Here is a 57,345-nt window from a genome sequence, read left to right as displayed (position 1 = left end):
GGGGGGTGTTGGCCCGCCCATTGGCCCCCGCCTAACACCACCTGACCGGCCCGGTGTACGACGCCCCCCACCCCCCCCCGGGGGGGGGGGGGGTTGGGGCCCCCCCCCCGCCACTGCTGTGTCCGGGCCCGGTGCAGGGTCGCCCGGCTGCGGTGGGCCTGTGGTGCGCGGGGGTCGATCCTGTGGGGCCAGTGAACGTTGCCGCCCACGAATCCCCACCCTCACCCACCCCGTTTCCCCACTTTCCCCCCTGCGCTCCTCGATGAACCGCGAGGTAGGGGCGCCGCCCCCTCGCGTTGCGCTTTCACCTGGGCTTTTGCTGCATCCTGGGCCGTTGTGTGGCCGAGCCCGATCGGCCGTGCCCGTGTCGGCGATCACGTCGGGAATTTCCCCCCACCTCCATCAATGAGCGTTGACCAGCAAGTACTGGGCAAATTGGCGGACAACACGCCGTTATCCACCTTGTAGGTGGGGGAAAGTGGGGTACTGTGGTGCGCAGCGGGGAGCGAAGGTGAACCGCCCGGGCATACGGCGTTCGATATGAACGCGGTGGGAGGTGTCGAGTGTTTCTCGGTACCTACACGCCGAAGCTCGACGACAAGGGGCGGCTCACGTTGCCCGCAAAGTTCCGGGATGCGCTGGCGGGAGGGTTGATGGTCACCAAGGGTCAGGATCACAGCCTCGCGGTGTATCCCCGGGAAGAGTTCACCGCTCTCGCGCGCAAGGCCGCGGCCGCGTCGAGAAGCGATCCGGAGGCGCGAGCCTTCGTTCGCGGACTGGCGGCAGGTACCGATGAGCAGCACGCAGATGCCCAGGGGCGCATCACCCTCTCGGCAGATCACCGTCGTTACGCGGGTCTCTCCAAGGACTGCGTAGTGATCGGTTCGGTCGATTTCCTCGAAATCTGGGATGCGCAAGCCTGGCAGACCTACGTCGAGGCGAACGAGGAGAACTACTCGCAGGCAACAGGAGTCGCGCTCGGCGAGATCGTCTGAGCGTGACCGCGTCCCCGCGAATGCCGCGAGGCCTCTGTCCGACGGAACCCTGACGCACTTCCCCAGCGCCAGGTTTTCATTTCGGGCAGGGACCTCGAGGCATTCGCCACGGCAACTGGCAGGCAAGAGAAGTTCGAGCAGTGAACCCCGGCATCGGGTACTTCACCCGCACCACAGAGCAGGAGCCGGAGGGATCATGGTGGATCACGAGGGGGAAGATTCCTCGCCCGCCGATGGTTTCGGTCACATTCCGGTACTGCTTCACCGCGCAGACGAACTGCTGGGCCCTGCCCTCACCGTGAACGACCCGCAGGGCGGGGGAGCCGTCATGATCGACGCGACCCTCGGTCTCGGCGGACATTCCGAGCACTTCCTGCGGACCTACCCCCAGCTGAGACTCATCGCCCTCGACCGTGATCCGCACGCGCTCGAGATCGCCGGTGGCCGGCTCGCTCCGTTCGCCGATCGCATCACGTTCGTACACACCCGCTACGACGGCATCGAGGATGCGCTCAGCCAGGCGGACCTCCCCGCGCACGAGTCGGTGCACGGGATCCTCTTCGACCTCGGTGTCTCCTCGATGCAGCTCGACGAATCGGATCGGGGGTTCGCGTACTCGATCGACGCGCCCCTCGACATGCGGATGGACCCGACCACCGGCATCACCGCGGCCGAGGTCCTCAACACGTACAGCCACGGAGATCTCGCTCGCATCCTCAGCACGTACGGCGAGGAGCGCTTCGCAGGCAAGATCGCGTCGGAGATCGTCCGGCAGCGTGCGAAGGAGCCGTTCACCACCAGCGCAGCGCTGGTCGAACTGCTGTACCGCGCCATTCCTGCGGCGACCCGCCGTACCGGGGGACATCCCGCCAAGCGGACGTTCCAGGCCCTTCGAGTGGAGGTCAACGGCGAGCTCGATTCACTGCGCGCCGCGGTCCCGGCTGCACTCGACGCGTTGACCGTCGGGGGACGCGTCGTGTTCATGTCGTACCAATCCCTGGAAGACCGGGTCGTCAAGCAGGAAATCACACCCAGGTCGAAGTCGAAGAGCCCCGAGGGGCTTCCTGTCGAACTGCCGGGGATGGGACCGGAGTTCCGAATCCTCACGCGGGGGGCGGAGCGGGCGTCCGAACAGGAAGTCGAAGAGAACCCACGATCAGCCCCGGTGCGTTTGCGCGCTGCAGAAAGAATTGCCAGGAGGTCGGCGGCATGACGGTTCAGGTGAGTTCCACCGAGATGCGGCCCGTGCGGGCGGCCAACCGGACGGGCGCGGCTGAGCGGGCGTACAAGAAGCGCACCCAGCGCGCAGCCGTGCACAACGGATCCGCGGTCGCCGTCTCCGGCAAGAACCGCACCGGCACGCTCACCGCCCGCATCCCGTTCGTGGCGACGATCCTCGTTCTGCTCGCCATGGGGCTGGCCATGACACTGCTGCTGACGACCCGGTCCGCCGAGGACTCGTACCAGCTGAGCGCCGCCCGCGCCCACAACCAGTCGCTCTCGGAGGAGAAGGCCGCGCTCCAGCGTGACGTCGAGACCGCCAACTCCGCCCCGAAACTGGCGGAGGAAGCGGCCAAGCTCGGCATGGTGCCCGCCAACGATCCCGCTCGCCTCGTCGTCCACCCCGACGGCAGCGTCGAGGTCGTCGGAAAGCCGGCCCCGGCGTCGGGTGCACCCGTGCCGCCGCTGGACGTCGCCACCGCGCCCACCCAGCGCGGCAACGCCGTCGCGACCGCCCCCAACCGCGGGACGACGACGCAGTCGCCGCGCGCCACGCCGCAGCAGCCCGGCAATGGCACGGAGATCCAAGCGCAGGGTGAACAATTGGTTCCCGTGATCCCCTCGACCACCGCTCCGACGACTGCTCCACCGTCCGGCGGTCGCCGGTGAGTCGAAGCGCACCGAGAAGTCGTCCCCGGCGCCCCAAGGGCGCCGGTTCGGCGTCCTTTCCGTTCAGGCAACGGTACGGACGCCTAATGATGTTCTTGGCGCTCGGCCTCGCCGCAGTGCAGCTTCTGTGGATTCAGGTCATCGACGCACCACAACTGTCCGCGGAGGCGGCGAACCAGCGCACCACCACCGAGGTGGATCCGGCGCTGCGCGGGTCGATCACCGACCGCAACGCCAACCCCATCGCGTTCACGATGGAAGCGAAGGCCCTGACGTTCCAGCCCGCGCGGGTGCGGAAGGAACTCGAGGAGGCGAAGACCAAGAGCGACACCGCCCCCGACGTCGACTCCCGTCTCGACGCGATCGCGAAGGAGATCCACGACCGGATCGGCGACGCCGCACCCGAGAAGGATCTGAAGGAGAAACTCCACGGCGACGACACGTTCGTCTATCTCGCGCGCAGCGTCGATCCCAACATCGCCGCGCAGATCAGCGACAAGTTCCCGGAGGTCGGACTCGAACGCCAGGACATCCGCGAGTACCCCGGCGGATCCCTTGCCGCGAATCTCGTCGGCGCCACCGGCTGGGACGGTCACGGACTGCTCGGCCTCGAGGACTCGCTCGACTCCACCCTCGCCGGCACCGACGGCTCCCAGACCTACGACCGCGGCTCCGACGGCGCGGTGATTCCCGGCAGCTGGCGTGACAAGCAACCGGCGGTGGACGGGTCGAGCGTGGAGCTCACCATCGACTCCGACCTGCAGTACTACGTCCAGCAGCAGGTGCAGATGGCCAAGGACAAGTCCGGTGCGAAGGACGCGTCTGCGGTCGTGCTCGACTCCCACACCGGTGAAGTGCTCGCGATGTCGAACGACAGCACGTTCAATCCGGCGATCGGGGTGGGCAACAACCCGCGGACCGTGGAGATGGGCAACCTGTCGGTGAGCACGCCGTTCGAACCGGGCTCCGTCAACAAGATCGTCACCGCGGCGGCCGCGATCGAGTACGGGCTCACCACACCGGACGAAGTTCTCGAGGTCCCCGGCAACATTCAGATGTCGGGTGTGTCGGTGAAGGATGCGTGGGACCACGGGGTCGCCCCGTACACGGCCACGGGGGTGTTCGGTAAGTCCTCGAACGTGGGCACCCTGATGCTCGCCCAGCGGGTGGGGGAGGACCGCTACGCGGACATGCTGTCCAGGTTCGGTCTCGGCCAGCGCACCGACGTCGGGCTTCCCGGTGAGAGCGCCGGCAGCGTCCCCAGCCGCGACCAGTGGTCGGGAGGCACGTTCGCGAACCTGCCGATCGGTCAGGGCCTGTCGATGACGCTGCTGCAGATGACCGGCATGTACCAGGCGATCGCCAACGACGGTGTCCGCATCCCGCCGCGCATCGTCAAAGCGACGGTCGACGCGTCCGGGAACCGGACGGAGACCGAGATGCCCGAGGAGGTGACCGTCGTCAGCCCCCAGACCGCGTCCACCGTTCGCGACATGTTCCGCTCCGTCACCCAGAACGACACGGGCAACCAGCGGGGCACCGGGGTGCAGGCCGCCGTCGACGGGTACCAGATCAGCGGCAAGACGGGCACCGCTCAGCAGGTCGATCCCGCCTGCAAGTGCTACTCGAACTCGAACTACTGGATCACGTTCGCAGGGATCGCCCCGGCCGACAACCCGCGGTACGTCGTCGGAATCATGCTCAACGCGCCGACACGCAGCGCGGACGGTTCCGGCGGGCAGTCCGCCGCACCGCTGTTCCACAACATCGCGTCCTGGATGCTGCAACGCGACAGCGTGCCGATGTCCCCGGACCCCGGACGCAGGCTGGTGCTGCAGGCCGATTGAGCGAAGGTCGGCCGAATCGGGTTCCGAGAGCTCTCGCGGTAATCTGACACGTCGGCCGTTCAGTGGACACGGACTTTTCCGTGGACGCAGGGAACTGCCGAGGTAGCACGCTGTATCGATCCGTGCACTACGCCGTTGTCAGTGAGAGTCGACATCCGAGAGGAGCCCGGTGCCTGTTCCGTCCCGCCCGCAGTCGGCGTCAGTGGAGGTGAAGGTCACAGACAGTCTTCGCCCCGCCCAGCCGGTCCGTACCACGGTGAGCGCTCTGGCAGCGCTCGCCGGAGCGAGGGTCGAGGCACCCGCCGGAACCGCCGAGCACGTGATCGTCACCGGGGTGGATCTCCGCGCCCAGGGGATCGTCGAGGGCGATCTGTTCGCGGCCCTTCCCGGGGCACGCGCGCACGGCGCGGAGTTCGCCGCCGACGCTCTCGCACGCGGAGCGACCGCGATCCTCACCGACGAGGCCGGATTCGCTCTGGTGTCCGCACTGGGCTCCGACATGCCGGTGCTCGTCCACGACGACCCACGGGGCGTCCTCGGTGAGCTGTCGGCCACCATCTACGGTCGACCCTCGGAGAAGATGCAGGTCATCGGTATCACCGGGACGTCGGGGAAGACCACGACGTCGTATCTCGTCGAAGCCGCGCTCACCGCCGCGGGGCGGACGACCGGTCTCGTGGGCACCATCGAGACCCGGATGAGTGGCCGCCGGGTGCCCAGCGCACTGACGACACCCGAGGCGCCGCAACTCCACGCCCTGTTCGCCGTGATGCTCGAGCAGGGGATCGACACGGTCGTCATGGAGGTGTCCAGCCACGCGCTGTCGCTCGGCCGCGTCGACGGAGTCCGCTTCGATGTGGGTGCGTTCACGAACCTGTCCCAGGACCACCTGGACTTCCACCGCGACTTCGAGGATTACTTCGCCGCCAAGGCGCGGCTCTTCGCCGCCGATTCGTCCGTGCATGCCCAGCACGCCGTCATCTGTGTCGACGACGTGTGGGGGCAGCGGATGGCCGACGTCGCCCGCGGCGCGCACGCGATCGTGACGACCGTCGCCACCACGCCGGGGAGCGAGGGCGCGGTGTGGATGGCAGGCCCGGCGACGGTGTCGCCCTCGGGCTCGCAGACCTTTCCGCTCACCACGGCCGAGGGCACGACACTCGACGTGGAGCTCCGTCTGCCGGGGCAGTACAACGTCGCCAACGCTTCTCTCGCCGTCGCGCTGTGCGCGGCGCTGGGTGTCGATCCGCGCGACGCCGTCGAGGGCATCGCCGGGGTCGACGTGCCGGGCCGGGTTCAGCGGATCGACCGGGGGCAGGACTTCCTCGCCGTCGTCGACTACGCGCACAAGCCCGCAGCGGTCGAGGCCGTGATCGCGACGCTGCGCGAGCAGGTGCGCGGTCGCGTTGCCGTCGTCGTGGGTGCGGGCGGCGATCGCGACGCAGGCAAGCGGCCGCTGATGGGCGCCGCGGCCGCGCGTGGAGCCGACCTGCTGATCATTACGGATGACAACCCCCGCACCGAGGATCCGGCGAAGATCAGAGCCGCGGTCCGCGAGGGCGCTCTCGGAGTGCCCGAATCCGAGCGGGGACAGGTGTGGGAAGTAGCCGACCGAGCGAAGGCGATCGCCGACGCCGTCGGCTGGGCGCAGGCAGGCGACGTGGTTCTGGTCGCAGGCAAGGGACACGAGATCGGTCAGGAGATACACGGGGTGAAGTACCCATTTGACGACCGCGACGTACTGGGCGACGCGATCGAGCGACAGGTCGGAGGAGCAGGATGATCCCGATGACACTCGCTCGCATCGCCGAGATCGTGGGCGGCGAACTGCACGACGTCGCCGACCCGTCGGCCGAGGTGACGGGAACGGTCGAGTTCGACTCGCGGAAGGTCACCGCCGGGGGGTTGTTCCTCGCCCTGCCCGGCGCGCGCGTGGACGGCCACGATCACGCGACGTCGGCAGTCGAGGCCGGTGCGGTCGCGGTCCTGGCGGCGCGCCCGGTCGGTGTCCCCGCGGTCGTCGTGACCCCGACGCCGAGCGATGTCCCGAGCAAGGCGATGGCACTCGAACACGACACCGACGGATCGGGCGCCGCCGTGCTCGCGGCCCTCGCGAAGCTCGCGCGCGCATCCGTCGACGACCTCACCGCGAAGGGGCTCACCGTGGTCGGTGTCACCGGATCGGCGGGAAAGACGTCGACGAAGGATCTGCTCGCCGCCGTCCTGCGCCCTCTCGGTCCCGTCGTCGCGCCGCCCGGATCGTTCAACAACGAACTCGGCCACCCGTGGACTGCACTACGCGCGGACGCGGACACAGGCTTCCTGGTTCTGGAGATGTCGGCCCGCGGCCGCGGTCACATCGCCGCCCTCGCGAACATCGCACCCCCGAAGATCGGGGTCGTCCTCAACGTGGGAACGGCGCACCTCGGCGAATTCGGTTCGCGTGACGCGATCGCCGTAGCCAAGGGTGAACTCGCGGAGTCGCTGCCCTCGGCGGACGAGGGTGGTGTCGCGATCCTCAACGCGGATGATCCGCTGGTGGTAGCCATGGCCCCGCGCACGTCGGCCCGGGTGGTTCTCGTGGGTCGGTCGGAGTCCGCGCACGTGCGGGCCACCGACATCGTGCTCGACGAGAAGGCAAGGGCGCGTTTCACTCTCACAGCGCCGACGGGCAGTGTCGCCGTCGAGCTCGCCGTGCACGGTGAACACCAGGTCGGCAACGCGCTCGCCGCAGCGGCGGTGGCGCTCGAATGCGGGGCGGACCTCGAGCAGATCGCGCAGGCTCTCTCCGGTGCTGCCGCGGTCTCGGCTCGCCGAATGGATGTCCGCGACCGGTCGGACGGTGTGACCGTCGTCAACGACTCGTACAACGCGAACCCCGACTCGATGCGGGCGGCCCTGAAGGCGCTGGTCTCCATGGCCAGGACGGGCCGGGGCGCGGCGCGCCGGAGTTGGGCGGTGCTCGGAGAAATGGCCGAGCTGGGTCCAGAATCAGTGGTCGAACACGACGCCATCGGCAGATTCGCGGTCCGGCTGGATGTGAGCAGGCTGATCATCGTCGGAACCGGCAGGCCCGCCCGCGCCATGCACCAGGGTGCGGTCATGGAAGGTTCGTGGGGTGAGGAGTCGATCCTCGTCCCCGACATCGCCGGTGCGGTCGCACTGCTCGAACGGGAACTGGCGCCGGGTGATCTGGTGCTGGTCAAGGCGTCGCAGTCCATCGGATTGTGGGAGGTCGCGGACACGGTGTTGGCAGGAAGCACGGGACAGAAGGGTTCGGAGGCTACGCGGTGAGACAGATCCTCTTCGCGGCGGGCATCGCGCTCGCCGTCTCGATTCTGCTGACCCCCGTTCTCATCAAGGCTTTCTCCCGTCAGGGGTTCGGCCAGGAGATCCGTGTCGAAGGTCCGGCGAGCCATCAGTCGAAGCGCGGCACCCCGACGATGGGTGGCGTCGCCATCCTCGCCGGACTGTGGGCCGGCTACTGGGGTTCGCACCTGATCGGCATCGGCTACAACGCGGACGGGCCGTCGGCATCGGGACTGCTGGTTCTCGGTCTCACGACGGCGCTCGGCGGGGTCGGGTTCCTCGACGACTTCATCAAGATCCGCAAGCAACGCAACCTCGGTCTGAACAAGACGGCGAAGCTGGTCGGACAGCTCATCGCGGCCGTGGTGTTCGGCATTCTCGCGCTGCAGTTCCGGGGCGCGAACGACCTCACCCCCGGCAGTGCGCACCTGTCATACGTGCGTGACATCGCGACGGTCACGATGGGCTCCGTCGTGTTCGTCGCGTTCTGCTATCTCCTGGTGAGCGCCTGGTCGAACGCGGTCAATCTCACCGACGGCCTCGACGGTCTCGCTGCCGGTTCCATGAGCCTGGTGCTCGGCGCGTACGTGATCATCACGTTCTGGCAGTACCGCAATGCGTGCGAGACGAGCCCCGGCAAGGGCTGCTACGACGTCCGCGATCCGCTCGATCTGGCCCTGATCTGCGCGGCCGGTGCCGGTGCGTGCATCGGATTCCTGTGGTGGAACGCGGCGCCCGCCAAGATCTTCATGGGCGACACCGGTTCGCTGGCACTCGGCGGCATGCTCGCCGGACTGTCGATCACGACGCGCACAGAACTGCTGATGGTCGTGATCGGCGCGCTGTTCGTCGCCGAGGCGGCATCGGTGGTGATCCAGGTCGCGGTGTTCCGGTCGAGCCGAAGACGAGTCTTCCGGATGGCTCCGTTCCACCACCACTTCGAACTCGCCGGGTGGGCGGAAACCACGGTGATCATCCGGTTCTGGTTGCTGGCCGCCATCGCCTCCGCGATCGGGCTCGCGCTGTTCTACAGCGAGTACCTGGCAGCGATCGGGGGCTGACGACGTGGCGGAGGAACACGGCAGGCTCGACTGGTTGCGGGGTCGCAGCGTCCTCGTCGCCGGTGCGGGTGTCTCCGGCCGGGCCACCATCGAACCTCTTCGTGACCTCGGTGCGCTCGTCACCGTCACGGACGCGAACGTCGACGCCCTCGCCGAGTGCGCGCGGCTCGGCGCCGCGACCGTCCCGATCGACGATCTGCTCGCCGAGCGTGACCGGGTCGCCGAGTTCGCGCTGGTCGTGACGAGCCCGGGGTTCCGCCCGGACGCGCCGCTGCTCTCGCTCGCCGCCGGGGACGGGGTACCGATCTGGGGCGACATCGAGTTCTCCTGGCACGTGGACCGGTCCGGGCTCTACGGCCCGCCCCGGCGGTGGCTGGTGGTCACCGGCACCAACGGCAAGACCACGACGACCTCCATGCTGCAGTCCATCCTCGAGGCGGCCGAGCTGCCGAGTCTGGCCTGCGGCAACATCGGGCTGCCGGTACTCGACGCCCTGCGGCAGACCGAACCCCGGGCGGAGGTGCTGGCGGTCGAACTCTCGTCGTTCCAGCTGCACTGGGCGCCGTCGGTCCGGCCGACCGCAGGCGCGATCCTCAACATTGCCGAGGATCATCTGGACTGGCACGGTGGGATGCAGCCGTACATCGATGCGAAGGCCCGCGCCCTGACCGGTGAGGTCGCGGTGCTGGGTCTCGACGACGAGGTCGCGTCCTCTCTCTTCTCCTCGTCCCTCGCAGTCCGGACCCTCGGTTTCCGGCTGGGTGTGCCGGCGTCGGGCGAACTGGGGGTCGAGGACGGGTATCTCGTCGACCGCGCGTTCGCGGACGGCGAGCGGCTGGCTCCGGCCGAGGGGATCACCCCGCCCGGGCCCGCCGGGCTGATGGATGCCCTGGCCGCGGCGGCTCTGGCCCGGGCGATCGGAGTTCCGCCGGACGCCGTCGCCGCAGGTCTGGCCGCCCACGTCGTGGGACCGCACCGCGCGGCACACGTCGCCGACGTCGGGGGAGTGACGTTCGTCGACGACTCCAAGGCCACCAACCCGCACGCCGCCCGCCCGTCGATCCTCGCCCACGAGCGGGTGGTGTGGATCGCCGGTGGTCTGCTGAAGGGTGCGCGGGTCGACGACCTCGTCCGGGAGGTGGCCGGTCGCCTCGCAGGCGCCGTCCTGCTGGGCCGCGATGCGATGCAGATCGCAGAGTCCCTTGCGCGACACGCCCCCGAGGTTCCCGTGGTCACTGTCGAAACGGGAGACGATGCAGGTGTGAGTGCAGTCCCGCAGACCGCGACGCACCGGGTGGTGCTGCCGGCGGACACCGACAGCGACGCCGTGATGGGTGTCGTCGTGCGCGAGGCGGCTGCGCTGGCAACGCCAGGGGATTCCGTCGTCCTGGCGCCCGCGGCTGCCTCGCTCGACATGTTCGACAGTTACGGCCACCGGGGCCGCAGCTTCGCGGACGCCGTCGGCAGGCTCGACGAGTCGGACATCTCCAGGACGCTGCGATGACCTCCGCCGGAGCCCGCACCCGCCGCGTCCCCGAGGGTCAGCGGTCCCCGGCCCGCACGGCGGCCGCACCCGGGACGACGAAGCGGCCACCGGCCAGTCCCCGCACGCGCACGGCACCTCCCCGCGGCCCGCGCACCCGGATCGGGGCCTGGCTGTCGCGGCCTCTGGCGTCGTTCCACCTCGTGGTCACCATCGCGTTCCTGCTGACGGTCCTCGGTCTGGTGATGGTGCTGTCGTCCTCGAGCGTCGAGGCCTACGCTTCCGACGGTTCGGCATACACCCTCTTCACCCGGCAGGCGTTGTTCGCGGCTCTCGGGCTCGGCCTGTTCTATGCGGCGCTGCAGATCCCGGTCCGGGTGATGCGCGCCCTGTCGTTCCCGGCCTTCGCGGTCACGATCATCCTGCTGGTCCTGGTCCTCATCCCCGGCATCGGCACGGTGTCCCAGGGCACCCGCGGCTGGTTCGTCGTCGCGGGATTCTCGTTGCAGCCCGCCGAGCTCACCAAGATCGCGCTGGCAGCGTGGGGTGCGCACATCCTGGCGTCGCGGCGCAGCGACATCTCCAGTATCCGGGACATGCTCGTTCCGCTGGTGCCGGCCGCGCTCGTCGCGTTCGTCCTGATCATCCTGCAGCCCGACCTCGGTACGACGGTCTCGCTGGCCATCATCCTGATGGCGCTGCTGTGGTTCGCGGGTCTGCCGCTGAAGCTCTTCGTCGCCATCGTCGGCACCGGTTTCGGCGGAATCGTGATCCTCGCGCTCACCGCCGGCTATCGCTCCGCTCGCGTGCGGGAGTTCCTCAATCCCGGTTCCGACCCGCAGGGCATCGGGTACCAGTCGCGGCAGGCGATGTATTCGCTCGCCGACGGCGGGATCCTCGGCCGAGGGCTGGGGCAGAGTCGCGCGAAGTGGAGCTACCTGCCGAACGCCCACAACGACTTCATCTTCGCGATCATCGGCGAGGAACTCGGATACCTCGGCGGCGCCGCCGTCCTCGGTTTGTTCGGACTGTTCGTGTACACGGGCCTGCGCATCGCCGCGCGATCCGCCGACCCGTTCCTTCGCCTGCTCACCGGAACGGCGACGGTGTGGATCACCGGACAGGCGTTCATCAACGTCGGATACGTGATCGGGCTGTTGCCCGTCACCGGCCTGCAGTTGCCGCTGGTGTCGGCCGGCGGAACGTCGACGGCCACCACACTGTTCATGTTCGGTCTCGTCGCCAACGCGGCGCGGCACGAACCGGAGGCGGTCGCGGCGCTGCACTCCGGGCAGGACGGCCCGTTCGGTCGACTTCTCCGGCTCCGCAAGCCGGAGGCGTATTCGCCGGTGCGGGCCGACGCGGCACGCGCCGAGGCGGTGCGCCGCGCCGAAGCCCGCCGGCGGGCGGGTCGCGAGATGGCCCCGCGGACCCGCAGCGTCACATACGAGAAGGGCCGCCCCGAACGCGGCAAGGGCCGCACCCCCGAACGAGGTGCACGTCAACAGCGAAGCTCGGGTGGCCGAGCAGGAGAGCGAGGATTTCGTAGGTGAACGGCGACAAGTCCACCCTGTCGGTGATCGTGGCCGGTGGTGGTACCGCCGGGCACATCGAACCGGCTCTGGCAGTGGCCGATGCGATCAAGGCGATCGACGACACCGCGGTGGTGACCGCTCTCGGCACCGCGCGTGGCCTCGAAACCACCCTGGTTCCCGAGCGGGGCTACCCGCTCGAGCTCATTCCGCCGGTGCCACTGCCCCGTAAACCCACCCTCGACCTGCTGCGGCTTCCCGGCCGGGTGCGCGCGTCCGTGCGCCGCACCCGCGAGGTGCTCGACGCAACCGGTGCCGACGTCGTCGTCGGATTCGGCGGGTACGTCGCGCTGCCCGCATACCTGGCGGCCGGCCCCGGACTGCTCCGCCGCAGGCGCCGCATTCCGATCGTGGTGCACGAGGCGAACGCCAGCGCCGGGATCGCGAACAAGATCGGTGCCCGCCGCGCCGCCCGGGTCCTGGCCGCGGTCGCCGGTTCCGGAGTCTCCGCTCGCGGCCGCTCGGACGCGGAGATCCTCGGGATCCCGGTCCGGGCGTCGATCACCGGTCTCGACCGGGCTGCCCTGCGCGCGGAGGCGCGCGCACACTTCGGCCTCCCGGCCGACGGTCCGGTGCTGCTCGTCTTCGGCGGTTCGCAGGGCGCGCGGTCGCTCAACGAGGCCGTGTCGGGCGCTGCGGAGTCGCTGGCTGCGGCCGGTGTGGCCGTTCTGCACGCGCATGGACCGAAGAACACCCTCGACGTTCCCTCGACACCGGGCGGCCCGCCGTACGTGGCTGTTCCCTACCTGTCGCGGATGGACCTTGCCTATTCGGCCGCGGACGCGGTGATCTGCCGGTCGGGTGCGATGACGGTGGCGGAGGTGTCGGCGGTGGGACTTCCCGCGGTGTACGTGCCGCTGCCACACGGCAACGGGGAGCAGGAACTGAACGCGCGACCGGTGGTCGCCGCCGGAGGTGGAATGATTGTCGCCGACGGAGACCTGTCCGCCGGATTCGTCGCGGAGACCGTGATCCCTCTGCTGCGCGACCCTGCACAGCTCGAGGACATGGGGCGACGCGCGGCCGGCGCGGGTCACCGCAGCGCAGCCACCGAGGTTGCGCGCATCGTGCTCGACGTGGCCGCGCTGACAAGGGGAACCCCATGACCGACCTGCCCGCGCAGTTGCAACGTGTCCACATGGTCGGGATCGGCGGCGCCGGAATGTCCGGAATCGCGCGGATCCTGCTGGCCAGGGGTGGGCAGGTGTCCGGATCGGACGCCAAGGAGAGCCGCGGCGTCCTCGCCCTGCGCGCCCGCGGTGCGCAGGTCCGCATCGGCCACGACGCGAGTGCGCTCGACCTGCTACCCGGTGGCCCGACCGTCGTGGTCACCACCCACGCCGCGATCCCCAAGGACAACCCGGAACTCGTGGAGGCGGCCCGGCGCGGGATACCCGTGATCCTGCGACCCGCGGTGCTGGCCTCGCTGATGCAGGGGCACAACACACTGCTCGTGTCCGGTACCCACGGCAAGACGTCGACCACGTCGATGCTGGTGGTGGCGTTGCAACACTGCGGTTTCGATCCGTCGTTCGCGGTGGGCGGCGAACTCAACGAGGCCGGAACCAACGCCCATCACGGCAGCGGCGACGTGTTCGTCGCCGAGGCCGACGAGAGCGACGGTTCGCTGCTCCAATACGAACCGAACGTCGTCGTCGTCACCAACGTGGAAGCCGACCACCTCGACTACTTCGGCAGCACCGAGGCGTACATCCAGGTGTTCGACGATTTCGCGGCACGTCTGTCGCCCGGCGGTCTGCTCGTCGCCTGTCTCGACGATCCGGGATCCGCGGCGCTCGCGCAGCGAGTGGCGGCGCGGGGACTGCCCGGTGTGCGGGTGCTGGGATACGGCAGCGCCGAGAGCCCGGACGGGGCCTTCGCTCCCGTCGACGGCGTCGAGGTCGGCGCGCGACTGCTGAGCTTCGAGGCCAGGGACGTGGGCGGAGTCCTGCAGTTCCAGCTGGCCGGGGAGCAGTCGCCGAGGACGGTCCGGATGGGTGTGCCCGGCAGGCACATGGCGCTCAACGCGCTGGCCGCCCTCCTCGCCGCCCGGGAAGCCGGTGCCGACGTGGACGAGATCCTCGAAGGCATCGCCGGATTCGGGGGAGTGCACCGCCGGTTCCAGTTCACCGGCCGCGAGCACGGGGTCCGCGTCTTCGACGACTACGCGCATCACCCGACGGAGGTGCGGGCCGTGCTCGGCGCCGCCGCCGATCTGGTGCGCCAGCCCCACGAGGCCGACCGCCGCGAATCCGAGGAGTCGGTGCGCAGCGGCAAGGTCATCGTGGTGTTCCAGCCCCACCTGTACTCCCGCACAGCAACATTCGCGGAGGAGTTCGGGCACGCACTCGACCTCGCCGACGAGGTGGTTGTCCTGGACGTGTACGGCGCGCGGGAAGAACCGCTCCCGGGCGTCAGCGGCGCCCTGGTCGCGCTGTCGGTGTCGAAGCCGGTGTACTACCAGCCCGACCTGTCGCAGGCGCCGCGGCAGGTCGCGGCACTCGCGTCCCCCGGGGACGTGGTGATCACGATGGGTGCCGGTGACGTGACGATGCTCGGAAACCAGATCCTCGACGCTTTGCGTGCGGCTCCGCACCACCACCCGTCGCGATGACGCGGGAGCGTCGGGCCCGGTCCGAGCGGCCGGACCGCCCTGTCCGCCGCGATGCCCAGCGCAGTCCGCGGCCGGGCGCGTTCGATTCCCGCGCGACGGCGGGCGATCGGACGTCCTCGCCTCGGCGCACCTCGACGGTCACCGATCCCGGAACGCGGCGTACCCGCGAATCGGCCTCGGCGGCACGGAAGTCCGCGGCAGTGGAGACGCCGCGGCGGCCGTGGTACCGGCGGCCGGCGGTGATGGGCGTCGTCGGCGTCGTCGTGGTCGTGGTCGTGGCGCTCGGTCTCGTCGCCTGGTTCACGCCGCTGCTGTCGGTGCGGGAGACGGACGTCGCGGGGGCGACGTCGATCTCGGAGGAGCAGATTCGCCAGGTACTGGCGGTGCCGCAGGGGCAGCCGTTGCTGCGTGTCGACACCGAGGGCGCGGCTCAGCGCGTCGCCGCGATCCCGAAGGTGGCGTCCGCGCGTGTCCAGCGGGTGTACCCGTCCACCATCCGGGTCACGGTAACCGAGCGGGTGCCCGTCGTGTTCGTCGACAGCCCCGGCGGTACCCATCTCTTCGACGCGAAGGCCGTGGACTACGAGATCGCACCGCCGCCGCCCGGGGTGCCGCGTCTGGTGACGGAGACACCGGGGTGGGGCGACCCGTCGACGGAGGCGGCGATCGAAGTGCTGGAATCGATGCCACCTCAGCTGCGGGGTCAGGTGGGACAGGTTGCGGCGAAGTCGATTTCGGATATCTCGGTGACGCTGCTCGACGGCCGGATTGTGGTGTGGGGCGGCACGGAGAAGTCCGAGCGCAAGGCTGCGGTCACCCTGCCGCTGCTCACCCAGCCCGGGCAGACGTACGACGTGTCGAGCCCCGACCTGCCGACGGTGCGGTGAGGGGTCGTGACCCGGATGCGAGAGAGTTGCGGGGGAGTTCGTCAAATAACTCGGCGCGTCTCGGCGCGCCTAATGGCGTATCCCTATGCCGGTGCATAGCGTTTCGCTCTAGTCGAGCAGCACTTGACATAACCGTAACCCTATGGTTGAGGTTGAGGGTTCAGGCTGGACTGATCTGTACGAAAGCGTGATACACACTCATGGAAGGCGAGAGCCGATGACGCCCCCGCACAACTACCTCGCCGTAATAAAGGTCGTCGGCATCGGCGGCGGCGGCGTGAACGCAGTCAACCGGATGATCGAGCAGGGACTCAAGGGAGTCGAGTTCATTGCCGTCAACACCGACGCGCAAGCGCTGCTGATGAGTGACGCCGACGTCAAGCTCGACGTCGGCCGGGAACTCACCCGCGGGCTCGGAGCCGGCGCGGATCCCGAAGTCGGCCGGAAGGCCGCAGAAGACCACAAGGACGAGATCGAGGAAGTCCTCAAGGGCGCCGACATGGTGTTCGTGACCGCAGGCGAGGGCGGCGGCACGGGTACCGGTGGAGCACCGGTCGTGGCGAGTATCGCGCGCAAGCTCGGAGCACTCACCGTCGGTGTCGTCACCCGCCCCTTCTCCTTCGAGGGCAAGCGCCGCGGCGGCCAGGCCGACACCGGCATCCAGTCGCTGCGCGAATCGTGCGACACCCTCATCGTGATTCCGAACGACCGCCTCCTGCAGCTCGGCGACGCCGCCGTCAGCCTCATGGACGCGTTCCGCAGCGCCGACGAGGTCCTGCTCAACGGTGTCCAGGGCATCACCGACCTCATCACCACCCCTGGTCTGATCAACGTCGACTTCGCCGACGTCAAGGGCGTCATGTCCGGCGCGGGTAGCGCACTGATGGGCATCGGATCCTCGCGCGGCGAGGGCCGGGCCATCAAGGCCGCGGAATCGGCGATCAACTCTCCGCTGCTCGAGGCGTCGATGGAGGGTGCGCGCGGCGTGCTGCTCTCGATCGCCGGTGGCAGCGACCTCGGCCTGTTCGAGATCAACGAGGCTGCGTCGCTGGTGCAGGAAGCCGCCCACATCGACGCCAACATCATCTTCGGCACCGTCATCGACGATTCGCTCGGCGACGAGGTGCGGGTCACCGTCATCGCCGCCGGATTCGACGGCGGCACCCCCGCCCGCCGACCGGTCGAGTCGGGTGCTGCCGGTCGCAGCGCCATCGGAGCCGGGCGGGCAGGCGAGGTCGGACATTCGGCCGAGCAGCAGCACAGCGAGCCGATGTCGGTGACCCGCGAGACGATCAGCTCCCACCAGAGTCCGGGCAGTCTGCCGCCGCTTCCGGGAAACGGTCAGTCCCGCGCGGTGCCGGTGTCCGACGAGGAGGGTGAAGACGAAGTCGACGTGCCCTCCTTCATGCGTCGTTGAGTTCGCCGTCCACCCCCGTTTTCAGGGTTCGCCGCGTCGTCACCACCCGTGTCGGAGGACACTCCGTCGCGCCGTACGACACGTTCAACCTCGGTGATCACGTCGGCGACGATCCGGCCGCGGTGGAGGCGAACCGGCGTCGACTGGCAGACAACATCGGCGTGGCCTTCGACCACCTGGTCTGGATGGAGCAGATCCACAGTCGCAACGTGACCGTGGTCGACGGGCCCACCGACGTGCCGGTGCCCGCCACGGACGCGCTGGTGACGACGGTTCCCGGGCTCGCGCTCGCGACCCTCAGCGCCGACTGCGTCCCGGTGCTGCTGTCCGACGACGAGGCCGGGGTGATCGCCGCCGTCCACGCCGGCCGGATCGGCGCCCGCATCGGCATCGTTCCGCGGGTACTCGACGTCATGGTCGAGCAGGGGGCGCGGGTCGACCGGATCGGCGCGTTCCTGGGTCCGGCGGCGAGTGGCCGACAGTACGAGGTCCCCGCGGCGATGCAGGCGGACGTCGAGAAGTTCCTTCCCGGCAGCGCCACCCGCACCGTCAAGGGGACCCCCGGCCTCGACCTGCGGGCAGGCCTGCGGAAGCAACTGCTCGCCGCGGGTGTCGCGGGAGTGGCGGAGGATCCGCGCTGCACCATCGAGGACCAGGCACTGTTCAGTCATCGCCGGCAAGCCCCGACCGGTCGGCTCGCGGCGGTGATCTGGATGGATACTGGGCAAGACAGCGTGTGACGACGACCGCCGACGGCGGCGAGGAATTCGGTGTGGGAGTGGGAACGATGAGCAGGGTCGGCGAGATCGAGGCTGCGCTCGGCGCCGTGCACGCACGGCTCGACGCGGCGTGCCGGGACGCCGGTCGCGACCCCGCGGAAGTGACGCTGCTGCCCGTCACCAAGTTCTTCCCCGAATCCGACGCGCGGATCCTGTACGACCTCGGGTGCCGCGAATTCGGGGAGTCACGGGAGCAGGAGGCCACGGCCAAGATCACGGAGTTCCGTACCGCGGTGACGGACCCGTCGGTGCGGTGGCACATGATCGGACACCTCCAGCGCAACAAGGCGAAGGCAGTCGCGCACTGGGCGTACGCCATCCACTCGGTGGACAGCGAACGACTCGTCGGCGCCCTCGGCCGCGCGGCGACCGCGGCTCTCGAGGCGGGGGAGCGGCCCGAGCCGCTGCGGGTGCTGCTGCAGGTCAGTCTGGACGGGGATCCGCAGCGTGGCGGTGCCGCGATCGCCGACCTCGAACATCTTGCCGCGCAGGTGCAGTCGTCGCCGGGACTCGAGTACCGCGGGCTGATGGCGGTTCCGCCGATCGATGCCGATCCGGACGCGGCGTTCGAGGAACTGGAGAAGATACACGCGCGGCTGAGACGTGACCATCCGGATGCGACGGAACTCTCAGCGGGCATGACGAATGATCTCGAGCACGCTGTCCGACACGGGTCGACGTGCGTGCGTGTCGGAACCGCGCTGTTGGGTTCGAGGCCTATAACCTCGAAATAGATCGCCCAGGTGATCGCCAGCCCGTCCACACCGCTGCGACCGGTCGCAGTTGGATCCCTGTCCGCCGCGCCAAGGAAGGTCGATCAATGAGCAGTCTGCACAAGTTCAAGGCTTACTTCGGCATGGTTCCCCTCGACGACTACGAGGACGAGTACCTGGACGAGCCGGAACCTGCGCGCAGGCCTGCTCGACCGGCGCGCGACAGTGGACGTGATCCGTACCTCGACCGCGACGACCGTGACTTCGCCGAGCCGGCCTTCAGCAAGGCGGCCTACGCTCCCGGCCGCCGGGACGACCTCGACGACGACTTCGACCGGTACGACGGCCCGAGGCACTCGTCCCGGGTCGAACCCGTGGCCGTCCGGTCGGCCCGTCCCAGCGCGAGCGGTGCTGTGCGCGGCAGCACCCGCGGCGCGCTGGCCGTCGACACGCGGTCGGAGCGGGTGGAGAGCCGTCGTGGACCCCTGTTCGACGAAGGCGGCCCGCTGTCCAAGATCACCACGCTGCGCCCCCGCGACTACGGGGAGGCCCGGACCATCGGCGAGCGGTTCCGTGACGGCACGCCCGTCATCATGGACCTCGTCGAGATGAGCAACGCCGACGCCAAGCGTCTCGTCGATTTCGCCGCCGGGCTGGCATTCGCGCTGCGCGGGTCCTTCGACAAGGTGGCCACGAAGGTGTTCTTGCTCTCACCCGCAGACATCGACGTGTCCGCCGAGGAGCGTCGCCGCATCGCGGAAACCGGCTTCTACAGCCAGAAGTAAACCGCGGAGCGGGGAAAACGACCATCGGGATCCGAACGTCCGAAACGACGCGGGCCGCGGCGGCTGTGGCGGAGAAAGCCCTGGCCACGCGGCTCGTTTTGATCGGCCGGACATTCTCAGGCAGAGTGAAGGTGTGGCCTTGTTCTCGGTGATCTACTTGATACTGTTTGTCTTTTGGCTGCTACTCATCGGCAGAATCATTGTCGAGTTCGTACGGACCTTCGCACGAGACTGGCGGCCAACCGGCGTCGTGGTCGTCATTCTCGAAGCGATTTTTACGGTCACCGATCCACCGGTCAAACTGCTACGGCGGTTGATCCCCCCGATCAATCTCGGTGGGGTGCGGTTGGATCTATCCATCATGGTCTTGCTGTTCATCGTCTTCATCCTGATGTCGATCGTTCAGGGACAAGCGCGTGCTACGGGTCTGGTGTGACAGAATGGACCCCATTGATCCAGTCTTGTTTCACCGTTACGTAGACTGCGCTGTAACTGAATGCTTGCTAGACCGCCAAATGACGCGTGAAGGGATCCTTCCATGCCGCTGACTCCCGCTGATGTGCACAATGTCGCGTTCAGCAAGCCACCGATCGGTAAGCGGGGCTACAACGAAGACGAAGTCGATGCGTTTCTCGACCTCGTCGAGCAAGAGTTGTCGCGCCTGATCGAGGAGAACGCCGACCTTCGGCAGCGAGTAGGGGAGCTCGACAAGGAGCTCGCCGATGCGAAGAAGGCTCCACGCTCCGCGTCCGCAGCACAGACTCCCGCTCCCAAGGCGGAGCCGGCTCGCGTCGTCGAGCAGCCCAAGGCTCCCGCGCCCGCACCGGCGCCTGCCGCTGCGGCCGCTCCCACACAGGGCGCGGACGCTCACATGCAGGCGGCCAAGGTTCTGGGTCTCGCCCAGGAGATGGCGGACCGCCTCACGAGCGACGCGAAGACCGAGTCCGAGCAGTTGCTCGGCAACGCGCGCACCAACTCGGAGCAGCTGGTCAGCGATGCACGGACCCGTTCCGAGACGATGGTCGCGGACGCCCGCCAGAAGTCGGAAGCACTGATCACCGACGCTCAGACCCGTTCCGAGACCCAGCTGCGCCAGGCCAAGGAGAAGGCCGACGCGCTGCAGGCGGACGCGGAGAAGAAGCACACCGAGATCATGGCGACGATCAACCAGCAGCGTTCCGTGCTGGAGGGTCGTATCGAGCAGCTCAAGACATTCGAGCGCGAATATCGTGTGCGCCTGAAGTCTTACCTGGAGTCGCAGCTCGAGGAACTGGAGCAGCGGGGATCCGCGGTTCCGGTGGACGGCGGTCAGGATTCGTTCGCGCAGGGTGGATCGCAGTCCAATTACAGCCAGTCCTACGCCAAGGGCAATAGCTGACTGAGCGCGCGGTAGTTGCCCAGCCAGCGGCCCGGATAGAGGTTGAGCCGTGCTGGTCGTGACACTCGCTCTTGCAGCGGTAGGGTTCGCTCTCCTGGTGGTGGCTCTCATGACCGGTTCGGTCGTGTGGGCCTGGGGATGCATCGTAGTGTGCGTCGCCGGAGCGGTCCTGCTGCTCGTCAGCGCCCTCGCGGGCAAGAAGGCGGCGGCCGTGCCGGGGCAACCCGCGAGTGGTGTCCCCGGTGAACGCGGTCCTGCACGGGACGCGGACACGACGCCCGGATCCGACGAGGCCGACTGAGCTGCCGCACGCCGGTGGCGACTAGACTGCATTCAGCGAACAATTCAGTGACCGAGTTTTTTGCGGCGTAGATCCGGCCATCACCGGGGAGCCTTCGGAAGAACGGCCGGTACGCCGGCTCAGTAGAACCGAACGGGTGGGCCCGTCACAGCCCGGCACCGAGTGGCGCCCTCCGGGGTGCAAGCGGGGTGGTACCGCGGTGGTGACGCAGGAGGCGTCTCCGTCGTCCCCGTGCCGAGTACGTCAGGCACGAGGAGATCGCGGTGACCGACACCAGCAGCGTGACCAGCAGCAACGAGTCCTACCCCAAGGTCGACTACGGCGTCGCACAGGATGCCGGCGTCCGGTTCCCCGAGATCGAGCAGCGAGTGCTGGCCGGCTGGGACGAGGACGACACCTTCCGGGCATCGGTAGCCCAGCGTGACGACGCCCCCGAATTCGTGTTCTACGACGGGCCACCGTTCGCGAACGGGCTTCCGCATTACGGGCACCTCCTGACGGGGTACGTCAAGGACCTGATCCCGCGGTTCCAGACCATGCGCGGCAACAAGGTCGACCGCCGGTTCGGCTGGGACACTCACGGACTGCCCGCCGAACTCGAGGCGGAGAAGCAGCTCGGCATCAAGACCGGCGACATCAGCGAGATGGGAATCGCACGGTTCAACGACTACTGCCGTCAGTCGGTGCTGCGCTACACCGAGGAATGGCGCGACTACGTCACCCGGCAGGCCCGGTGGGTCGACTTCGACAACGACTACAAGACCCTGGATCTCGACTTCATGGAGTCGGTCATGTGGGCGTTCAAACAGTTGTGGGACAAGGGCCTGATCTACCAGGGCTTCCGCGTGCTGCCGTACAGCTGGTACGAGCAGACGCCCCTGTCGAATCAGGAGTCCAAGCTTGACGACGCGTACAAGATGCGCCAGGATCCCGCCGTCACCGTCGACATGCCGCTGCACGGTGAGGGACCTCTCGACGGCGCCAACGCGATCATCTGGACCACCACGCCGTGGACGCTGCCGTCCAACCTCGCCGTCGCCGTGCACCCGGACATCGACTACGTCCAGGTGACGGGCGCCGACGGGAAGCGTTACGTGCTCGCCAAGGATCGGCTGGGGCATTACGCCCGCGAGCTCGGGGACTCGCCCGAGGTGCTGTCCGAGCACAAGGGTGCGGACCTCGTCGGCCTCCGCTACGATCCGCCGTTCGACTTCTTCGTCGGTCACGAGAACGCGCACCGCGTCATCGCCGCCGACTACGTCACCACCGAATCCGGTACCGGAATCGTCCACCTCGCACCGGCTTTCGGTGAAGAGGACATGGAGTACTGCACGGCGAACGGGATCGAGATCGTGCAGCCGCTCGACCCGGGCGGCAAGTTCACCGCACTGGTGCCGCCCTACGAGGGTCTCCAGGTGTTCGACGCGAACCCGGTCATCATCAAGGACCTCAAGGCTGCTGGAAAGTTGCTGCGGCACGAGACGATCGAGCACTCGTACCCGCACAGCTGGCGTAGCGGTAAGCCGCTGATCTACATGGCGGTCCCGTCGTGGTTCGTCGCGGTGACCGAATTCCGCGACCGCATGGTGGAGCTGAACAAGGGCATCACGTGGGTGCCCGAGCACATCCGCGATGGCCAGTTCGGCAAGTGGCTCGAAGGTGCCCGCGACTGGAACATCAGCCGCAACCGGTACTGGGGCAGCCCGATTCCGGTGTGGGTGTCCGACGACCCGGCTTACCCGCGTACGGACGTGTACGGCTCGCTGGACGAGCTCGAACGCGACTTCGGCGTGCGACCGACCGATCTGCACCGCCCGATGATCGACGACCTGGTGCGCCCGAACCCGGACGACCCGACCGGAAAGTCGACGATGCGGCGCGTGCCCGAGGTGCTCGACTGCTGGTTCGAGTCGGGGTCGATGCCGTTTGCTCAGGTGCACTATCCGTTCGAGAATCAGGACTGGTTCGAGACGCACTTCCCGGGCGATTTCATCGTCGAGTACAACGGGCAGACCCGTGGCTGGTTCTACAACCTGCACGTGCTCGCGACTGCGCTGTTCGACAGGCCGGCGTTCAAGACGGTGGCGGCGCACGGCATCGTGCTGGGTGACGACGGACTGAAGATGAGTAAGTCCAAGGGCAACTACCCGGATGTGAACGAGGTGTTCGACCGTGACGGTTCGGACGCGATGCGGTGGTTCCTCATGTCCTCGCCCATCCTGCGTGGCGGCAATCTGGTCGTCACCGAGCAGGGCATCCGCGACGGCGTACGGCAGGCGATTCTGCCGCTGTGGAATGCGTGGAGCTTCCTGCAGCTGTATGCGCCGACGTCCGGTGAGTGGCGCACGGATTCGACGAACGTCCTGGACCGGTACATCCTCGCGAAGCTGGCCGGCACCCGGGACGTCATCACCGAGGCGCTCGAGACGAACGACATCGCCGGGGCGTGCGACGAACTGCGCACGTTCTGCGACGCGCTGACGAACTGGTATGTGCGGCGGTCGCGTTCGCGCTTCTGGGACGAGGACAAGGAGGCCGTCGACACCCTCCATACGGTGCTCGAGGTGGTCACCCGGCTCGCCGCTCCGTTGCTGCCCCTGATCAGTGAGGTGATCTGGCGGGGGCTCACCGGCGGACGGTCCGTGCATCTCGCGGACTGGCCGGCGGGAGCGGAACCTGCGGAGCGACCCGGAAGCACCGAAGATTCGCTGCCGGCGGATCCGGAGTTGGTGTCGGCGATGGACGAGGTGCGGTCGGTGTGCTCGACGGTGCTGGGACTGCGCAAGGCGCAGAACCTCCGGGTGCGGCTGCCGCTGCCCGAGGTGACCGTCGCCTCCGACGACGCGGAGCGCCTGCGCCCGTACCTCGGCCTCATCGCCGACGAGGTCAACGTCAAGAAGGTCGACCTCACCACCGACGTGGACGCGCACGGCCGGTTCGAGCTCGTCGTCAACGCGCGCGCCGCGGGGCCGCGCCTGGGCAAGGACGTGCAGACCGTCATCAAGGCCGTGAAGGCCGGTGACTGGTCGGAGAACTCGGACGGCGTCGTCGTCGCGGCGGGGATCGAGTTGCTGCCGGAGGAGTACACGCAGCGGCTGGTCGCCGCCGAACCGGAGTCGACGGCTGCCCTGCCCGACGGTGCCGGTCTGGTCGTCCTGGACTCGGTGGTCACCGAGGAACTGGAAGCCGAGGGCTGGGCGAAGGACCGGATCCGCGAGTTGCAGGACGCGCGCCGCGCCGCCGGGCTCGAGGTGTCCGACCGGATCACCGTCGTCCTCGACGTGCCCGCGGAACGGCGGGACTGGGCGCTCGCGCACCGCGAGCTGATCGCCGGCGAGATCCTCGCCGTCGAACTGGAACTTGCCGAGGCGCCGGGCGACGCCGTCGAACTCGGTGAGGGTGTGCGGGCGGCGATCGCCAAGGCGTGACCTGTCGGACCGGGCGGGTATTTTGCACCAGGTGAGTCGTCGGTGGGTGCTGCACCTCGACATGGACGCGTTCTTCGCGTCGGTCGAGCAGCTCACCCGGCCGACGCTCCGCGGCCGCCCGGTTCTCGTCGGAGGTCTCGGCGGCCGCGGTGTCGTCGCCGGGGCCAGCTACGAGGCGCGGGTGTTCGGCGCGCGTTCTGCCATGCCGATGCATCAGGCCCGCAGACTCGTCGGTCCGGGCGCGGTGGTGCTGCCGCCGCGGGGCCGCCTCTACGGCATGTTGAGCAAGTCCGTGTTCGACGCCCTCCGCGGTCCGATGCCGGTGCTCGAGCAACTGTCGATGGACGAGGCGTTCGGCGAACCCACCGAGCTGGCCGGGGCGGATGCGGGCACGGTGAAACGCTATTGCGAGGGACTGCGCGCTCTGGTGTTCGAGGAGACGGGACTCGTTGCGTCCATCGGCGCCGGGTCGGGCAAGCAGGTGGCCAAGATCGCGTCCGGTCTGGCCAAACCCGACGGGATCACGGTGATTCCCCCCGACGAGCAGCATGCGGTGCTGGACGAGCTCCCGGTGCGGAAGCTGTGGGGCATCGGCCCGGTCGCGGAGGAGAAGCTGAAGCGGCTCGGCATCGAGACCATCGGCGGTTTCGCGCGGACCCCGGAATCGGAGGTGGCGTCGATTCTGGGCACCACGGTCGGACCGGGCCTGCACCGGTTGGCGCAGGGCATCGACAATCGGCCCGTCGCCGAACGCGCCGAGTCCAAACAGGTCAGCGCGGAGACGACGTTCGCCACCGACATCGTCACGATGGCGGAGTTGCGGGGTGCCGTCGAGTCGAGCGCGGCGTCCGCGTTCGTGCGCCTGCAGAAGGACGGCCGGGCGGCGCGGACGGTGGTGCTGAAGCTGAAGAAGGCGGACATGAGCATCGTGACGCGCTCGGTCACGCTGCCCTACGCGACGCTCGACCGTCAGATCCTCGTCGCGGCGGCGCAGCGCCAGGTGATCGATCCGCTCGAACTCGGGCCGGTGCGTCTGGTCGGGGTCGGATTCGCCGGACTGTCGACGGTCCGCCAGGGCTCGCTGTTCCCCGAACTGGACCTGGACGTCCCGGGCTATCAGGAGTCGAAGATCACGGAGGCGGGCGCCGACGACGGCCTCTCCGCGCCCGTTCCCGCACCCGCCCGGGCGATCGACACGCGGTGGCATCCCGGTCTCGACGTGACGCACCCGGACTTCGGCCACGGCTGGGTGCAGGGGGCCGGCCACGGTGTCGTGACCGTCCGATTCGAAACGCGCACAACGGGTCCGGGGAAGGCGCGGACCTTCAAGGACGACGACGTACAACTCGAACGGGCCGATGTGGAAGGCTCTCTCGAGTGACCGGACCTCCCGCCCGGACGAAGGAGTGGAGACCGGCTCCACGAGAAGGTAGCCTCGGGCGCTGATGCTTACCCTTGGGTAATGTTGGCCCGGGTAGCGATAGATGCTCAGATCGTCCGAGAACGAACACCGAGAATGAAGAGGTTATTGAGTTGAAGCTTCGTAAGATCACGGTTGCCGGAGTAGCAATCGCCGCAGCCCTCACGATGTCTGCGTGTGGCTCGGACGAGAGCGACACGGCGACCAAGACCACGACGACGACTTCCGCAGCTGCCGAGACCTCGGAAGCCATCGAGGTGCCCACCGCGGCCGATCTCAACGCGCTTCTGGTGCAGGGCCTCGATCCGGCCACGCCGCTCGAGGTCAAGTCCGCGATGGTCGAGGGCTCGGAGCAGGATCCGCAGCTCATCAACCAGGTCGCCGCCGCCGCCAAGGCCAACAACGCCGAGGTCACCGTTCTCGACCCGGTCATCGACAACGGTGACGGCACCGCCAGCGGCCAGCTGCAGCTGACCGTCAACGGCCAGGTCCAGCAGGGTGGCGTTCCGGCCATCTTCGTTCCCGGCGAGAACGGAACATGGAAGCTGTCGAAGATCACCGCATGCCAGATCGTGTCGCTCGCGCAGCTGACCTCGCCTGCATGCCCTGCCTGATTCCGGGCCGAACCGCGCGGTCCTGACGGATCGCCGCGTTCTCGCACCGATGCCGGTGTCCCCTCGGGGACACCGGCATCGGTCGTTCGTGGCCTGGTCGGTTCAGCCGGCGGGTGCGGGCGCGAGCTTCGTCACGGCGGTGCTCGTCAGGTCGTCGAAGACGCCGGCGTCGATCGGATCCTGGCCCGTCGCGACCAGTTGGGTGACGGTGCTCCCGACGACGACGACCACCACGTCCGAGACGAGACTCACGCCCTCGCTGGTGGTGACGAGCCGGAACGCCACGGACGCATCACCCGCGGGTTGCTGCTCGCGGCCGCCGACCCGGTACTGCACCTGCACGCCGTCGGCGTCCGTGCCGGTGTACTCGGTGCATCCCGTCAGCCGGTCCTGCACCGCCGCGAAGGCCTGGGACGCGTCGGCGCCGGTGCCGTAGCTCGCCGCGTCCTGGTCGATGGTCGCGAAGTCCGGGCCGGTGAACCAGCCGGACGCCGACGCCACTGCGCCCGCTGGCTGGTCCGTGACGGGCGACAGTACGGTGCCGCATTCCGCGGGATTCGTGCTCGACTTGTCGGAGTCCGTCGACTCCGACGCGGGAGGCAGCCCGAGATCGTCCTCGGGATCGGGCACGGGGGTGAATCCGACGGGAAGGTCGCCGACGTCGAGGAGAGCCGCCTTCAGTGCGGCCTGATCGGCGAACGGTGTGCCCGCCGACCCCGGCGCTGCGGTCACCACCGGTCCGAGCGGCGCGAGTGAGGCGGTGGCGTCGGCGTCGCCGGACGCGTTCGACGAGCACGCCGACAGCGCGAGCACGGCGAACACGGAGCAGGAGGCGGCGACGGGTCCGCGGCGCATCAGGAACCCCACCGGACCGAGTTCGACGTGGTCTGGTGCAGGCGGGTGGCGCCCTCGGGGTCGCTGTATTCCTGGTCACCGCCCACGGTCACCGTCCCGGTCACCGGCAGCGGCAGGCCGAGGTCGACGGTGATGGTGCCCGAGCCCTGCATCACGTACTGGTCGACGTTCAGCGTGCCTGCCTCCCCGGGCAGCTCCCAGACGGGGGACTTCGGCTTCTGGTCGATCGTGTAGTCGACGGTGAGGCGGTTGCCGTCCCGGGCGGTCAGGGTGGCCACCGTGGTCTGGTCGAGGGCGATGCCGCTCATCACCTGCTGGCGGATCGTCCACTGGGCGCCCACACCGACGGGTTCCGCCGGAAACGGGACCGTGCGGTACACGGCCTGGTAGAACGCCTGCTCGATGGCGGAGCGGGCGATGTCCTGGGCCTCGGCGTCCGGTCGCAGTCGCAGCGCGGTGATCGCACCGGTCGGGTCGACCGTGAAGCCGGCGCCCGAACCGGCACTGGCTTCGAGCGCGCTGCCGAGGCGGTCGTCGGGGCTGGTGACGTCACCGAGAGTGAGGTCGACGGTGGTGCCGCCGTCTGTGTCGTCGGTGGCCTGCCCGACGGCGGCGGTGAGGGGGAGTGTGATCTCGGGTGAGGAGAAGTCCTGGGCGGGCTGGTCGTCGATCTGCTGGAACACCTGCGCGTCGGTGGTCAGCTGCACCTGCTGCGTGACCCCCACCGGCGGTCTGCGCTGGATCATGTCGCGCGGCTCCTCGCCGGGCTGGATCAGTTCGACGGTGGTGGCGGAGATCGGGACGGTCACTTCGGCGGGAGTGGACGTGGACCCTGCGGGGTTCGACTCCGAGGAGTCGCCGTCACCTCCGCACCCGGCGGTCAGAGCGACCAGGGAGAGGGTTGCGGCGAGTAGGCAGAATCCGGGTCGCAGAGCTTTCGAGAACAGTGGCACGCCCCCAGGTTAGTGCGCGCGGGAGCGCGTGAACGGAGGCTTGCCTCCGTAGTGGATGATGAACGGGTGAGTCAAGACCCCACGGCAGAGAACGAGACCGACGCCGAAGACCGAAACGACGGTGACCCGTCCGGCACCGCAGCGCCCGAGCCGGTGAAGCATCAGCGCAGGCTGCTGCTGTTCGTGATCGCAGGTACCGTCCTGGCTACGGACCTGCTGACGAAGATCCTCGCCGTCGCCAATATCGAGCCCGGCCGGCCGGTCTGGCTGATCGGGGACATCGTCTCGCTGCGGCTCGTGCGCAATCCGGGTGCGGCCTTCTCCATGGCCACCGGCATGACCTGGCTGCTCACGCTCGTCGCCGTGGGTGTGGTGATCGGTGTCGTCCGCATCGGCCGCACGCTGCGGTCGCCGTGGTGGGCGCTCGGTCTGGGGCTGGTACTCGGGGGCGCCCTCGGCAACCTCGTCGACCGGTTCTTCCGGGCACCGGGAGTGATGCAGGGTCACGTCGTCGATTTCGTCTCCGTCGGCTGGTGGCCGGTGTTCAACGTGGCGGATTCCGGCATCGTGTGCGGTGCGATCCTGCTCGTCGTGCTCACACTGATAGGGCTGGAACCGGACGGAACACGTAAGGGGGTAGAGAAGTGAGGGAAACACGGTCGATGCCGGTCCCGGACGGGCTCGAAGCGATGAGGGTCGACGCCGGCCTCGCTCGACTGCTCGGTCTGTCGCGTACCGCGGTGGCTCAGCTCACCGAGGAAGGTTCGGTGCTGGTCGACGGCGCTCCCGTCGGCAAGTCGGATCGCCTGTCTGCAGGCACCTGGCTCGAGGTGGAACTGCCCGAACCGCCGCGTCCGCTGACCATCGAGGCGGAACCCGTCGAGGGCATGGAAATCCTGTACGCCGACGACGACGTGGTCGCCGTCGACAAACCGGTGGGGGTCGCCGCCCACGCCAGCGTGGGCTGGACCGGTCCGACGGTGATCGGCGGTCTCGCCGCCGCGGGCTTCCGGATTTCGACGTCCGGTGCGCACGAGCGCCAGGGCATCGTGCACCGGCTGGACGTCGGCACGTCCGGAGTGATGGTGGTGGCCACGTCGGAACGCGCCTACACACTCCTCAAGCGCGCATTCAAGCAGCGGACCATCGACAAGCGGTACCACGCGCTGGTGCAGGGTCACCCGGATCCGAGCAGCGGAACCATCGACGCGCCGATCGGCAGGCACCGCAGCAACGACTGGAAGTTCACCGTCACCGCGGACGGCAAGCCCAGCATCACGCACTACGACACGGTCGAAGCGTTCCAGGCGGCGAGTCTGCTGGACATCCACCTCGAAACGGGTCGGACGCATCAGATTCGCGTCCACTTCGCCGCACTGCGGCACCCGTGTTGCGGCGACCTCACGTACGGGGCCGATCCGCGGCTGGCGGAACGTCTCGGGCTGGAGCGGCAATGGCTGCACGCCCGGTCGCTCGGTTTCGCGCATCCCGCGGACGGGCGATGGGTCGAGATCACGTCCAAGTACCCGAAGGATCTCGAGGACGCTCTCGGGGTTCTGCGGGCGAGCTGAGGTGAGGCGCCCGCACCCGAGCGGTACCGCGGTGCCGGCAGTGCTCATCGCCGTCGTCCTGATCGCGGTGACGGTCGTGCTCGGAGCACTGCATCCCGTTCGGCGCGCGCCCGTGTCGACGGACACGCTGGGCCCGGACAACGGGGAAGTGGTGGCCGACTACCTGGCCCGGGCGGGCCGATCGCTCGACGCGGCGGACGGGCTCCGAGAACACTGGGCGCTGGTCTCGTTCACGCGTCCGGTGACGACGGAGGTCGTCCGGGACGTCACGTCCGGCACCCGGGTGTCGCAGGTTCTCTTCCGCGTGCCCCTGGACCGAGTGCAGACACCCCTCGTTCCCGTGTCCGTCGCGGCAGGCGATGCGGCGCTCGCACGGGCGAGCGTCCTGGCCGCCGGACGCGCCCAGGCGATGACGGGCGAGACGGAGCGGCAGGCGCAGATCGCGGCGGTGTCGTCGGCGCAACTCGCCCGGAACTGCGCCTGCGTGATCGGTGTCGTCGTCCGCGGTGATCACGACGCCCTCACCGCGCTGCGGTCCGCCCCGGACGTCCGGGCGGTCGAGGCACTCGGAGCCGACGCCGTCGCCGGGCGGTTCGCCGTGCGCCCGCTGTTGCCGGAGCAGGTCGAGATCGTGGTGCCCGGCCCCGACGACGGGGTCGTCCCGGGGAGCGGCTCGTGAAGGCGAGGCAGGCGGAAACCGTGGGCGCCGCCTGCGGAGTCGGAGCCTACGTGCTGTGGGGCGCGTTCCCGGCGTTCTTCGGATTGCTCGGCCCGGCCGGGTCGGTGGAGATCCTCGCGCACCGGGTGGTGTGGACGCTCGCGCTCATGTTCGTCGTCCTCGCGGTCTCGGGCCGGCTCCGGTCGCTGCGCGGGCTGAGCGTGCGCACCTGGCTGCTGGTCACGGCCGCGTCGACGGCCATCGCGGTGAACTGGGGCACCTACATCTACGGGGTCACCTCGGACCGGGTGGTCGAGACCGCCCTCGGCTACTTCATCAACCCGTTGGTGAGTGTGCTGCTCGGGGTCGTGATCTTCCGGGAACGGCTCGTGCCCGCCCAGATCGTCGCGCTCGCGCTCGCCGCCGTCGCGGTGATCGTGATCACCGTCGACTACGGGCATCCGCCGTACATCGCGCTCACCCTGGCCGCGTCGTTCGCGCTGTACGGGCTGTGCAAGAAGGTGATGCCGCTCGACCCGCGGACGAGCCTCACCGCCGAGGGGATCGTGGCCGCGCCCGTCGCGATCGGCTACCTCGTGTTCCTCGCTCTCACCGGGGCAGGGACGTTCCTCGGGTCCGGGCTGGATCACACCCTGCTGCTGATGGCCGCGGGACCGGTGACCGCGCTGCCGCTGTTGCTGTTCGGCGCGGCCGCGCAACGGGTGCCGTTGCGCACACTCGGCATGCTGCAGTACCTGACGCCGGCGCTGCAGATGGCGTGGGGCGTCGCCGTTCTCCACGAGGACATGCCCGCGTCGCGGTGGATCGGTTTCGCGCTGATCTGGGTGGCACTCGCGATCTTCAGTACCGATGCGCTGGTACGGGTCCGGCGCGAGCGGCGAAAGATCGAACCGTCCCAGGCGCCCGTCCAGTAACTCGCGTCACGACTTCTCCGACACCCGCCGTCGGCGACCGGTGCTGTCGGTCCGAGGGCCTACACTCGTGAGGCTCCCAGACCTTCAGAGAGGCGCACGTGGCTGACTCGTTCGTACATCTGCACAATCACACCGAGTACTCGATGCTCGACGGTGCGGCCAAGGTCGGCCCCCTGTTCGAAGAGGCCGAACGACTGGGGATGTCGGCGGTGGGCATGACCGACCACGGCAACATGTACGGCGCCAGCGAGTTCTACAACGTGGCGAAGAAGCAGGGCATCAAGCCGATCATCGGCATCGAGGCGTACGTCGCGCCCGAGTCCCGCTTCAACACCAAGCGCGTGCTGTGGGGCGACCGCAGCCAGAAGTCCGACGACGTCTCCGGTAGCGGTGCGTACACCCACATGACGATGGTCGCGGAGAACGCGACCGGTCTGCGGAACCTGTTCAAGCTGTCCTCGCTCGCGTCGATCGAGGGCCAGCTCGGCAAGTGGGCGCGGATGGACGAAGACCTCATCGCCACCCACCACGAGGGCATCATCGCGACTACGGGCTGCCCGTCCGGTGAGATCCAGACACGGCTGCGACTCGGCCACGACCGCGAGGCGCTCGAGGCCGCCGCCAAGTGGCAGGAGATCTGGGGCAAGGACAACTTCTTCCTCGAGCTGATGGACCACGGACTGTCGATCGAGAGGCGGGTGCGTGAGGGCCTGCTCGAAATCAGCAAGAAGCTCGAGATTCCGCCGCTCGCCACCAACGACTGCCACTACGTCACCAAGGAAGCCGCGGAGAACCACGAGGCGCTCCTCTGCATCCAGACCGGTAAGACACTGTCCGACCCCACTCGGTTCAAGTTCGACGGCGACGGCTACTACCTGAAGCCGGCCGCGGAGATGCGGGCGTTGTGGGACGACCAGGTGCCCGGCGCGTGCGACAACACACTGCTGATCGCCGAGCGGGTGCAGCCGTACGACGACGTGTGGGCGCACCACGACCGGATGCCGATCTTCCCGGTCCCCGAGGGCGAGACACAGGGCACCTGGCTGCGCAAGGAAGTCATGCGCGGACTGGACCGCCGGTTCCCCGACGGACCGCCGGAGGAGTACCTCGCCCGCGCCGACTACGAGATCGGCGTCATCCTCGAAATGGGTTTCCCCGCCTACTTCCTCGTCGTCGGCGACCTCATCAACCACGCCCGGGACGTCGGTATCCGCGTCGGTCCCGGCCGAGGCTCGGCGGCCGGTTCGCTCGTCGCCTACGCGATGGGCATCACCAACATCGACCCCATTCCGCACGGCCTGCTGTTCGAGCGGTTCCTGAACCCCGAGCGCGTGTCGATGCCCGATATCGATATCGACTTCGACGATCGCCGTCGCGGCGAGATGGTGCGCTACGCGACGGACAAGTGGGGCAGCGACCGCGTCGCCCAGGTCATCACGTTCGGCACCATCAAGACGAAGGCGGCCATCAAGGACTCCGCCCGAGTCCAGTTCGGCCAGCCCGGATTCGCGATCGCCGACCAGATCACCAAGGCGCTGCCGCCGCCGATCATGGCCAAGGACATCTCGGTGTCCGGCATCACCGACCCGAACCACGAGCGCTACAAGGAAGCGGTGGAGGTTCGCGCCCTCATCGACTCCAACCCGGACGTCGCGAAGATCTACCAGACGGCCAAGGGACTCGAGGGCCTGATCCGCAACGCCGGCGTCCACGCGTGCGCGGTGATCATGTCGTCCGAGCCGCTGATGGACGCGATTCCCGTGTGGAGGCGCGCCCAGGACGGCGCCATCATCACCGGCTGGGACTACCCGTCGTGCGAGGCCATAGGCCTGCTGAAGATGGACTTCCTCGGGCTGCGGAACCTCACCGTCATCGGCGACGCGATCGACAACATCAAGGCCAACCGCGGCGTCGACCTCGACCTCGACACCCTGGCGCTCGACGACGACGCCACGTACGAACTGCTTTCGCGTGGAGATACTCTCGGTGTATTCCAGCTCGACGGCAGTGCGATGCGCGACCTGCTGCGCCGCATGCAGCCCACCGGCTTCGAGGACATCGTGGCGGTGCTCGCGCTGTACCGGCCCGGTCCGATGGGCATGAACGCGCACAACGACTACGCCGACCGCAAGAACGGGCGGCAAGAGGTCAAACCCATCCACCCGGAGCTCGAGGAGCCCCTGAAGGAGATCCTGGCCGACACGTACGGCCTGATCGTCTACCAGGAGCAGATCATGCAGATCGCCCAGAAGGTGGCCGGGTACTCGCTCGGACAGGCCGACATTCTCCGCCGAGCCATGGGTAAGAAGAAGCTGTCGGTCCTGGAGGAGGCCTACGCCGGTTTCCGCGAGGGCATGCTCACCAACGAATTCTCCGAACCCGCCATCAAGGCACTGTGGGACACCATCCTCCCGTTCGCCGGATACGCGTTCAACAAGTCGCACGCCGCCGGGTACGGGCTGGTGTCGTTCTGGACCGGGTACCTCAAGGCCAACTATCCGGCCGAGTACATGGCCGGTCTGCTCACCTCGGTCGGTGACGACAAGGACAAGGCCGCCATCTACCTGGCGGACTGCCGCAAGATGGGGATTACGGTGCTGCCGCCGGACGTCAACGAATCAGAGGTCAACTTCGCCTCCGTCGGTGAGGACATCCGGTTCGGCATGGGCGCCGTCCGCAACGTCGGCGCCAACGTCGTGGGCTCGATCATCAAGGCGCGCAAGGAAAAGTCCAAGTTCGTCGACTTCTCCGACTACCTCAACAAGATCGACGCCGCCGCCTGCTCCAAGAAGGTCACCGAGTCGCTGATCAAGGCGGGCGGGTTCGACTCGCTGGGCCACCCGCGCAAGGGGCTCATGCTCGTCCACGCCGACGCCATCGACGCGGTGATGGGCACCAAGAAGGCGGAGGCGATCGGACAGTTCGACCTGTTCGGCGGCGACGACGCCGACGAATCGATCTCCTCGGTGTTCAACGTGAAGATCCCCGAGGAGGAGTGGGACTCGAAGCACCGATTGGCGCTGGAACGGGAGATGCTGGGACTGTACGTGTCCGGGCACCCGCTCAACGGCGTCGAACACGTGCTGTCGGCGCAGTCCGACACCGCGATCCCGACCATCCTCGAGGGCGACATCAAGGACGGCACCCAGGTCACCGTCGGCGGCATCCTCGCGTCGGTGAACCGGAGGATCAACAAGAACGGTCTCACCTGGGCGTCCGCGCAGCTCGAGGATCTGACCGGTGGTATCGAGGTGCTGTTCTTCCCGCAGGCCTACTCGGTCTACGGGATGGACGTCACGGAGGACTCCGTCGTGCTCGTCAAGGCACGCGTGTCGATCCGGGATGACCGGATCTCACTCATCGCCAACGACCTTGCGGTGCCGGACCTCTCGGCGGTGGGGGTCGCGAAGCCGCTGGCGGTCAGTCTGCCGCTGCGTCAGTGCACCAAGGACAAGCTCGGCGCGCTGCGTCAGGTGCTCACGCGCCATCCGGGCACGTCGGACGTGCACGTGCGGTTGATCGGCGGCACCGAGGTCACGTTGTGGAAGGTGGACGACGTGCTCCGGGTGGAACCGTCGTCGGCGTTGATGGGCGATCTCAAGGCGCTGCTCGGACCGAGCTGCCTGTCCGTGTGACGGCTAGGGGCGCGGCGGGAAGAGGCGCCGCGCCCACCACACCACGACCGCCACCGCGGCGGCGGTGAGGACGGCCGCCTGCAGCGTCTGGGTGACGACAAGGATCGTGGCGAAGACCAGCAGCGCGACCGCCAGGGCTTCCAGCTTGTAGAGGGGCCACTCGGTGCCGGCGAGATCGACGGTCCGGGCTCGGTCGCTGCGGCGAACGTCGCGGCGCACCCATGCGTCGTGTGTCGTCATCGCAGGTCACCTCACTGGTGCGGGTCGGGGGTACGGACGTCCCCCGCGTGGGATCAGGCTACTCGGAACCCGGAGTTCGGCGCAACGAACAAACGGATGTGGTTCTTCGCATGTGGGCTCGTTCGGCGGAATCGGTGGCGCGTTCTCGCGGATCAGGTGTTGACTGGATGCATGCCACTCACAGGTGAATACGAGCCCAGTCCGTCCAAGTGGGCAGCAGATCAGGCCGAGTTGATGGAATCCACCGACGGAGCCAAGGGCACGACGCTGGGCGGCAGGCCCGTCATCCTGCTGACCACGCGCGGCGCGAAGTCCGGCAAACTCCGCAAGACGCCGTTGATGCGTGTCGAACACGACGGGACGTACGCGATCGTCGCCTCGCTCGGCGGCGCCCCCAAGAATCCGGTCTGGTACTACAACGTGAAGGCCGAACCGCACGTCGAACTCCGCGACGGCTCGACCACACAGGACATGGTGGCCCGTGAGGTGACGGGTGACGAGAAGGCCGCGTGGTGGGAACGCGCCGTCGCCGCGTTCCCGGACTACGCCGACTACCAGAAGAAGACTGATCGGGAGATCCCGGTGTTCGTGCTCGAAACCGCCTGACGGCCGCACCGCCGCTGTCCTTCGCCGTTCGACCGTCCCCCGACCGGAGGCCCGATGAGAGCGAAAACCGTTGCCGATCAGCTGGTACGTCAACTCCAGGACGCCGGCGTCCAGCGGATCTACGGAATCGTGGGCGACAGCCTCAATCCCATCGTCGACGCGGTCCGGCGTTCGGGCGGCGCGGCGAAGGGCGGAATCGACTGGATCCACGTGCGTCACGAGGAGTCCGCGGCGTTCGCCGCGGCCGCGGAAGCGCAGGTCACCGGCAAGCTGGCGGTCTGCGCCGGCTCGTGCGGCCCGGGAAACCTGCACCTGATCAACGGTCTGTACGACGCGGACCGCTCGGGGGCGCCGGTACTCGCGATCGCGGCGCAGATCCCGAGCGAGCAGATCGGACTCGGCTTCTTCCAGGAGACCCACCCGGACCGCCTGTTCGTCGAGTGCTCCCGGTACGCGGAGCTGATCGGAAGTCCCGCTCAGGCGCCGCGCGTGACGGCGTCCGCCATCGCGCACGCGACCGCGCTGTCCGGCGTCGCGGTGATCACGCTGCCGGGCGACATCGCGGACCGCCCCGCCGAGGGAAATGCGCCGTCGGTGCCGCGCACCGGCGCCCCGGCGATCGTGCCCGACCAGGCGGACGTGCAGGCGCTCGCCGACGCAGTGAACGCGGCGGGAAAGGTTGCGATCTTCGCCGGTGAGGGTGTGCGGGAGGCTCGCGAGGAGTTGCTGAGCCTGGCCGGCACGATCGGTGCGCCGATCGGCCACACGCTTCGCGGCAAGGAATGGATTCAGTACGACAACCCCTTCGACGTCGGAATGACCGGACTGCTGGGATACGGGGCGGCGCACGACGGGATGCATGGCGCCGACCTCTTGCTGCTCGTCGGAACGGACTTCCCGTACAACCAATTCCTGCCCGACGGAGTCCGCACCGCGCAGATCGACTGGGCGGCACAGCGAATCGGCCGAAGAACGAACGTCGATCTGGCGGTGCACGGCGACGTGGCGAGCACACTGCGTGCCCTCGCCCCGTTGATCCGGCGGAAGGACGATCGCCGATTCCTCGACGACATGCTCGAGAAGCACCGGACGCTGATGAACAAGGTGGTCGGCGCGTACACGAAACCCGCCAAGCAGCGCATCCCGATCCACCCCGAATATGCGGCGTCGATCCTCGACGACCTCGCCGCCGAGGATGCGATCTTCACCACCGACACGGGAATGTCGAACGTCTGGACGGCGCGCTACCTGACGCCGAACGGGTCGCGGCGGTTCCTGTCCTCGGCTCTGCACGGATCGATGGCGAACGCCCTGCCGCACGCCATCGGCGCGCAGGTGTGCGCGCCCGGCAGGCAGGTGGTGTCCGTGTCGGGCGACGGCGGGCTGTCGATGCTGCTGGGGGAATTGGTGACGGTCGCGATGTACCGGCTCCCGGTCAAGATCGTGGTGTTCAACAATTCCACTCTGGGGATGGTCAAGCTGGAGATGCTGGTGGACGGGCTGCCGGATTTCGGGGTGGACGTCGCGCCCGTCGACTACTCGGCGGTGGCGTCGGCACTGGGCATCTTCGCCCGCCGGATCGAGGATCCGGCCGACATCGAATCGGGCCTGCGGCAGGCGTTCGACCACGACGGACCGGCGCTCGTCGATCTGGTCACGGACCCGCTGGCGTTGTCGCTGCCGCCGACGATCACGGGCGGGCAGGTCACCGGTTTCGCGTTGGCGCTGTCGAAGATGGTGATGAACGGGGGCGTCGGCGAGGCCGTGAAGATGGCGAAGTCGAACGTCCGCAATGTGCCGCGACCGTCCCAGTTCGATCCGCGCGGCTGAACCCGACTGGTATCCCATGGCTGGAGAGTGGGAACATATCCGGGTGTCCACATCGCCCGATACCGCAGCCCAGAACATCACCTCGCCCCTGACAGTGGGCGACATCGACGCGGCCATCGAGCGAATTTCCCACGTGATCGACGCGACCCCATTGCAGCGGAGCGAGCGACTGTCGTCGCTGACCGGCGCGAACGTCTACCTCAAGCGCGAAGACCTGCAGGTCGTCCGCTCCTACAAGCTGCGCGGCGCCTACAACCTCATGGCCCAGCTCGATGCCGGCGAGCGTGCGGCCGGAGTGGTGACGGCCAGCGCGGGCAACCATGCGCAGGGCGTCGCGTTCGCCTGCCGGACAATGGAAATCACGGGCCGCATCTACGTTCCGTCGAACACCCCCAAGCAGAAGCGTGATCGCATCCGTGCGCACGGCGGCGAGTTCGTCGAGCTGATCCTGACGGGGGAGACGTACGACGCCGCAGCGGCCGCGGCCGCCGCCGACGTGCGGCGGACGGGCGCGACGATGGTTGCGCCGTTCGACGACGCCCGTACCGCGGCCGGACAGGGCACCATCGCCGCCGAGATCCTCGCGCAGCTCGGCGCGGCCCCCGATTCCGTACTGGTCCCCGTCGGTGGTGGCGGGTGCATCGCCGGCATCGCCACGTATCTGCATGCGCATGCACCCCGGACGGCCATCGTCGGGGTGGAACCGACGGGGGCTGCGTCGATGACGGCGGCTCTGGTGGCCGGTGGTCCCGTGACGTTGACGGAGATCGACCCGTTCGTCGACGGCGCGTCGGTGAAGCGCGTCGGCGACCTTCCTTACGCCGTGGTGTCCGCCCTGGGCGCCGAGGTGGTGACGCACACGTCGCTGGGCCAGGCCGACCGGTCCACCACGATCCGGCTCGATCCCGAGAGCTTCGTGATGGCCAACCTCGACGAGGGTGCGCTGTGCACCGCGATGCTCGAGCTGTACCAGAACGAGGGCATCATCGCCGAGCCCGCAGGTGCCCTGTCGGTTGCGGCCCTCGGGAACATCACGTTCGAGCCGGGATCCACGGTGGTGTGCCTGATCTCCGGCGGCAACAACGACGTCTCGCGGTACGGCGAGATCCTGGAACGCTCGCTGGTGAATCTCGGCCTGAAGCACTACTTCCTCGTCGACTTCCCGCAGGAGCCGGGTGCGCTGCGCCGCTTCCTGGACGAGGTGCTCGGCCCCGAGGACGACATCACCCTGTTCGAGTACGTGAAGCGCAACAACCGGGAGACCGGCGCCGCCCTGGTGGGTATCGAACTCGGTAAGGCCGAGGGACTCGGCGAGCTGCTCGAGCGGATGGAGCAGTCCCGGATGCAGGTGGAACGCCTGGAGCCGGGGAGCCCCGCGTACCGCTACCTCACCTGAGCCGCTACTTCTGCAGCAGCCGCGCGACGACCTTCTTGTACAGCTCGGGCTCGGGCATGGGGAGCCCGAGCAGAGCGGCTAGGTAGATGCCGTCGCCGACGAGGCGCACGATCTCGGCCTGCACGGGATCGTCGATCTCGCTCTGGAGACCTTCGTCCCAGCCGCGCATCACTTCGGTAACGGCCTTCTGGATCTCGTCGTGCTGACCGTCGACGCTCCGTAGCGCGGCGATGGTCGAACGGTAGAGGGCGAGTTCCTCGGTGGTGCTCGCGTCGGGAACCTGCAGATACCACTCGGACAGCGAGGTGCCGCCGGACACGGCGTCGGCGAGCTGGGCGTCGGCCCGCTCGCCGAGCCGGCGCACCATCGCGGCGAGAAGCGCTTCCTTGCTGGGGAAGTGGTAGAGCAGTCCGCCCTTGGACACCCCGGCCTCCGCAGCGACGGCTTCGAGGGTTACCTGGGCTATTCCCACGTCGAGCAGCAGCTTCTCGAGGGCGTCGAGTATTCGATCGCGCGTACCGGCAGCCATGGTGAGGGACTGTACCCGGGAAATAACTTTACCGTCCGGACGGTTCACGGTAATGTATCGGAACTGTACCGGCTGGACGGTTCTCGCCGTGCCAGCTCTCGAATCGGAAAGTCGCAGGAAGATAAATGTCTGTCTCCACGGATCGCGGGATCAACGACGCCTACGGCGCTCCAGGTCAGTCCTCCGCATCACGCCGAGACTGGCTCGGATTGGTCGTCCTGGCCTTCGCCGTCCTCCTGATCGCCGTCGACGGCACAGTGCTCGACCTCGCACTGCCGTTCATCAGCGCCGACCTCGAACCCAGCAGCACGCAGCTGCTGTGGATCATCGACGTCTACTCGTTCGTCCTCGCCGGCCTGCTCATCACGATGGGCACGCTCGGCGACCGGATCGGACGGCGTCGTCTGCTGCTCCTCGGCGCCGCCGGATTCGGTATCGCCTCGCTGATCGCGGCGTGGTCGCCGACACCCGAGATGCTGATCGCGGCCCGTGTTCTGCAGGGAATCTCGGGTGCGACGCTGATGCCCGCGACACTCGGTCTGATCCGCACGATCTTCGTCGACCCGCGCCAGCGGACCCTCGCCATCGGCGTGTGGGGTGCGATGGCCGGTGGCGGCACCGCGGCGGGCCCGCTGATCGGCGGCTGGCTGCTCGAGCACTTCTGGTGGGGCTCGGTGTTCCTGATCAACATCCCCGTGATGCTGGTTCTGATCGCCGTGGGACCGCTCGTGATCCCCGAGTCCAAGGACCCTGCCCCGGGGCGCTTCGACCTGCTCAGCGCCGCGCTGTCGATGACGACGATGCTGCTGCTGGTGTACGCGGTCAAGGAGACCGTGGTGCACGGTGTCGACCCGGTGCTCCTCGCCGTCGGACTCGTCGGTGTCGTGTCCGGTGTGGTGTTCGTGCGCAGGCAGAAGGCGATGAAGGACCCGATGATCGACATCGGCCTGTTCGCCAAACCGGCGTTCTCGACCGCCGTCCTCACCAACCTGCTGTCCATCTTCGCGCTGGCCGGTGTGCTGTTCTTCGGTTCGCAGTACCTGCAGTTGGTGCTGGGTAACAGCGCGTTCGAGTCGGGCGTGCTGATGCTGCCCGGCATGCTGATGAGCGCGGTCACCGCACTCGCGGCGGCCTGGATGGTGCGCCGGTGGGCCACCTCGCACGTGCTCGGCGGCGGTCTCGCGATCGCGGCTGTGGGTGCGGCACTGATGCTCACACTCGGCGTGGACGGTGCCCCGACGATGTTCGTGATCGGCTTCGGCCTCGCCGGCGCCGGTGTCGGTATCGCACTGACCCTGACGTCCGACCTCGTGGTCAGCGCCGTCGAGCCCGAACGGGCCGGCGCCGCCTCCGCGGTGTCCGAGACCGCATACGAACTCGGTATCGCACTCGGTGTCGCAGTACTCGGCAGCGTCGTCATGGCGATCTTCCGGAACGGCCTCGACACGTCGATGCTGCCGCCGGAACAGGTCGAGCCCGCGCAGGGCACGCTCGGCGCCGCGGTCGCGGAGGCCCAGCACCTCCCGGAGACGGCCCGGGCGGTGTTCCTGGAGTCCGCGCAGTCGGCGTTCGTCGACGGCATGCACGTCGCCGCCGGCGCGACGGCCGTGATCCTGTTCGCGACCGCGATCCTCGTCCTGCGGATGCTGCGGGACCGTCAGGGCGAGCTGTCGAGCACTACGAACGAGTGACCCGGTAGCACCGTCGCCGACGCGGTCTCGTCCTGCGTCGGCGGCTCCCACCACAGCACGGGGGAGCCGCCGACCGGGACAGTCACCGGTTCGGCACCCAGATTGCACGCGATACGAAGTGCGCCGCGGTACACAACGATCCACTGCTCCGCCTCGTCGTAGTCGACGGACAGGTTCTCGAGCCACGGGTCCGTCAGCTCGGCGCGCTCCCGTCGCAGGTGCAGCAACGAGCGATAGCAGTCGAGCAGCCGGGCATGCGGTTCGCGGACCAGTTCGTCCCAGTCGAGCTTGGACCGCTCGAACGTCTCCGGGTCCTGGGGGTCGGGAACGTCGTCCGTGCTCCAGCCGTGCTCCGCGAACTCCGCCTTGCGCCCCTCCGCCGTCGCCCGCGCCAGTTCCGGTTCGGGGTGGGAGGTGAAGAACTGGAACGGGGTGCTCGCACCCCACTCCTCACCCATGAACAGCATCGGCGTGAACGGCGAGCACAGCACGAGCGCGGCCTTCACGGCGAGCTGCCCGGAATCGAGATACGTGCCGGGGCGGTCGCCGATCGCCCGGTTGCCGATCTGATCGTGCGTGCACGTGTACGTGACCAGCGAACTGGCCGGGGTCCGGCGGGTGTCCAGCGGCCTGCCGTGAGTGCGACCGCGGAACGTCGAGAACGTGCCCGCGTGGAACCACCCCTGACGCAGGGTGTCGGCGAGGCAGGCCATCGAACCGAAATCTCCGTAATAGCCCTGCCTCTCGCCCGAGACGGCGGCGTGGATGGCGTGATGCACGTCGTCGTCCCACTGGGCGTCGAGTCCGCAGCCGCCTGCCGACCGCGACGTGATCAGGCGCGGATCGTTGAGGTCGCTCTCGGCGATGAGCGTCAGCGGCCGCCTCAGGTGCGCGGACAGCCGGCGGGTCTCGATGGCCAGGTCTTCGAGAAGGTGGGTGGCGGTGTGGTCGACGAGCGCGTGGACCGCGTCGAGGCGGAGCGCGTCGATGTGGAACTCGCGGAACCACCGCAGCGCGTTGTCGATGATGTAGCGGCGTACCTCGCCGCTGTCCGGTCCGTCGAGATTGATGCTCCGGCCCCATGTGTTGGCGCCCTGCGCCAGGTACGGGCCGTACCGGTCGAGGTAGTTGCCGGACGGTCCGAGGTGGTTGTACACGGCGTCGAGGACCACGCCGAGACCGCGGGCGTGGCACGCGTCGACGAGAGTCTGCAACCCGTCCGGCCCGCCGTAGCCCTCGTGCACCGTGTACCAGAGAACGCCGTCATATCCCCAGTTGTGGGTGCCGTTGAAACCGTTGACGGGCATCAGTTCCACGAAATCGACGCCGAGCTCGACGAGGTGGTCGAGCCGGTCGACGGCGGCCGCGAACGTGCCCTCCGGAGTGAACGTGCCGACGTGCAGTTCGTAGACGGCGGAGCCGGCGAGCTGCCGCCCGGTCCACCGCGAATCGGTCCAGAGGCTCTCGTCGAGGGTGTGGAGTCGGGACGCGCTGTGCACGCCGTCGGGCTGTCGCGGCGACCGGGGGTCGGGAAGTGGGGTGTCGCTGTCGTCGAGGAGGAACGCGTATCGGGAATCGGGCGATGCGTCGACGTCGGCTCGCCACCACCCGTCCGGTGACGGGGTCATGTCGTGGCGTCGGCCGTCGACCTCCACGCGGACGGATTCCGGAATCGGGGCCCATACCTCGAATGTGTGCACCCGATCAGCATGCCTCGACGCGGCGGGCCGCGCAGGACAGTCAGCTCTCGGGCGTGCCGGAGTCCTCGACCTCCTCGATGATCTCGGCGCCGAGAACTGACAAACGGTGTTCCTCGGCGTCCTGCACGGTGCCGAAGTCGTGCTCCTCGAGCACGTTACGGTCCTTGTCGAGGTATCGGTACGTAGCCATGTCCCCACGATGGCACACGGCGGCAGAGATGGCGGCGAGTCGGCCCTTTCGCCCCGGTTCCGGAAGTAGCAAGCTGAGAGTACGGACTCGAACGTCGCGAGGAGCAGTCATGCACGTAGCAGTGGGAGACCGGTTGCACGTTCAGGGCAGGGTGGTCGGAGTGCACGAGACGACCGCCGAGGTCGTGGAGGTACACGGAGAGAACGGCGAACCGCCCTATCTCGTCCGGTACGACGACGGCCACGAGGCGCTCGTGTTTCCCGGATCCGATGCCTGGGTGGAACACCCGAAGTCGTAGGTATCGGGCGTTTCGCCTGGTTGATGCGCGGCGAAACGCTGTGTCACATTGGCTGCACGATTGATGTATCGAATGCGTCTATCGTGAGCCCATGCCCGGAACCGCCAAGAGGTCCTACAGTTCGCCGCTGCGTGCGGAATCGGCGCGCCGGACCCGTCTCCTCGTCCGGGATGCCGCGGCCCGGCTGTTCATCGGACGTGGATACGTCAGCACGACGGTGCGGAACGTGGCCGAGGCCGCCGGGGTGTCGAACCGCACGGTGTTCACCGCATTCCCCGGAGGCAAGGCGGAACTGTTCCACGAGGCACTGCACGCGGCCATCGAGGGTGATACCGCCGCGGCCCACACGCCCGTGCCCCGGGACGGCGACCCGGTCGAACGGATCCTCGACCAGATGGTGGGATTCAGCACCGACGTCCTGGAGCGGGCCGGGACCCTGATGACGACGTCGATCGAATCCTCGGGAGCGGACGACGACATGCGGCGGTTCGCAGACGAGGGAGCGCGGGCCTCGGCCGAGAATGCGATGACGCTCGCCGAGGGACTCGCCGCGCACGAACTGCTGCGTCCCGAGATCTCGGTCCAGCGGGCCGCCGACGTGCTGTTCACGGTCGTGTCGCCGCAGGTGTACTCGATGCTGCGCCGGCAGTGCGGGTGGGACGTAGACGAGTATCGGAACTGGGTGAAAGCGACGATCCGGGCTAGTCTGCTCCACTGATGGTTCCGCTTACGGCAGCAGGATGAACTTGCCCGCCGCGTGCGGCTTCCGAAGATCGGCGTGAGCGCGCGCCGCCTCGGACAGCGCGTACGTGCGCGCGACGCGCACCCGCACATCCCCGTTGCCCGCGAGGTCGACGAGGAAGACGCGGGCCCGCTTACGCGGTTCCATCCCTTCCGGCCCCAGCGCGCCCACGATCCGGAAACCGGCGTCGGCCGGCCGGGGCCCGGGAACTGTCGTCACCAACCGCGACCCGTCCTGCACCAGGTCCACGGACACGTCGATCGCCTCGTCACTGCCCGCGGTATCGATGACGGCATCCACCCCGTCCGGTGCCAGGACGCGGACCCGATCGCCCAGGCCGGCGCCGTAGGACACGGGCGTCGCGCCGAGCGAGCGGACGTAGTCGTGGTGCTCGGGGCGCGCCGTGCCGATGATCGTGGCACCGCGGGCCCGCGCCAACTGCACGACGAACGAGCCCACGCCGCCGGCCGCTCCGTGCACGAGCAGGAGGTCGCCTGCGCCGACGTGCGCCGTGTCGAGGGTGTCGACCGCGGTGGCACCCACCGCGAGAAGTCCGGCAGCCTCGTTCCACGGCAACGACGCCGGTTTCGGGATCACCGAATCACCGGACACGACAAGCCGATCCGCGTACGCCTCGGCCACCGGATACACGATCACCTCGTCGCCCACCGAGATCGGGCCCACCGGCCCCGCCGCGGTGTCGCCCACCTCGCCGACGACGCCCGCAGCCTCACTACCCAGCCGCATCGGCAAGGCGTCCGGGTCGGCGCCGAACGCGCCGCTGTAGAGCTTGTAGTCGATCGGGTTGACCCCGATGGCGCGAACGTCGACCACCACCTCGCCGGGGGCGGGACTCACAACCTCCGCGTCGACGACCGCGAGGACCTCCGGCCCTCCGTATGCCCGGGCAACCACACGTCGCGACATACAACAGCCAGTACCCCTGTGAGTACTTATTAACCGCGGGCGGTTGAGAAGTACTCACAGGGCAAGAAGCGAAACGGGATAGCGGGCGAACAGTGTCGACGTGTCGACGCGGCCGCCAGAGTACGTCGCGGACGTGAGCAGGTCGGTCCAGGTGCCGTCCGGGAGGGGCACGGTGGTGTCGCCCCAGCCGCGTTGCTCCAGACCGACGGTGTGCCGGGTGGCCAGTGCCACGACGTCCGGCGCCCACCCTTGCTGTCCGCGGGCGAAGCCGATCAGATGCTCCGCCGCGGTCCCCGACGCGAAGACCGGCGTGTAGGTCCCGCCGACGAAACTGTCCGGACGTTCCCGGCGCAAGCGCAATGCCGCCCGGACGACGTGCATCTTCGCCGCGCCCGTCGCATCGAGCGGAGGAGTGTCGAGTCCCGCGAGCACGGTCCGTCGTACGTCGTAGTCCACGGGACGGCGATTGTCCGGGTCGACGAGCGAGTCCTCCCACAGCTCGGTTCCCTGGTACACGTCAGGGATCCCGGGTCCACACAGCTGCAGGAGCTTCTGACCGAGTGAGTCCGACCAGGCGTGCGGGGCCAGCTGGGTGCACAGCGAACCGAGCGCCTTGCCGACCGTGCCGTCGATCACCGTGTCCAGCCAGCCGTGGAGGTCGCGCTCGAACTCCTCGTTCACGTCGTGCCACGACGTTCGGGTCCCGGCCTCGCGGACCGCTTTCTCCGCGTAGGCGTGGACACGGTCGCGGAAGTCGGGCACGTCGCCCGCGGCCCGGCCGTCGACCGGCCACACCCCGAACAGGTTCTGCCACAGGAACAGTCCGGTGACGGGATCCGGGCTGGGTGCGATGCGTTCCCACTGATCGACGCATTCCGCCCACAGGTCCGGCACCTGCGACAGGATGCCGATCCGGGCCCGGACGTCCTCCCCGCGCTTGGTGTCGTGCGTCGAGAGCGTCGTCATCGCCCGCGGCCACCGGGTGGCTCGCTCGGCTGCGGCCAGGTGGAATTCGGCGGGGGAGATGCCGACGTTCGCCGGATTGCCACCCACCTCCTGCAGCGACACCAGCCGGGCGGTGCGGTAGAACAGGCAGTCTTCCACGGACTTCGCCATCACCGCGCCGCACACCTGCTGGAAGCGGGTGGCCGCCTCACCGCCGGCGATCAGGGCGGCGGCGAGGGCGGACAGCGCGTCGGACCGTTGCGGTTCGCGCCGCGCGGCGTCGCCGATCACGCGCTTCGCCAGCCCGGCCAGCGGACTGTAGTCGGATCGGTACACGGGCATGGCGGCGACGACGTCCACGACGGCGTCGCGCAGGTCCGCATCGCTGCAGTCGGTGCCGGTCTCGGCGCGGACGGCGCGGACGAGGCGCCGGATCTCCGGGTCGAGAATGGTGCCGGCGACGTCGCGTTTGATCGCGGTTTCGTGCTCGTGAATCCATGTCGCGTCGCCCCGGTCACCCGTGCGGGACGCAGACAGGGCAGTGAGCGCGGGAGCTCCTGACGCGTCGACGAAGACGCCGCCGAGTTCGGCCAGTGCGTCGTAGCCGGTGGTCCCCTCGATCGGCAGGTGGTCGTCCAATGGTTCGGTGTGGCCGAGGATCTTCTCGATCACGAGCCACCGGTCCGCGCCGATCACGCCGCGCAGCCGGTCGAGGTACTCGGCCGGATCGGACAACCCGTCGGGATGGTCGATGCGCACTCCGTCGATCAACTCGTCCGCCACCCAGCTCCGCAGTTCTCGGTGCGAGGCCTCGAACACGCGCGGGTCTTCCTGACGGATGCCGGCCAGTTCGCTGACCGCGAAGAATCGGCGGTACCCGATGAGCCCGGAGTCCCACGGGACCAGGCGGTAGGACTGCGCGTCGTGCACCGCCTTCGGCTCGGTGGCGTCGGTGCCGGGACTGATCGGGAAGCGGTGCTCGTAGAACGCGAGCAACGGCTCGGGTCCCGAGTGGTCGACGGTCAGCGACTCGAGATCGGCGTCCGATCCGAGGACGGGCAGCGCGAGCCGGCCGCCTACGCCGTTGTCGTCGCTCCAGTCGATGTCGAAGAACTCGGCGTACTCGGAGCGGCGACCGTGCGTGAGAACGTCCCACCACCACGCGTTCTCACGCGGATTCGCGACACCCACATGGTTGGGGACGAGGTCGACGACGAGGCCCATGCCGCGGCCCCGCACCTCTTTCGACAGTGCGGCCAGCGCATCCCGCCCGCCGAGCGCGGGTGACACGCGGGTCACGTCGGTGACGTCGTAACCGTGGGTCGACCCGGTGGTGGCCGTCAGGATCGGCGACAGATAGACGTGCGAGATCCCGAGGTCGTCCAGGTAGTCGGCGACGGTGGCGGCATCCGACAGGGTGAAGCAGTCACCGCGCAGTTGCAGCCGGTAGGTGGCCGTGATCGACATCGTCGTCCCCGGCTCAGGCGGTCCGGCGCAGCACGACCAGCGACCGGGCCTCGACCTGCAGCGGATTCCCGGCCTTGATCACCGCTTCCTTCGCTCCCGTCGGGACGGCGGTGTCGAGCACGATCGCCCATTCGTCGGCGTAGTCGGAGTTGGGCGTGGAGAACTCGATCTCCTCGTCGTGGGCGTTGAAACACAGCAGGAACGAGTCGCCGACCACCCGCTCACCGCGGTGGTTGGGTTCGGGGATGCCCTCGCCGTTGAGGAAGACCGCCAGGGACTTCCCGAAGCCGCTGTCCCAGTCCTCGGGGGTCATCTCCTCACCGGCCGGGGTGAGCCACGCGATGTCGCGGGTCTGGTCACCGCTGCGGATGGGGGTGCCCTCGAAGAACCGGCGACGACGGAACACCGGATTCTTCATGCGCAGCGCGATCACCCGTTTGGTGAACTCGACGAGGTCGGCGTTGGAGTCCGCCAGCGACCAGTCCATCCACGACAGTTCCGAGTCCTGGCAGTACACATTGTTGTTGCCCTGCTGGGTGCGGCCCATCTCGTCGCCGTGCGCCAGCATCGGCGTCCCCTGGCTGAGCAGCAGGGTGGCCAGGATGTTGCGACTCTGCCGTCCGCGCAGATCGAGGATCTCCGGGTCGTCCGTCGGTCCCTCGACACCGCAGTTCCAGGACCGGTTGTGGCTCTCGCCGTCGTTGTTGCCCTCGCCGTTGGCGTCGTTGTGCTTCTCGTTGTACGACACCAGGTCATGCAGGGTGAACCCGTCGTGGGCGATGACGAAGTTGATGCTCGCGCCGGGGCGGCGCCCGGTCGCCTCGTAGAGGTCGGAGGAGCCGGTGAGCCGGGACGCGAACTCGCCGAGCGTCGCCGGTTCGCCGCGCCAGTAGTCGCGCACCGTGTCCCGGTACTTGCCGTTCCACTCCGTCCACAGGCCCGGAAAATTGCCCACCTGGTACCCGCCCTCGCCGATGTCCCACGGTTCGGCGATGAGCTTGACCTGGCTGACGATCGGATCCTGCTGGACGAGGTCGAAGAACGCGGAGAGCCGGTCGACGTCGTGCAGTTCACGGGCGAGCGTGGACGCGAGGTCGAACCGGAATCCGTCGACGTGCATCTCGGTGACCCAGTACCGCAGCGAGTCCATGATCAGTTGCAGCGTGTGCGGGTGCCGGGCGTTGAGACTGTTCCCGGTGCCCGTGTAGTCCATGTAGTGCTCGGCGTCGCCGTCGACGAGCCGGTAGTAGGCGGCGTTGTCGATGCCGCGGAACGAGATGGTCGGACCGAGGTGGTTGCCCTCGGCGGTGTGGTTGTAGACGACGTCGAGGATGACCTCGATGCCCGCCTCGTGGAACGAGCGGACCATCGCCTTGAACTCCGACACCGCGGCGCCCGGCTTCTCCGCCGACGAATACCCGGTGTGCGGGGCGAGGAACCCGAACGTGTTGTAGCCCCAGTAGTTCCGCAGCCCCTTGTCGAGCAGCGTCTGATCGTGCATGAACTGATGCACCGGCATCAGTTCGATCGCGGTGACGCCGAGGTCGACGAGGTGGTCGATGATCACCGGATGCGCGAGGCCCGCATACGTGCCGCGAAGCTCTTCCGGCACACCGGGATGCGTCGCCGTCATGCCCTTGACGTGGGCCTCGTAGATCACGGTGTCGTGGTACGGGTGTTTCGGTGCGCGGTCGGCAGCCCAGTCGAAGAACGGGTTGATCACCACCGTCGTCATCGTGTGGCCGAGCGAGTCGTGTCCGGGCAGTCCCGGCGCCGAGACGTCGTCCTCGGCGTCCGCTACGAGCTCGGCGTCGTCCTCGGCCTCGATGTCGTCGTCCGTGTCGATGATCAGGGCGGCGTCCTCCGATTCCTCGGGGGCGGGCTCGGCGGGTGCCTCGATATCGTAGGAGAACAGGGACCGGTCTCCGTCGAACTCTCCGTCGAACGCCTTGCCGTAGGGGTCGAGGAGGAGCTTGCTGGCGTCGCAGCGGTGCCCGGCCGCGGGATCCCAGGGGCCGTGGATCCGGTACCCGTACCGCTGACCGGGGACGACGGTCGGTAGGTACGCGTGCCATACGTAGCCGTCGACCTCGTCGAGGCGCACGCGTGTCTCCGTGCCGTCCTTCGCGATCAGGCACAGGTCGACCGCCTCGGCGACCTCGGAGAACAAGGAGAAGTTCGTCCCGGCCCCGTCGTACGTGGCACCCAGGGGGTAGGCGCTGCCGGGCCACACGGGAATGGGCGTGGTTCCGGTCGACTCGCTTGCTTCCATATCGAGAACACTAGCCCGCGTTCGCGTTGCTCTCAGCTCGACGAGAGCGGGCTAACGGCCCAGGGTCGAGCTCCGTGCGGCAGCAAGCATTCCGGCTGTGATCTTCCGCACGTCGTCGGTGGTGCACACGTACGGCGGCATCGCGTAGATCAGGTTCCGGAACGGCCGCAACCAGACCCCGGCGGCCACCGCGGCGTCGGTGGCGGCCCGCATGTCGACGGGTTCGGCGAGTTCGATCACACCGATCGCGCCGAGCACCCGGACGTCCCGCACGCCGGGGAGTTCCCGGGCCGGCGCGAGTCCCGATTCGAGCTCGCGGCGCACGTCCTCGACCTCTCCTCGCCAGTCGCGCGACAGCAGGAGTTCGATCGACGCCACCGCGACGGCACAGGCGAGCGGGTTGGCCATGAACGTGGGACCGTGCATCAGCCCGCCGGCGTCCCCGGCGCTGATGGTCTCGGCGACGTCGGTGGAACAGAGCGTCGCCGCGAGGGTCAGGTATCCGCCGGTGAGGGCCTTGCCGACGCACATGATGTCGGGGCGGGCCCCGGCGTGGTCCGCGGCGAACAGCTCGCCGGTGCGGCCGAAACCGGTCGCGATCTCGTCGAACACCAGCAGGAGCCCGTGCTCGTCGCAGATCCGCCGCAGCTCCGACAGGTACCGGGGGTCGTGGAAGCGCATACCACCGGCGCCCTGCACCACCGGCTCCACGATGACGGCCGCCAGTTCGTCGGTGTGCGAGGCCACCAGGCGCTCGAACTCCGCGACGTACTGCGGGTCGAACTCGCGGGGCGGGGGTCCGGCGAAGACCTGCCGTGCCAGGACGTCCGTCCATAGGGAGTGCATGCCGCCGTCCGGGTCGCAGACGCTCATCGGGGCGAACGTGTCGCCGTGATACCCGCCGCGCCAGGTGAGCAGCCGATGTCGCTCCGGCCTGCCGCGACTGCGCCAGTACTGCAGGCACATCTTGACGGCGACCTCGACGGACACCGAACCGGAATCGGCGAGGAACACCTTGTCGAGGCCGTCCGGGGTGATCGCCACGAGCAGCTGGGCGAGCCGCGCGGCGGGTTCGTGGGTGAGCCCGCCGAACATGACGTGGCTCATCCGCCCGAGCTGCGCCGTCGCCGCCGCGTCGAGGACGGGATGCCGGTAGCCGTGGACCGCGGCCCACCACGAACTCATGCCGTCGACGAGTTCGCGTCCGTCGGCGAGAGTGAGGCGCGTCCCGCTCGCCTCGGCCACCACGAGCGGGGTGGTCGAGGCGGGGAAGGCGCCGTACGGATGCCAGAGCAGCGCGGCATCGAGGGACGTGATGTCGTCGACGGACAGGCTCGGGGAGGTCACGGTCTCGACCCTAGCCACCCGGAGAAAACCGGGCCCACCCGGGTTGAACACCGTTCAAGTCGCGTATCGTGCCGTGGGTGAGTACCGACCGCACCTTCACCACCTGGCTCGACGACGTCGAGGACCAGCGGCGCGCCGCGGGACTGCGCCGCGAGTTGCGTCCACGCACGCCCGGCAACGCGCTGATCGATCTGGCGTCCAACGACTACCTCGGACTCGTACGGCACCCGGAGGTGCTGCACGGCGCGATGACCGCGCTGCGCCGCTGGGGTGCGGGGGCCACCGGCTCGCGTCTGGTCACGGGATCGACCACCGAACACGAACTCCTCGAAACGGAACTCGCCGAGTTCGTCGGCGCCGAGGCCGGGCTGGTGTTCTCCTCCGGGTACACCGCGAATCTCGGTGCCGTCACCGCACTGTCCGGCGCCGGATCGCTGATCGTTTCCGACGCGGGCAGCCACGCGTCGCTGGTCGACGCGTGCCGGCTTTCCCGGGCCCGAGTGGCCGTCGCACCGCACTCCGATCTCGACTTCGTCCGCAGCGCACTGGCCACCCGGCCGGAGGAGCGGGCGCTGGTCGTCACCGATTCGGTGTTCAGCGCGGACGGTGATCTCGCACCCCTCGTCGACCTTCATCGGGTGTGCCGCGACCATGGGGCGTTCCTCGTCGTGGACGAGGCGCACGGCGTCGGAGTCCGCGGCGCAGGGGGCCGCGGACTCGTGCACGAGGTGGGGCTCGCCGGCGAACCCGACATCGTCGTCACGGCCACGCTGTCGAAGTCGCTGGCCAGTCAGGGCGGTGCGGTGCTGGCGTCGGAGAAGGTGCGCGCGCATCTCGTCGACGCCGCACGCACGTTCATCTTCGATACCGGACTGGCCCCCGCGGCCGTCGGTGCGGCACGGGCGGCGCTCGCCGTTCTGCGGCGGGAACCGCACCGTGCCGAGTCCGTGCTGGCCCGCGCACGGGATCTCGCGCGGTTCACCGGCGCGGGGGCACCCGAGTCCGCCGTCGTCTCCGTCATCCTCGGCGACCCACAACGCGCCGTCGACGCCGCCGCCGCGTGCCGCGAACAGGGACTGCACGTCGGCTGCTTCCGGCCCCCGTCGGTGCCGGAGGGCACGTCGCGTCTGCGGCTCACCGCGCGCGCGACGCTCGACGCGGACGAGCTGGCGCGGATCGAAGCCGTGCTGACCGACGTCCTGGCGGGAGCGTCGGCGTGAGCATCCTGGTGGTCACCGGCACGTCGACGGACGTCGGCAAGACGGTGGTCACGGCGGCGCTCGCCGCGGCCGCACGCGAGGCCGGCCTGTCCGTGGCGGTGTGCAAGCCCGCGCAGACCGGCGTCGCCCCGGGAGAACCGGGCGATCTGGCCGAGGTGACCAGACTGTCCGGTGTCACGGCGGTGGTGGAGCTGGCCCGCTACCCCGAACCGCTCGCCCCCGACACCGCGGCCCGGCGCAGCGGCCTGCCGATGCTGCGGTGCGCGGACGTCGTCGAGACGGTCCGCGCGCTCGACGACGGGCACGATCTGGTGCTCGTCGAGGGTGCAGGCGGCCTGCTGGTGCGGCTGGGCGCCGACGGCTTCACGCTCGTCGATCTCGCGCGCGCCCTCGACGCTCCGGCTGTCGTGGTCGCCGCGGCAGGCCTCGGCACGCTCAACCACACCGAGCTCACGATCCGGGCTCTCTCGGCGGCCGGTCTCGCCTGCGCCGGAACCGTGATCGGGTCGTGGCCGGACGAGCCCGGGCTCGCCGAGCGGTGCAATCTCGACGACCTGCCCGCCGTCACGGGGGTCGACGTCGTCGGCTCGGTGCCTGCGGGCAGCGGACGCCTCGCCTCCGCGTCGTTCGGCGCGGCCGCGTCCACGTGGTTCGACGGCACCTGGCTGAAGGCGACGGTCACGGCACGCTGAGCCGCCGCGGCCGTCAGGACTCCGAGAGCACCGACAGCACGTTGCCCGCGGGGTCGGTGAACCAGGCGATGTCGGGTCCGTTGCCGCGCATGATTCCCTTGTCGTCCTGATCGAAACCGTCGTACCGCAGGAACTGGATCCCGCGCTCGGTGAGCGCGTCGACGGCCTTCTCGACGTCGTCGACGGCGAAGTTCAGGACGGTGAACGTCGCCGGTGTGTGGTCGGGCTTGGGGTAGATCAGCACCACGGGCCCCTTCGGGAGATGCAGGCCGAGCAGACCCATCTGCTCCTCGGTGACCTCGATGCCCAGGGTGTCGGTGTAGAAGGACTTGGCCGCGGCGATGTCGTCGACGGCGAATCCGCTGAATGCTCTCGCATTGCTCAACATGACTGTTCTCTTTCCGTGCTGTCGGTCAGGACATCTCGGCCCGCGCCTGCGCGCTGAGCTGGATGATCTGGACGTAGTTGCCGTCGGGGTCCACGGCGGTGCCGAACCAGCTGCCGTCACGATCCTCGAGCGGGGACAGCCACGTCGCACCGAGTTCGTCGATCCGGTCTGCTGCGGCGCGGGCGTCGGTGACCTCGACGTTGAGGAGGACGCGACCGGGTTCGGGATTCGTGTCACCGACGTCGTCGCGCCGGTCGAGCATGATGTAGAAGCCGTCGAAGTCGAGGACGTCGTAGCCCGGTTCGCCGGGGGTGCGTTCGACCTTCGGCGAGAACGCGGCGGTGTACCAGTCCCGTAGTCGGTCGGGGTGAGTGCTGGCGAGCAGGATGCTTCCGATCGTGGCGTCGGCCATGATGTCCTCCCGGTGGGTGTGCGTTGTCAGTGGTCCTGCAGATATGGACTCGGCTGCCCCGCGAAATTCATCGCAACGGAGTTTCCGAGGTTCCGAAAGCGGCACCGTCTCCTCCGAATATCGGTAGTGTGATTCATGTCACGGCTACATCCGGCTGGGTTGGGAGGGGTCACATGTCGACCTCCGAAATGCTCGAATTGAATCGCACCATCGACCGCCTTCGGCGCGCTGTCGGTTCGTTGCGATCGATGTACGGCGACGCCGCATCCGTGCGGCGATTGAGCAACGATCTGGAGCGGCTCGAGATCGACGCGCGGGAACTCGACTCCTCGCCGCCGAACGTCGTCCACCGCGAACCGGTGGAGCGAATCAAGGTGTCTGACACCCCGTACGACGCGTCGATGTGGCTCGGTATCGATGACGAGGGGCTGGGCGGGCTCCACTACGAGCGCGGATGAGCGCGCCGCCGAAGGATTCCGAAAGTGCCGGTGTGGGGGCGCCGACGCGTGCCCGGATAGCGGAACGCACGCTCCGCACCGACCGGTGGTGGCTGGCCCCGCTGCTGACGGTGCTCGGCCTGTCCGTCTTCGTGGTGTACGCATCGGTCCGGTCGTGGGTCCGCACCGCGTACTTTGTCGAGGACTATCACTACCTGACGCCGTTCTACTCGCCGTGCCTGAGCGATTCGTGTGTGCCCGGTTCGAGCGACTTCGGGACGCCCATCGGCGAGTTGCCGATGATCATCCCGCTCGGGTTCCTGGTGCTGCCGTTCCTGCTCGGCTTCCGGCTCACCTGCTACTACTACCGCAAGGCCTACTACCGGTCGGTGTGGTTCTCGCCGCCCGCGTGCGCGGTCGCGGAGCCCCATAGCACCTACACGGGTGAGACGCGCCTGCCGCTGATCGTCCAGAACGCACACCGCTACTTCTTCTACGTCGCACTCGTCGTCTCGCTGATCAACACGTACGACGCGATCCGCGCGTTCCACGGCGCCGACGGCGGTTTCGGAATCGGGCTCGGCACACTCATCATGGTCTGCAACGTGATCCTGCTCTGGGCGTACACCGTCTCCTGCCATTCCTGCAGGCACGTCATGGGCGGCAGGCTCACCCACTTCTCCAAACACCCGATCCGGTACCGGCTCTGGACCTGGGTCAGCACACTGAACACCCGGCACATGCAGCTCGCCTGGACCACCCTCGCCACGCTGATGATCACTGACTTCTACGTGATGCTCGTGGCGAGCGGGACCATCTCCGACCTGCGCCTGATCAACTGACTTCACCGAAGAGGGAGTGGAATGACGGAAGTCGAACGGCACCAGTACGACGTCGTGGTCATCGGTGCCGGGGGCGCCGGACTGCGAGCCGTCATCGAGGCCCGGGAGCAGGGCCTGTCCGTCGCCGTCGTCTGCAAGTCGCTGTTCGGCAAGGCACACACGGTCATGGCAGAGGGTGGCTGCGCCGCCGCGATGGGAAACGCCAACGAGAAGGACACGTGGCAGACCCATTTCCAGGACACGATGCGCGGCGGCAAGTTCCTCAATAACTGGCGAATGGCCGAACTGCACGCCCGCGAGGCGCCCGACCGGGTGTGGGAACTCGAAACATACGGCGCACTGTTCGACCGGACCCCGGACGGCCGGATCAGCCAGCGCAACTTCGGTGGCCACACGTATCCGCGGCTCGCGCACGTCGGTGACCGAACCGGACTCGAACTGATCCGCACCATGCAGCAGAAGATCGTGTCGCTGCAGCAGGAGGATTTCGCCGCCACCGGCGACTACGAGGCCCGGGTCAAGATCTTCGCCGAGTGCACCATCTCCGAACTCACCAAGGACGGCGACCGGATCTCGGGCGCCTTCGGATACTGGCGTGAGAGTGGACGTTTCGTCCTGTTCGAGGCGCCCGCCATCGTGATGGCCACGGGTGGAATCGGCAAGTCGTTCAAGGTGACGTCGAACTCGTGGGAGTACACCGGCGACGGTCACGCCCTCGCCCTGCGCGCCGGCGCCAACCTCATCAACATGGAGTTCGTCCAGTTCCACCCCACCGGCATGGTGTGGCCACCCAGCGTCAAGGGCATCCTCGTGACGGAGGGCGTCCGCGGCGACGGAGGCGTCCTGAAGAACTCCGAGGGCGACCGGTTCATGTTCTCCTACATTCCGCCGGTGTTCAAAGGCCAGTACGCGGAGACCGAGGAAGAGGCCGACGGCTGGTACAAGGATTCCGACAACAACCGCCGCACACCGGATCTGCTGCCCCGCGACGAGGTCGCCCGGGCCATCAACTCCGAGGTCAAGGCCGGACGGCAGACCCCGCACGGTGGCGTATACCTCGACATCGCGTCGCGGATGCCCGCCGACGAGATCGTCCGGCGGCTGCCCTCGATGTACCACCAGTTCAAGGAACTCGCGGACGTCGACATCACCAAGGAGCAGATGGAGGTCGGACCCACCTGCCACTACGTGATGGGGGGCATCGAAGTGGACCCCGACAGCGGGTCGTCCAGCGTCGCGGGTCTGTTCGCCGCGGGGGAGTGCTCGGGCGGGATGCACGGCTCCAATCGGCTCGGCGGCAATTCGCTGTCCGACCTTCTCGTGTTCGGGCGTCGCGCCGGACTGGGGGCGGCGGAGTACGTGAAGTCGCTGCAGGAACGGCCGGTCGTGTCCGCGGACGCGGTGGATGCGGCGGCGCGGATGCTGTTGTCGCCGTTCGATCCTGCGGTCGGGGAGGGAGGCACCACCGAGAACCCGTACACGCTCCACACCGAACTGCAGCAGACCATGAACGACCTCGTCGGCATCATCCGGAAGGAAGACGAGATCGTCCGCGCCCTGGAGAAACTCACCGAGATCAAGGGCCGGATCGGGGGCGTGGAGGTGGAGGGGCACCGCCAGTTCAACCCGGGATGGCACCTCGCCGTGGACCTGCGGAACATGGTGCTGGTCAGCGAATGCGTCGCGCAGGCGGCACTGCTGCGCACGGAAAGCCGCGGCGGACACACCCGCGACGACCACCCCAGTATGGAAGCGGACTGGCGCAACACCCTGCTGGTGTGCAGCGTGGTCGGCGACATGTCCGCGCATCCCGATGCTGTGGTACCCGACGTCACCGTCACCCGCGAGCCCCAGTTGCCGATGCGCGCAGAACTGCTGGAGCTCTTCGATATCGAGGAGCTGGCCAAGTACTACACCGACGCCGAACTCGCGGAACATCCGGGAAGGAAGGCCTGATGGGTTACGACGCACGGTTCCGGGTGTGGCGCGGCGACGCCGACGGCGGCGCCCTCCAGGACTACTCCATTCCCGTCAACGAAGGTGAGGTGGTGCTC

51 protein-coding genes (1 of these 51 running past the window's edge) are annotated in these 57,345 nt (G+C 68.5%); 39 read left to right on the top strand and 12 right to left on the bottom strand.

From position 1 onward, the window contains the following. The first annotated feature begins 563 nt into the window (after positions 1-563). The 22 genes from mraZ (at position 564) to ACFVJ3_RS13795 (ending at position 26,513) form a co-directional block, all read left to right on the top strand. Positions 564-995 (top strand): division/cell wall cluster transcriptional repressor MraZ, encoded by a 432-nt coding sequence (gene mraZ, locus ACFVJ3_RS13900; RefSeq protein WP_005247637.1) that lies wholly within the window; start codon positions 564-566, stop codon positions 993-995. Positions 996-1,191: 196 nt separating this feature from the next. Beyond that, the gene (gene rsmH / locus ACFVJ3_RS13895; protein WP_378452568.1) at positions 1,192-2,208 is read left to right on the top strand and encodes a 16S rRNA (cytosine(1402)-N(4))-methyltransferase RsmH; all 1,017 of its coding nucleotides are present in this window, start codon (positions 1,192-1,194) and stop codon (positions 2,206-2,208) included. Continuing rightward, the gene (locus ACFVJ3_RS13890) at positions 2,205-2,885 is read left to right on the top strand and encodes a hypothetical protein (protein WP_378452567.1); all 681 of its coding nucleotides are present in this window, start codon (positions 2,205-2,207) and stop codon (positions 2,883-2,885) included. Before rsmH ends, ACFVJ3_RS13890 begins: the two co-directional genes overlap by 4 nt. After that, positions 2,882-4,732 carry a peptidoglycan D,D-transpeptidase FtsI family protein gene (locus ACFVJ3_RS13885; RefSeq protein WP_378452566.1) on the top strand — a complete coding sequence of 617 codons (1,851 nt, stop codon included), beginning with the start codon at positions 2,882-2,884 and terminating at the stop codon, positions 4,730-4,732. The genes ACFVJ3_RS13890 and ACFVJ3_RS13885 overlap by 4 nt, the downstream gene beginning before the upstream one ends. A gap of 169 nt (positions 4,733-4,901) precedes the next feature. Then, positions 4,902-6,515 (top strand): UDP-N-acetylmuramoyl-L-alanyl-D-glutamate--2,6-diaminopimelate ligase, encoded by a 1,614-nt coding sequence (locus ACFVJ3_RS13880; protein ID WP_378452565.1) that lies wholly within the window; start codon positions 4,902-4,904, stop codon positions 6,513-6,515. Then, positions 6,512-8,026 (top strand): UDP-N-acetylmuramoyl-tripeptide--D-alanyl-D-alanine ligase, encoded by a 1,515-nt coding sequence (gene murF / locus ACFVJ3_RS13875; RefSeq protein ID WP_378452564.1) that lies wholly within the window; start codon positions 6,512-6,514, stop codon positions 8,024-8,026. Before ACFVJ3_RS13880 ends, murF begins: the two co-directional genes overlap by 4 nt. Then, complete coding sequence (mraY, locus tag ACFVJ3_RS13870; RefSeq protein WP_378452563.1) at positions 8,023-9,102, top strand: phospho-N-acetylmuramoyl-pentapeptide-transferase; 1,080 nt, start codon at positions 8,023-8,025, stop codon at positions 9,100-9,102. Before murF ends, mraY begins: the two co-directional genes overlap by 4 nt. A gap of 4 nt (positions 9,103-9,106) precedes the next feature. Beyond that, positions 9,107-10,606, top strand: a complete 1,500-nt coding sequence (gene murD / locus ACFVJ3_RS13865; protein ID WP_378452562.1) for a UDP-N-acetylmuramoyl-L-alanine--D-glutamate ligase — start codon at positions 9,107-9,109, stop codon at positions 10,604-10,606. After that, positions 10,603-12,138 (top strand): putative lipid II flippase FtsW, encoded by a 1,536-nt coding sequence (ftsW, locus tag ACFVJ3_RS13860; protein WP_378452561.1) that lies wholly within the window; start codon positions 10,603-10,605, stop codon positions 12,136-12,138. The genes murD and ftsW overlap by 4 nt, the downstream gene beginning before the upstream one ends. After that, on the top strand, positions 12,135-13,283 hold the full coding sequence (murG, locus tag ACFVJ3_RS13855; protein ID WP_378452560.1) for an undecaprenyldiphospho-muramoylpentapeptide beta-N-acetylglucosaminyltransferase: 1,149 nt from the start codon (positions 12,135-12,137) through the stop codon (positions 13,281-13,283). Before ftsW ends, murG begins: the two co-directional genes overlap by 4 nt. Further along, positions 13,280-14,791 carry a UDP-N-acetylmuramate--L-alanine ligase gene (gene murC / locus ACFVJ3_RS13850; protein ID WP_378452559.1) on the top strand — a complete coding sequence of 504 codons (1,512 nt, stop codon included), beginning with the start codon at positions 13,280-13,282 and terminating at the stop codon, positions 14,789-14,791. The genes murG and murC overlap by 4 nt, the downstream gene beginning before the upstream one ends. Beyond that, the gene (locus ACFVJ3_RS13845) at positions 14,788-15,678 is read left to right on the top strand and encodes a cell division protein FtsQ/DivIB (RefSeq protein ID WP_378452558.1); all 891 of its coding nucleotides are present in this window, start codon (positions 14,788-14,790) and stop codon (positions 15,676-15,678) included. The genes murC and ACFVJ3_RS13845 overlap by 4 nt, the downstream gene beginning before the upstream one ends. A gap of 217 nt (positions 15,679-15,895) precedes the next feature. Beyond that, complete coding sequence (ftsZ, locus tag ACFVJ3_RS13840; protein ID WP_378452557.1) at positions 15,896-17,095, top strand: cell division protein FtsZ; 1,200 nt, start codon at positions 15,896-15,898, stop codon at positions 17,093-17,095. Continuing rightward, positions 17,092-17,835: a peptidoglycan editing factor PgeF gene (gene pgeF, locus ACFVJ3_RS13835; RefSeq protein WP_378452556.1), complete on the top strand. Its 744-nt coding sequence runs from the start codon at positions 17,092-17,094 to the stop codon at positions 17,833-17,835. Before ftsZ ends, pgeF begins: the two co-directional genes overlap by 4 nt. Before the next feature lie 47 nt (positions 17,836-17,882). After that, positions 17,883-18,608 carry a YggS family pyridoxal phosphate-dependent enzyme gene (locus tag ACFVJ3_RS13830; protein WP_378452598.1) on the top strand — a complete coding sequence of 242 codons (726 nt, stop codon included), beginning with the start codon at positions 17,883-17,885 and terminating at the stop codon, positions 18,606-18,608. 86 nt (positions 18,609-18,694) lie between these two features. Continuing rightward, the gene (locus ACFVJ3_RS13825; RefSeq protein WP_005574458.1) at positions 18,695-19,372 is read left to right on the top strand and encodes a cell division protein SepF; all 678 of its coding nucleotides are present in this window, start codon (positions 18,695-18,697) and stop codon (positions 19,370-19,372) included. A 133-nt stretch (positions 19,373-19,505) separates the two neighbouring features. After that, positions 19,506-19,808 (top strand): YggT family protein, encoded by a 303-nt coding sequence (locus ACFVJ3_RS13820; protein ID WP_005247609.1) that lies wholly within the window; start codon positions 19,506-19,508, stop codon positions 19,806-19,808. A 102-nt stretch (positions 19,809-19,910) separates the two neighbouring features. Further along, entirely contained in the window at positions 19,911-20,750 is an 840-nt protein-coding gene (locus ACFVJ3_RS13815; RefSeq protein ID WP_378452555.1) for a DivIVA domain-containing protein, read from the top strand. Positions 20,751-20,799: 49 nt separating this feature from the next. After that, positions 20,800-21,051: a hypothetical protein gene (locus ACFVJ3_RS13810; protein WP_378452554.1), complete on the top strand. Its 252-nt coding sequence runs from the start codon at positions 20,800-20,802 to the stop codon at positions 21,049-21,051. A 263-nt stretch (positions 21,052-21,314) separates the two neighbouring features. Beyond that, a complete protein-coding gene (gene ileS, locus ACFVJ3_RS13805) occupies positions 21,315-24,479 on the top strand; it encodes an isoleucine--tRNA ligase (protein WP_378452553.1) in 3,165 nt (1,054 codons plus the stop codon). Between the two features lie 46 nt (positions 24,480-24,525). Continuing rightward, positions 24,526-25,860: a DNA polymerase IV gene (locus ACFVJ3_RS13800; RefSeq protein ID WP_378452597.1), complete on the top strand. Its 1,335-nt coding sequence runs from the start codon at positions 24,526-24,528 to the stop codon at positions 25,858-25,860. Between the two features lie 152 nt (positions 25,861-26,012). Further along, the gene (locus ACFVJ3_RS13795) at positions 26,013-26,513 is read left to right on the top strand and encodes a hypothetical protein (RefSeq protein ID WP_073368297.1); all 501 of its coding nucleotides are present in this window, start codon (positions 26,013-26,015) and stop codon (positions 26,511-26,513) included. 102 nt (positions 26,514-26,615) lie between these two features. On the opposite strand, the gene ACFVJ3_RS13790 is transcribed toward ACFVJ3_RS13795, so the two are convergent. Together ACFVJ3_RS13790 and ACFVJ3_RS13785 are read right to left on the bottom strand one after the other, a co-directional pair. Next, on the bottom strand, positions 26,616-27,368 hold the full coding sequence (locus ACFVJ3_RS13790; protein ID WP_378452552.1) for a sensor domain-containing protein: 753 nt from the start codon (positions 27,366-27,368) through the stop codon (positions 26,616-26,618). Continuing rightward, a complete protein-coding gene (locus ACFVJ3_RS13785) occupies positions 27,368-28,321 on the bottom strand; it encodes a hypothetical protein (protein WP_378452551.1) in 954 nt (317 codons plus the stop codon). Before ACFVJ3_RS13785 ends, ACFVJ3_RS13790 begins: the two co-directional genes overlap by 1 nt. Before the next feature lie 51 nt (positions 28,322-28,372). On the opposite strand from ACFVJ3_RS13785, the gene lspA reads away from it, so the two are divergent. The 5 genes from lspA (at position 28,373) to dnaE (ending at position 35,120) form a co-directional block, all read left to right on the top strand. After that, positions 28,373-28,969, top strand: coding sequence for a signal peptidase II (gene lspA, locus ACFVJ3_RS13780; protein ID WP_378452550.1), 597 nt, complete (start codon positions 28,373-28,375; stop codon positions 28,967-28,969). A 14-nt stretch (positions 28,970-28,983) separates the two neighbouring features. Continuing rightward, positions 28,984-29,892 carry an RluA family pseudouridine synthase gene (locus tag ACFVJ3_RS13775; RefSeq protein WP_378452549.1) on the top strand — a complete coding sequence of 303 codons (909 nt, stop codon included), beginning with the start codon at positions 28,984-28,986 and terminating at the stop codon, positions 29,890-29,892. A gap of 1 nt (position 29,893) precedes the next feature. Further along, positions 29,894-30,571 (top strand): hypothetical protein, encoded by a 678-nt coding sequence (locus tag ACFVJ3_RS13770; protein WP_378452548.1) that lies wholly within the window; start codon positions 29,894-29,896, stop codon positions 30,569-30,571. After that, positions 30,568-31,485, top strand: a complete 918-nt coding sequence (rarD, locus tag ACFVJ3_RS13765) for an EamA family transporter RarD (protein ID WP_378452547.1) — start codon at positions 30,568-30,570, stop codon at positions 31,483-31,485. The genes ACFVJ3_RS13770 and rarD overlap by 4 nt, the downstream gene beginning before the upstream one ends. Before the next feature lie 98 nt (positions 31,486-31,583). Beyond that, positions 31,584-35,120 (top strand): DNA polymerase III subunit alpha, encoded by a 3,537-nt coding sequence (dnaE, locus tag ACFVJ3_RS13760; protein WP_378452546.1) that lies wholly within the window; start codon positions 31,584-31,586, stop codon positions 35,118-35,120. Positions 35,121-35,123: 3 nt separating this feature from the next. Here dnaE and ACFVJ3_RS13755 read toward each other — a convergent pair whose 3' ends face one another. After that, on the bottom strand, positions 35,124-35,360 hold the full coding sequence (locus ACFVJ3_RS13755) for a hypothetical protein (protein ID WP_378452545.1): 237 nt from the start codon (positions 35,358-35,360) through the stop codon (positions 35,124-35,126). Positions 35,361-35,531: 171 nt separating this feature from the next. On the opposite strand from ACFVJ3_RS13755, the gene ACFVJ3_RS13750 reads away from it, so the two are divergent. Genes ACFVJ3_RS13750 through ilvA form a run of 3 tightly spaced genes read left to right on the top strand, consistent with a single transcriptional unit; the run spans position 35,532 to position 39,192 of the window. After that, positions 35,532-35,966, top strand: a complete 435-nt coding sequence (locus ACFVJ3_RS13750; RefSeq protein ID WP_378452544.1) for a nitroreductase family deazaflavin-dependent oxidoreductase — start codon at positions 35,532-35,534, stop codon at positions 35,964-35,966. 54 nt (positions 35,967-36,020) lie between these two features. Then, complete coding sequence (locus tag ACFVJ3_RS13745) at positions 36,021-37,796, top strand: pyruvate dehydrogenase (RefSeq protein ID WP_378452543.1); 1,776 nt, start codon at positions 36,021-36,023, stop codon at positions 37,794-37,796. Between the two features lie 43 nt (positions 37,797-37,839). Beyond that, entirely contained in the window at positions 37,840-39,192 is a 1,353-nt protein-coding gene (gene ilvA / locus ACFVJ3_RS13740) for a threonine ammonia-lyase IlvA (RefSeq protein ID WP_378452542.1), read from the top strand. 4 nt (positions 39,193-39,196) lie between these two features. On the opposite strand, the gene ACFVJ3_RS13735 is transcribed toward ilvA, so the two are convergent. Beyond that, entirely contained in the window at positions 39,197-39,721 is a 525-nt protein-coding gene (locus ACFVJ3_RS13735; protein WP_378452541.1) for a TetR/AcrR family transcriptional regulator, read from the bottom strand. 125 nt (positions 39,722-39,846) lie between these two features. On the opposite strand from ACFVJ3_RS13735, the gene ACFVJ3_RS13730 reads away from it, so the two are divergent. Continuing rightward, complete coding sequence (locus ACFVJ3_RS13730; protein WP_378452540.1) at positions 39,847-41,412, top strand: MFS transporter; 1,566 nt, start codon at positions 39,847-39,849, stop codon at positions 41,410-41,412. Here ACFVJ3_RS13730 and treZ read toward each other — a convergent pair. Both treZ and ACFVJ3_RS13720 read right to left on the bottom strand, forming a co-directional pair. Beyond that, complete coding sequence (gene treZ / locus ACFVJ3_RS13725) at positions 41,379-43,112, bottom strand: malto-oligosyltrehalose trehalohydrolase (RefSeq protein ID WP_378452539.1); 1,734 nt, start codon at positions 43,110-43,112, stop codon at positions 41,379-41,381. The two genes, ACFVJ3_RS13730 and treZ, sit on opposite strands and share 34 nt — an antisense overlap. 40 nt (positions 43,113-43,152) lie before the next feature. After that, a complete protein-coding gene (locus ACFVJ3_RS13720; protein WP_378452538.1) occupies positions 43,153-43,302 on the bottom strand; it encodes a hypothetical protein in 150 nt (49 codons plus the stop codon). Positions 43,303-43,411: 109 nt separating this feature from the next. On the opposite strand from ACFVJ3_RS13720, the gene ACFVJ3_RS13715 reads away from it, so the two are divergent. Together ACFVJ3_RS13715 and ACFVJ3_RS13710 are read left to right on the top strand one after the other, a co-directional pair. Then, a complete protein-coding gene (locus ACFVJ3_RS13715) occupies positions 43,412-43,600 on the top strand; it encodes a DUF1918 domain-containing protein (protein ID WP_005247576.1) in 189 nt (62 codons plus the stop codon). Between the two features lie 91 nt (positions 43,601-43,691). Next, positions 43,692-44,318, top strand: coding sequence for a TetR/AcrR family transcriptional regulator (locus tag ACFVJ3_RS13710; RefSeq protein WP_378452537.1), 627 nt, complete (start codon positions 43,692-43,694; stop codon positions 44,316-44,318). 9 nt (positions 44,319-44,327) lie between these two features. Here the strand turns inward: ACFVJ3_RS13710 and ACFVJ3_RS13705 are convergent, their stop codons facing one another. The 4 genes from ACFVJ3_RS13705 to ACFVJ3_RS13690 are packed head-to-tail and all read right to left on the bottom strand — an operon-like array spanning position 44,328 to position 51,300. Next, positions 44,328-45,269, bottom strand: a complete 942-nt coding sequence (locus ACFVJ3_RS13705) for an NADP-dependent oxidoreductase (protein WP_378452536.1) — start codon at positions 45,267-45,269, stop codon at positions 44,328-44,330. Positions 45,270-45,323: 54 nt separating this feature from the next. Beyond that, positions 45,324-47,681 (bottom strand): malto-oligosyltrehalose synthase, encoded by a 2,358-nt coding sequence (treY, locus tag ACFVJ3_RS13700; protein WP_378452535.1) that lies wholly within the window; start codon positions 47,679-47,681, stop codon positions 45,324-45,326. Between the two features lie 13 nt (positions 47,682-47,694). Further along, positions 47,695-49,953 carry a glycogen debranching protein GlgX gene (gene glgX, locus ACFVJ3_RS13695; RefSeq protein WP_378452534.1) on the bottom strand — a complete coding sequence of 753 codons (2,259 nt, stop codon included), beginning with the start codon at positions 49,951-49,953 and terminating at the stop codon, positions 47,695-47,697. Between the two features lie 51 nt (positions 49,954-50,004). Then, positions 50,005-51,300, bottom strand: coding sequence for an adenosylmethionine--8-amino-7-oxononanoate transaminase (locus ACFVJ3_RS13690; RefSeq protein WP_378452533.1), 1,296 nt, complete (start codon positions 51,298-51,300; stop codon positions 50,005-50,007). A gap of 77 nt (positions 51,301-51,377) precedes the next feature. Between ACFVJ3_RS13690 and ACFVJ3_RS13685 the strand changes: the two genes are divergently transcribed. Together ACFVJ3_RS13685 and bioD are read left to right on the top strand one after the other, a co-directional pair. Next, positions 51,378-52,520 (top strand): 8-amino-7-oxononanoate synthase, encoded by a 1,143-nt coding sequence (locus tag ACFVJ3_RS13685; RefSeq protein WP_378452532.1) that lies wholly within the window; start codon positions 51,378-51,380, stop codon positions 52,518-52,520. Further along, on the top strand, positions 52,517-53,212 hold the full coding sequence (bioD, locus tag ACFVJ3_RS13680) for a dethiobiotin synthase (protein WP_378452531.1): 696 nt from the start codon (positions 52,517-52,519) through the stop codon (positions 53,210-53,212). Before ACFVJ3_RS13685 ends, bioD begins: the two co-directional genes overlap by 4 nt. 13 nt (positions 53,213-53,225) lie before the next feature. Here bioD and ACFVJ3_RS13675 read toward each other — a convergent pair whose 3' ends face one another. Beyond that, on the bottom strand, positions 53,226-53,600 hold the full coding sequence (locus ACFVJ3_RS13675; protein WP_378452530.1) for a VOC family protein: 375 nt from the start codon (positions 53,598-53,600) through the stop codon (positions 53,226-53,228). Positions 53,601-53,625: 25 nt separating this feature from the next. Beyond that, positions 53,626-54,012, bottom strand: coding sequence for a VOC family protein (locus ACFVJ3_RS13670; RefSeq protein WP_164062940.1), 387 nt, complete (start codon positions 54,010-54,012; stop codon positions 53,626-53,628). A 173-nt stretch (positions 54,013-54,185) separates the two neighbouring features. On the opposite strand from ACFVJ3_RS13670, the gene ACFVJ3_RS13665 reads away from it, so the two are divergent. The 4 genes in view from ACFVJ3_RS13665 to ACFVJ3_RS13650 are tightly spaced (at most 21 nt apart) and all read left to right on the top strand, a layout consistent with a single transcriptional unit that may run on beyond the window. Next, positions 54,186-54,470: a hypothetical protein gene (locus ACFVJ3_RS13665; RefSeq protein WP_009473700.1), complete on the top strand. Its 285-nt coding sequence runs from the start codon at positions 54,186-54,188 to the stop codon at positions 54,468-54,470. Continuing rightward, the gene (locus tag ACFVJ3_RS13660; protein WP_378452529.1) at positions 54,467-55,291 is read left to right on the top strand and encodes a hypothetical protein; all 825 of its coding nucleotides are present in this window, start codon (positions 54,467-54,469) and stop codon (positions 55,289-55,291) included. The genes ACFVJ3_RS13665 and ACFVJ3_RS13660 overlap by 4 nt, the downstream gene beginning before the upstream one ends. A gap of 21 nt (positions 55,292-55,312) precedes the next feature. Then, complete coding sequence (locus ACFVJ3_RS13655) at positions 55,313-57,247, top strand: fumarate reductase/succinate dehydrogenase flavoprotein subunit (RefSeq protein WP_378452528.1); 1,935 nt, start codon at positions 55,313-55,315, stop codon at positions 57,245-57,247. Beyond that, positions 57,247-57,345, top strand: partial view of a succinate dehydrogenase/fumarate reductase iron-sulfur subunit gene (locus tag ACFVJ3_RS13650; protein WP_378452527.1) — the beginning only. 651 nt of this gene lie beyond the right edge of the window; only the first 99 of its 750 coding nucleotides appear in the window; the start codon lies at positions 57,247-57,249; the stop codon falls past the right edge of the window. The genes ACFVJ3_RS13655 and ACFVJ3_RS13650 overlap by 1 nt, the downstream gene beginning before the upstream one ends.

It is taken from the genome of Rhodococcus sp. NPDC127593 (assembly GCF_042671975.1).
Classification (GTDB): Bacteria; Actinomycetota; Actinomycetes; order Mycobacteriales; family Mycobacteriaceae; genus Rhodococcus_F.
This window is presented reverse-complemented; position numbering and strand designations above follow the sequence as displayed.

Coding starts and splice junctions, on each gene's coding strand:
- rsmH (WP_378452568.1), top strand. CDS start 1,192: ATGGTGGATCACGAGGGGGAAGATTCCTCGCCCGCCGATGGTTTCGGT.
- ACFVJ3_RS13890 (WP_378452567.1), top strand. CDS start 2,205: ATGACGGTTCAGGTGAGTTCCACCGAGATGCGGCCCGTGCGGGCGGCC.
- murF (WP_378452564.1), top strand. CDS start 6,512: ATGATCCCGATGACACTCGCTCGCATCGCCGAGATCGTGGGCGGCGAA.
- ftsW (WP_378452561.1), top strand. CDS start 10,603: ATGACCTCCGCCGGAGCCCGCACCCGCCGCGTCCCCGAGGGTCAGCGG.
- murC (WP_378452559.1), top strand. CDS start 13,280: ATGACCGACCTGCCCGCGCAGTTGCAACGTGTCCACATGGTCGGGATC.
- ACFVJ3_RS13845 (WP_378452558.1), top strand. CDS start 14,788: ATGACGCGGGAGCGTCGGGCCCGGTCCGAGCGGCCGGACCGCCCTGTC.
- ftsZ (WP_378452557.1), top strand. CDS start 15,896: ATGACGCCCCCGCACAACTACCTCGCCGTAATAAAGGTCGTCGGCATC.
- ACFVJ3_RS13830 (WP_378452598.1), top strand. CDS start 17,883: ATGAGCAGGGTCGGCGAGATCGAGGCTGCGCTCGGCGCCGTGCACGCA.
- ACFVJ3_RS13825 (WP_005574458.1), top strand. CDS start 18,695: ATGAGCAGTCTGCACAAGTTCAAGGCTTACTTCGGCATGGTTCCCCTC.
- ACFVJ3_RS13815 (WP_378452555.1), top strand. CDS start 19,911: ATGCCGCTGACTCCCGCTGATGTGCACAATGTCGCGTTCAGCAAGCCA.
- ACFVJ3_RS13790 (WP_378452552.1), bottom strand. CDS start 27,368: ATGCGCCGCGGACCCGTCGCCGCCTCCTGCTCCGTGTTCGCCGTGCTC.
- ACFVJ3_RS13775 (WP_378452549.1), top strand. CDS start 28,984: ATGCCGGTCCCGGACGGGCTCGAAGCGATGAGGGTCGACGCCGGCCTC.
- ACFVJ3_RS13755 (WP_378452545.1), bottom strand. CDS start 35,360: ATGACGACACACGACGCATGGGTGCGCCGCGACGTTCGCCGCAGCGAC.
- ACFVJ3_RS13750 (WP_378452544.1), top strand. CDS start 35,532: ATGCCACTCACAGGTGAATACGAGCCCAGTCCGTCCAAGTGGGCAGCA.
- ACFVJ3_RS13745 (WP_378452543.1), top strand. CDS start 36,021: ATGAGAGCGAAAACCGTTGCCGATCAGCTGGTACGTCAACTCCAGGAC.
- ACFVJ3_RS13735 (WP_378452541.1), bottom strand. CDS start 39,721: ATGGCTGCCGGTACGCGCGATCGAATACTCGACGCCCTCGAGAAGCTG.
- ACFVJ3_RS13730 (WP_378452540.1), top strand. CDS start 39,847: ATGTCTGTCTCCACGGATCGCGGGATCAACGACGCCTACGGCGCTCCA.
- ACFVJ3_RS13720 (WP_378452538.1), bottom strand. CDS start 43,302: ATGGCTACGTACCGATACCTCGACAAGGACCGTAACGTGCTCGAGGAG.
- ACFVJ3_RS13715 (WP_005247576.1), top strand. CDS start 43,412: ATGCACGTAGCAGTGGGAGACCGGTTGCACGTTCAGGGCAGGGTGGTC.
- ACFVJ3_RS13710 (WP_378452537.1), top strand. CDS start 43,692: ATGCCCGGAACCGCCAAGAGGTCCTACAGTTCGCCGCTGCGTGCGGAA.
- ACFVJ3_RS13705 (WP_378452536.1), bottom strand. CDS start 45,269: ATGTCGCGACGTGTGGTTGCCCGGGCATACGGAGGGCCGGAGGTCCTC.
- treY (WP_378452535.1), bottom strand. CDS start 47,681: ATGTCGATCACGGCCACCTACCGGCTGCAACTGCGCGGTGACTGCTTC.
- glgX (WP_378452534.1), bottom strand. CDS start 49,953: ATGGAAGCAAGCGAGTCGACCGGAACCACGCCCATTCCCGTGTGGCCC.
- ACFVJ3_RS13675 (WP_378452530.1), bottom strand. CDS start 53,600: ATGTTGAGCAATGCGAGAGCATTCAGCGGATTCGCCGTCGACGACATC.
- ACFVJ3_RS13670 (WP_164062940.1), bottom strand. CDS start 54,012: ATGGCCGACGCCACGATCGGAAGCATCCTGCTCGCCAGCACTCACCCC.
- ACFVJ3_RS13665 (WP_009473700.1), top strand. CDS start 54,186: ATGTCGACCTCCGAAATGCTCGAATTGAATCGCACCATCGACCGCCTT.
- ACFVJ3_RS13660 (WP_378452529.1), top strand. CDS start 54,467: ATGAGCGCGCCGCCGAAGGATTCCGAAAGTGCCGGTGTGGGGGCGCCG.
- ACFVJ3_RS13655 (WP_378452528.1), top strand. CDS start 55,313: ATGACGGAAGTCGAACGGCACCAGTACGACGTCGTGGTCATCGGTGCC.